This is a genomic window from Ruminococcus flavefaciens (assembly GCF_900119075.1).
Classification (GTDB): Bacteria; Bacillota; Clostridia; order Oscillospirales; family Ruminococcaceae; genus Ruminococcus; species Ruminococcus flavefaciens_Q.
Window position 1 is genome coordinate 1 of the sequence record NZ_FPIP01000004.1, and the last position, 57671, is coordinate 57671.

Below are 57671 nucleotides of genomic sequence, written 5' to 3' on the forward strand. Positions count from 1 at the left end.
GATCAGATTCAAGAAGTTTTCAGTAAAACGCGAACTTCAGATGCTTCTTGTATACATATGCCTTGTAGTTATTGCAAGATTTGTATACTTCCCGTTACATTTTGTTGACGGGAAAATAGGTACTCTAACGATTGAATTTTCAACTACATTGTCTGACATGATAAGTTTAATCCCGTTCTTTTTTCTCTTTGACAGATATGATGGATGGCTTATCAATATTATAGGGAACATAGCAATGTTTATACCAGTAGGAATAGTATGGCCTATCTGTTTTAGAAAGCTCGATAGTATCAAAAAAACTGTGTTTGCCGGTATTTTTTTTATTATCTTTATTGAGCTTTCCCAGTTGTTATGTACAGAAAGGCATACAGATATTGATGACGTGATACTAAATACAAACGGTGTTTTGATCGGAGCGTGTATTCTATTTGCTATACGAAAAAGTCGTAATGATGTGCCTTAGTGTAAAATATCTGAATGCCGCCCTGATGAAGGGCGGCCCTCTATTTACCTTACATTGTAATGAACTCCATCGGAGATCGGCTCTACGGCAACGATTATTTACATAGACGAAATGTACAATGTTTTCATAGAATGGTCGGACGGGAAGCTGTCCTCGTTCTCGGATAAACAGGTCTTGAAAGGCTTTGAAAAAACAGGAGCATAAAAAAGCGCAGATGGCTAAAATTGGTCATCTGCGCTTATGTTATATGATCTCAAAATGGTTCTTACTGCATCGTATCAGTCCGTTCCTCTGCATCTTGCTCAATTCATTTGATAGCACAGAGCGTTCCACATTGAGGTAGTCCGCAAGCTGCTGACGGTCAAAGGGTATATCAAACTCACGGGAATGCTTCTGAACCGATACGGTATTAAGATACGCCATAATACGTCCACGCACCTGTCTCGGAGCAGTATGAAAGCTCCGGCTCGATAGGTGCAGATTTTTTCTTGTGGTGATAGTGAGAAGATTTGCAAGAAGTCTCGCCCTTATCGTATCGTTGAGGTCAGCGAGCGACTTCATGCTCAGAAAAACAACAGTGCAATCCTCAGCGGCGCAGACATCGACCAGCATAGGCACATCAGACAGGAGTGCATAGCTCTCCGCAAAGAACTGCCCCTCGCCCACAAGGTTGAGAATCGTGCGGGTTCCCCACATATCGTTGCTCTCCACGGTAACGCTGCCTGCGGTCACAAAGCATAGTTTATCGGTGATCTCTCCCGAAGAAAAGATCATCGTACCTTTCTTATATTTCTTTTCGGCTGCATTAAGGGCTTTCAGAAGCTCAGATATTTCGGTATCATCAAAGCCCTTGAACAGTATCGAATTATGCAAAACTGAAATATCCATATTTTTCTCCCAAAATGTTGTAATTACAACATACTTTCTCCTTTGATTATACTATAATGGATACAGAAAGTCAAGGAGGTATGGCTATGATACGGAAAATCATTGAGATAGACGAAGACAAATGCAATGGCTGTGGGCTTTGTGCGAAGGCTTGCCATGAGGGAGCTATTGCTATCGTAAACGGCAAGGCAAAGCTCATGCGTGACGATTTCTGCGACGGCTTTGGGGATTGTCTCCCTGCCTGTCCTGCGGACGCTATCCACTTCACCGAGCGTGAAGCTGCAGCTTATGACGAGAAGGCTGTTCAGGCAAACAAGCAGAAGAAGTCTGCCTGCGCGGGTTTCACTTGCCCCAGCTCGGCTTTGCAAAGCTTCACACCGAAGGAAGCTGACAGCGATGTTCATGTTCTGGGCTGTCTGAGACAATTCCCCATACAAATAAAGCTACTGCCCACAAACGCACCTTACTTCAACGGTGCAGATCTGCTTATCGCTGCTGATTGCACGGCTTACGCCTACGGAAACTTCCACCATGATTTTATCCGTGGGAAGATTACGCTCATCGGATGTCCGAAGCTCGATGCCGTTGATTACGCTGAAAAGCTGACGGAGATATTCAGAAATAACGATATAAAGAGTATTACCCTCACAAGAATGACAGTGCCGTGCTGCGGCGGTATGGAGTATGCGATAAAAAAAGCAATCGAAGCAAGCGGCAAGGACATTCCGCTTAAAGTCGCTGTTATATCGCCGGACGGCAGTATCGTTGAGATAAGAAAATAATGGAGGAATATATCATGGAACAGAAAATGTTTTGCTATCAGTGTCAGGAAACAGCGGGCTGTAAAGGTTGTACCGCTTGCGGTGTCTGCGGTAAACAACCCGAAGTCGCAGCAATGCAGGACTTGCTTGTGTACGTTACAAAGGGGCTGTCTGCGTTGACAACTCAGCTCCGTGCAGAGGGACAGGCAGTCGATAAGGCTGTCAATCATCTTATCAGCGTGAACCTGTTTATCACGATCACCAATGCAAATTTCGATCTCGACAGCATTACCGCTAAGGTTACTGAAACACTTGCAGTCAAAGAAGAATTGCTCGGAGAGGTGCAGAATAAAGAATCACTCCCCGAAGCAGCTCTTTGGAACGGTTCGGACTATACCAAGAAAGCAAAGACTGTCGGCGTACTTGCAACAGAGAATGAGGATATACGCTCTCTGCGTGAGCTGATAACCTACGGCCTGAAAGGACTTGCGGCATATACAAAACACGCAAACGCTCTGCTGAATGATGATGAGGAGCTTGATGCTTTCTTACAGTTGGCTCTTGCTAAAACACTTGATGACAGTCTGTCGGTCGATGACCTTGTGGCTCTCACGCTGGAAGTCGGCAAGTACGGCGTTCAGGGTATGGCTGACCTTGATGCTGCAAATACTACAGCATACGGCAATCCTGAGATCACGACAGTTGATATCGGTGTCCGCAAAAATCCTGCAATACTGATCTCAGGTCACGATCTGAAAGACCTTGAAATGCTCCTTGAGCAGACAAAGGATACGGGAGTTGATGTTTATACGCACTCGGAAATGCTACCTGCGCATTATTATCCGTTCTTCAAAAAGTATCCGCATTTCGCAGGAAACTACGGCAATGCGTGGTGGAAGCAGAAAGAGGAATTTGAGAGCTTTAACGGTCCGGTGCTGATGACCACAAACTGCATCGTTCCGCCGAAGGACAGCTACAAGGACAGACTTTGGACAACAGGTGCCGCAGGCTATCCGGGCTGTAAGCATATTGACGCACCTTACGGCGAAGTCAAGGACTTTTCACCGATCATCGAACAGGCTAAGAAATGTCCTCCGCCTGCCGAGATCGAAACAGGCTCTATTGTCGGCGGCTTTGCCCATGAACAGGTATTTGCACTTGCCGATACAGTTGTAGAAGCTGTAAAATCGGGGGCTATCCGCAAATTCGTAGTCATGGCAGGCTGTGACGGCAGAGCTAAGTCCAGAAGCTACTATCAGGAATTTGCTGAGAAGTTGCCAAAAGATACAGTTATTCTCACCGCAGGCTGTGCAAAGTACAAGTATAACAAGCTCGACTTAGGCGACATCGGCGGTATTCCGAGAGTTCTCGATGCAGGACAGTGCAATGATTCTTATTCTCTGGCGTTGATTGCTCTGAAGCTGAAAGAGGTATTCGGGCTTGATGATGTAAATGATCTGCCTATTGTTTATAATATCGCTTGGTATGAGCAGAAAGCAGTCATCGTTCTCCTTGCGCTGCTGTATCTCGGAGTGAAGAATATTCACCTCGGACCGACACTGCCTGCGTTCCTGTCTCCGAATGTGGCAAAGGTTCTTGTAGACAGCTTCGGCATTGCAGGAATTACAACCGTTGACGAGGATATGAGGATTTTCGGCTTATGAGAAGAAAAGACCGTGAAGTGACCGATCTCAGCGAGATCATAGAGATCATGAAAAACTGCGATGTATGCAGACTGGCTCTGAATGATGACGGCTTTCCGTACATTCTGCCGCTGAATTTCGGTATGGCGGTGAACGGAGATAAGATCACGCTCTATTTTCATAGTGCTTTGGAGGGCTACAAGGTCGGGCTTATCCGGAAGGATAATAGAGCATCATTTGAAATGGACTGCAAGCATGAGCTGCAATACTTTGAGGATAAGGGCTACTGCACGATGGCATACGAAAGTGTGATCGGCAGAGGGCATATCCGTATCCTGTCGGAAGAAGAAAAACTGCCTGCGCTGAAACTGCTCATGGCACATTATCATGACGGAAAAGATATGCCGTTCAGCACGGCGGCGATACCGAGAACGCTTGTATATGCCCTTGAGGTCGAAAGCATAACAGGTAAAAGAAAGCCTGTAAAATAATTCTGACTTTGAATCCAATGGGTTCAAAGTAGATGATAGAAAAGCTCTCAGCAATGAGGGCTTTTTCTTTTCCTGCCGATTGACCTTTCGCCCGTGGTATGGTATAATTATCCTGAGAGCCACTGCAAGAGGAGTGATGTGAAATGGCAGTCTATATCGTGTTTGACGTTGAAACACCTAATCATGCGAACGACCGTATGAGTGCGATAGGAATAACAGCGATAAAGGATAACAAGATCGTTGCGAACTACTTTTCGCTTGTTAATCCCGAAACGCATTTCGATAGCTTCAATACACAGCTCACGGGTATAGATGCTGATAAGGTCAAAGGTGCTCCGAACTTTGCGGAGCTTTGGAAGAAGATAGAGCCAATTATGAGCAAGGGTATCCTCGTTGCCCATAACGCTGTCTTTGATATGAGTGTCCTGCGCTCCTGCCTGCGAAACTACGGTATTACATGGAAACCGAGTGTGGAATACCTTTGTACAGTCCAGATCGGCAGGCGCATCCTTCCCGATATGAAGCATAACCTCAATGTGATGTGCGATCACTACGGCATCGCCCTCGACCATCACAAGGCGGACAGCGATGCTCACGCTTGTGCGGAGATTCTGCTCAGGTACATGGAAAGCGGTGTCGATGTGAGTGGGTATGTAAAGAAGTTCGTTCTGTCACCATAAACAAGTATACAGAGCTGTTGCTGACATAGCAATGGCTCTTTTTCTTTTTGAAACGATGCAGAAATGAATTTTTGAATATCTGTTATGATATAATAAAATTTTGGTTTTCTGAGCAGAAGTGAAAGTTTGGCGTTCTGATTTGATATAATAATAGTTTAGGTGGGGGGCAAACGCCCCACCATTATCTATAATCAGTTCTCACGCTATTGCAAATATGAACGACATCCTTTTGAAATGAAACGGAGTCGGCATTGCCGACTCCTCATGCTGTAATGGTCTCAGGTGGAAACCGAGGATAATCAACTGCTCTCTCGAATACCATATTGGACAGTGCCTTCTCAACTATAGTACTGGGATCTCCGTTAGGGCGTATCCATTCCTTTACGTTTTCCTTATCCAGTATAAGTGGCATACGATCATGAATATCTTTGACAGTACCTGCTGCTTCTCGCGTTAGTATAGAAAACATAGGTGTCTGCATACCACTATGCTCTTCATATCTATAAAGTCCTGCTATATATGTTCTGTCTGACCCCTCGGTCTGTATGGCGAATTTGACCTTCTTAGTATTGCGATGCTCGATCATGCTACGGCAATCGTCCTCATATACTGGATATCCCCATTCATAATACCATGATGCAGGAATAACACACCTTCTCCTGTACCATGAATCCCGCCACAAAGGTTTACTGTCAGCGGTCTCGACGCGGCAGTTGGCAAGAGGCTTAGGCGTAGCTTTATACGTAAATCCCCATGCCATTGGAAATATAGCCATATTCCCATACTTGTTGGGCGCAAGAACAGGAGCTATATCTGCTGGATAAAGGTCTCCTGACATGATAAGGCTCTTACCGAGCTTAACCGACATCTCCTGAGCCAAAGCCATTTTCCGTACCTTTATGAGAACTTCAGCCATTTCTCTTGGTTCTATTCTTAAAGACATACACATGAAGATCACCTCCTATCAGTGTAAAACAGAATATATGTTCTGATTTATTATAGCACATATGTCATGTCTCGTCAAGATATGAATTGCATAAAAAGCAAATAACTGTCGGGGCTTAATGCCCCGGCTTTCATATATTCAATTCGTAAAGATTGTTTAAACTTTTTAGTCTGCTGATTGACTAATTGAGCAATTATTGATATAATGTATATAGGTATATTATCTTCCGAAAGGTGGTATGACTATGCTCCCAGAAGAGAAAGCTCGTGTAAAAATCGATGAAAAACTCAATAGAGCCGGCTGGTATGTCGTTGACAGGGACGAGTATGTTCCGCAGACAACTTCTGCTATCAGAGAAGCCCTGACTCAGGGCAATAAAGAAAGCGATTATCTTCTTTTCATAGATAATAAGGCTATTGCCGTTCTGGAAGCAAAGAGAGCCGATAATCCCCTTGGAGAAGATGTCGAATCTCAGGCTGAGAATTATGCTCGCACGCCACTTTCATGGTATGGATTGTGGGAAGATAACTTCATTCCGCTGGTATATATGTCAAACGGTGAGAAGATACTGTTTAAGAACCTTCTATCCGGGGATGAAGACTACATTGAAATTGATACGATGCATACTCCAAAGGAAATGCTTCGCCTGATTAAGCGTTCTTCTGAGTATGGAGCTTTGCCTAAACTTGAGAAGCAGTCTCTCAGAGATTGCCAGTTTAACGCAGAACTCAACTTTGAGAAGTCCATTAAGAACGGAAAGAAAAAGAATCTGGCAGTATTAGCTACCGGCAGTGGCAAGACCTACCTTGCTTGTCTCGCAAGCTACCGTCTGCTCAACTACACTTCCACTAAGCGTATACTGTTCCTTGTAGACAGAAATAACCTTGCAAGGCAGACCGAGAGCGAGTTCAGTCAGTTCAATATGACTGAGAATAAAAAAGAGATGAACGCTCTTTACGACATCAAAAGGCTCAGACATGAGGGCGATATAAAGGGAGATATCGTCATTTCTACTATTCAGAAGCTGTTCGCTATCATGACCGGACAGGCAGTAAGTGATGATGATGAAGATGCAGAGGATGAACGTCTCGCAGAAGCTGCTGAAAAGAAAGACGATACTGTTATTCAGCTTGGCGATGACCTTACCATCCCTCCGGACTATTTCCAGCTTATAATTGTAGACGAGTGTCATCGCTCAATATATGGTAAATGGAGAGCTGTCCTTGACTATTTCAAGGGTGCTAATATCCTTGGACTTACTGCAACTCCAACAGAAGAGGCATATGCATATTTTGATAAAAATATTGTAGAGAACTATACATATGAACACTCGGTTGTTGACGGCGTTAATGTACCTGCCCGCGTGTATCGCATCATGACTGAAGTCACAGAGCATGGCGGTTCTCTTGAAGAAGGTACAACTGTTACTGAGAAAGCGCGAAGAACAGGTTCGGATACAACATATGTCATTGATAAGGACAAAGAGTATGAAAACAATCTGCTGGACAGGTCCATAGTAAACCGTCAGCAGATATGTCAGGTTCTTGAAGCCTATAAGAAATCAATATTTACAGACCTTTATCCTGAGCGTGAGAAGTCATGGGAATATGTACCCAAGACGCTTATCTTCGCCAAGAACGATAACCACGCTACAGAGATAGTGGAAGCGGTAAAGGACGTATTCAAGTGTGAGTTCCCTAACGAGGAAGTCCCTGAGCATTTTGTTCAGAAGATAACCTACTCCTCTGAGGATTCCAATGCTCTTATCCGTGATCTCAGGAACGAGAAGGATTTCCGTATAGCTGTTACCGTTACTCTTGTAGCTACCGGTACAGACGTAAAGCCTCTTGAAGTAGTTCTGTTCATGAAGGACGTTATGTCTGAGGTGCTGTATACGCAGATGAAGGGACGCGGCTGCCGTGTCATTACTGACGATAAGCTGCGTGAGGTCACTCCCAACGCAGATACCAAGGAATGCTACTACATCGTCGATGCTATCGGCGTAACTGAACATGATAAGAATATTCCGGGGCCTGGCCCCGGACCCGGTCCTTTTATCAGAAAAATCACACTGGAACAGCTTCTCGAAAGGCTGTCTCATAATGAGCTGAGTGATGAGAACCTGCTCACGCTTCGTAACATCTGCGCTATGATAAATCGGCGTTATGAGAATAACATCTTCTTCGGGCATCACCTGCAATACTTCATCGACAACTTCGGCTATTCACCTAAAGATCTTGCTGTATCAATACAGGAGGCATTTGACAGCGGTCAGCTTCCGCCGTTCAACAGTCCTTCCGATGATAATAATATCCGTATGGCGCTTATAGACAGGCTCATCAGCAATATCCCTGCAAGGAAAAAGCTGCTTGAACTGCGTCAGGGCTACATACTGACTACAGACGAAGATCCCGATACTCTTATTAGTGCAGGCTTCTCAAAAGAGACTGCCAAGACTTATACCGAGAACTTCGAGAAATACATAAACGACAACAAGGACAGCATCGAGGCTCTGCGTATTATCTACAACTCGGAAGATACGCTGATAACACACTCCATGCTTGCAGACCTGCGTGACAGGCTCCTGTCTGAGAGCAGTCATTTCAGCGCTCCGCAGCTGTGGAAGTATTACAGGACGCTTGATTCGTCAAGCGTGGACGAGCTCGATGTCAGGGCTAATGCTAAGGCTCTCACGAACCTGATACAGCTTGTGAGGTACGCATACAAGAAGAATCCGAAGCTGACCAGCCTTATGAACGGCTTTGTGCAGCGTTTCAACCTGTACTGCGGTCAGACGCAGCGTGATCTTACTCCCGACCAGACAGACGTTATGCGGCAGATAGCTGAATTCATCGTCAATGACGGTGCTATCACTGCGGCAGAACTCAATGACATAGATGCCGACCTCTGGCGACAGGGCATCCGTGTATTCGGAAAGCCTCAGCTGTTCGGCGAGGAAATTACGGCATTATCAAGAATATTACTAAAGGCGGCTTAATATATGGCAAACCAGAAAACAGAATCGGCACTGCTCAAAAAGGTATGGGACATAGCAAACGTTATGTCCTCGGCAGGCGTTGGATTTACCGACTACATAACCCAGCTCACATATATCCTGTTCCTGAAAATGGATGATGAAAAGGAAGAATTCGGTCTCGGCAGTTCCATTCCCGAGGACTGCAAGTGGAAGGCTCTTATCAAGGAGAACGGCGATGATCTCGTTAAGAAGTATGAGGAGATACTGAAAACTCTCTCCGATGAGAAAGGTCTTATCGGTACTATCTTCACAAGAGCTACAAACAAGATAGACCGTCCCGTTATGCTCAAAAAGGTGCTTGATATGGTATCTGAGGAAAACTGGTACCTTATGGACGGCGACTTCAAAGGTGCTATCTATGAGGGCATACTTGAAAAGAACGGACAGGACAAGAAGAGCGGAGCAGGTCAGTACTTCACGCCAAGAGCGCTTATCTCAGCTATCGTGGACGTTGTTGATCCTAAGATAACAGAGACTGTTGCCGATCCGTGCTGCGGTACGGGCGGATTCCTGCTGGCGGCTTATGACCATATGAAGAAGCAGAGCAAGGACTCCGAAAAGCAGAAGTTCCTCAAGAATGACGCTCTTTTCGGTGCGGATAATACCTCTCTCGTTGTGACGTTAGCTTCGATGAACCTGTATCTGCACGATATAGGCACAAAGAAAAGTCCGATAGTATATCAGGACTCCCTGCTTGATACCTCGGACAAGCTTTATGACGTTATCATCACTAATCCGCCTTTCGGAACCCGTCCTCAGGGCAGTGTTGCCATTGACTTCGACGGACGCGGATTCATAGAGACTTCCGATAATCAGGTAAACTTCTTACAGCATATCATGTCTATCGTAAAGACAGGCGGACGTGTTGGCGTGGTTCTGCCTGACAGCGTTCTCACGGACGGAGGCGCTACAAAGAAGGTCCGTGACAAGCTGATGAAGAATTACAACCTGCATACTATCCTGAGACTTCCCACAGGCATATTCTACGCAAATGGCGTAAAGACAAACGTGCTGTTCTTCGACAAGGGCAAGCCTACAAAGGATATATGGGTATATGACTACCGCACCGACGTCAAGCACACAATGGCTACAAAGCCTATGACCAGGGCTCACCTTGACGAGTTCGTGGAGTGCTACTGTGCAGATCATATGCAGGACAGAAAGCCTACCTGCACCGAGGATAACCCAAACGGCAGGTGGAGATGTTTCAGCGCTGAGGAAGTAAGTCAGCGTGAGGACCTGAACTTCAAGTGGATAGACTTTACCGAGGAGGACGAGCGCTCTGTTGACGAGATAATCGGTGATATGCAGGCGCAGGCTGACGTTATCAATAACGCTCTGGCTTCTCTGAGGGAGATACTTGGAGGGATAAGCCTGTGATAGATACAAAAGCACTGAGAAGCCGTATCCTTGACCTTGCCATACAGGGCAAGCTGACAGAGCAGCTTCCGAGTGACGGTACTGCGGAGGATTTATATCAGCAGATACAGGCTGAAAAGCAGAAGCTGATAAAAGAAAAGCCGTTACCGCCTATAAAGAGCGAAGAAATTCCGTTTGATATTCCGAGAAATTGGAAATGGGTTAGGGTTAAGGAACTGACATCATTATTCAACGGAAAAGCATTTAAACCTTCTGATTGGTCGAACAATGGACTTCCAATAGTTAGAATACAAAACTTGAATAATGATAATGCGCCTTATAACCATTATGACAAACCAATCGAAGATGAATATCATCTTTACGGTGGAGAACTATTATTCGCATGGTCAGGAACACCTGGAACTTCCTTTGGTGCTCATATATGGAAGGCTAAGGAAGCCGTATTAAATCAACACATCTTCAAATTAGTATTTAATGAGAATTGCATTTATAAAACTTTTTTTATGTATGCATTAAACCATAGAGTTAGTTCTTTATTTGAACATGTACACGGTAGCGCTGGACTTCAGCATGTTACAAAAGGCGTTTTCGAGAATACCTTAATTGCACTGCCACCCCTCGCCGAGCAAAAGCGTATAGTTGAGCGAGTTGAGGAGATATTCCGTTTACTCGATACCATTGACGAGGCACAGGAGAAATACTCCGCAGATTCGCAGATACTCAAAGCAAAACTCATTACCGCAGGCATTCAAGGCAAGCTCACAAAACAGCTCCCCTCCGACGGCAGCGCTCAGGAGCTCTATCAGCAGATACAGGCGGAGAAACAAAAGCTCATCAAGGAAGGCAAGCTCAAAAAGGAAAAGCCCCTGCCGCCTGTCTCACCTGAGGAAGTGCCTTTCGAGATTCCGGAGAATTGGATGTGGGTGAGGTTGAGTTCACTTGGTACTTTCAGTAGCGGTAAAACACCTTCAATGGCTGAACCTGCATATTGGGACGGTGACATTCCGTGGGTAACTTCAAAAGATATGAAGACACGCATTATAAATGATTCAGAAATGCACATAACTGAGTTAGGTGCTGAGAATATGCAGATTTATCCAGCAGGTACATTGCTTCTTGTTGTAAGAAGTGGTATTCTTCGACGTATGTTACCTTTATGCGTATTAGGCGTAAATTCTACAATCAATCAGGATTTAAAGGCGTTTTCACTTTACGATTTATCAATATCTCCATGGCTTTATTTTGCTATAAAAGCATTTGAACCATATATATTGAAAAATCTCGTCAAAGCAATGACAACAGTGGAGAGTCTTAAATTTGATGAATTTGCATCAATGCTACTCCCACTCCCGCCCCTCGCCGAGCAGAAACGCATTGCTGATGTGCTGGAGAGGGCATTGGGGGAGATAGATAACAGGCAATAAAAGGAGAATATAATGACTGATGTTGAAAAGCTCAAAGAAATAATCGATGAGATTGATGTTCTTATTGAGCATAATGTAAAAGGCAGTACTCCTGAGTTTAAAGTATGGCATGATAAAGCCAAACGCTTTGTGTATCATCATTTCGGTTCTGATAGCCCTGAGTATGATAACTTTTCAAAGATAAGGTTTACTTTGGGCGTTAGTACTATAGGAACACCAGATTACAGCTATATTGAAAAGTGTAAACGAGATCTTATTACTGCAAAAGGCATTTTTCAGAACTATCTTTCTGAATTATTAGAAGATGGCTCTGACAAATCTGATGTATCAGATACTGAAAAAGACCTTGAACGTATCTTCGCACGTTTCAGAAAAGTTGCTGTCCAGCTTGCAAGGCGCTATGACGGACGTGAAACATTACGAATCACTGATGAATACGATGTGCAGGATTTACTGCATTCATTGCTTTCTTTGTATTACGATGATATTCGTCCCGAAGAATGGACACCGTCATATGCAGGCAGTTCGGTAAGAATAGACTTTGTTATTCCTGAGATAAAAACCGTTATAGAAGTAAAGAAAACCCGTGACTCCATGACTGATAAAAAACTCAGTGAGGAGCTTATAATTGATATTGAAAAATACCAGAAGCACCCAGACTGTGAGAAAATATACTGTTTTGTGTATGATCCAGATACAATACTGAGAAATCCTGCTGCTATCAAGAAGGATCTTGAGGAAAAGCATCAGGGGCTTGTAAGGGTATTTATTGAGTCATAAAGTATAGGATATGAATAAGCAAGAAAATGACAAAAAAGCCAAAGAGCTACAATGCCTGAATACTGCTATTCAAAACTGCCTCTCTCAAAAGGGTGATAGCAGACACATTGGAATGCTTATGTCAGGCGTTGATGTTGAACGCAAATCAGAGGAACGCCCTGATTTTATACGCTATATTGCTCCTGCAAATAAAAAGGACAAAGGTACAGTTGTAGGTATTGAACTCTTCAAAGTTGATCATATATCAAATCTGACTAAGAATAACAAGTATCAATCATTAGGTACAATCCATCAGAAAAGGACTTTTTCCTATTACAATAGATGGCGCGAAACAATTCTCAACTCAGATAAGATTCCTGAAAAGTCAATAACTGAGATGTGCGAGGTATTAAGCAATCACTTCAATAATGCAGCTTATGCAACAATTCACACCTTCTATGCAAGCTTCAAACAGGCTGTGGACATACACATGGCAAGCATTACCGAATACAAAAGAGCTATTAAGATTGAAGCTGACAAGAGAAATGCTGATAATAAGCTTATTGTCCTTATAGACATTCATTCCTCATTTCAGAACCTTTTCTTCCACCACAATAGGAATATTCATTTTGAAAACAGACCTGTTATGTTTATCCTTGATGAGTTTATTCAGCTCCTTGAAAAAGCGGACAACAGAGTGGACTATTATGTTCTGACCTTTGGAGATACGCTTGATACCAGTACACAAACAGTTACTATCAATGCCAAAGATATTCGTGGTTCTCTTAAAAAGCAGCATATACCTATATACCATTACTGTGGTGCCGATTTGTATCTTCCCAAAGATTTGGCCTTTGTTAAGGACTATAGCATGGAAATGAAGCATGAAGAACACGGTGAAGAAATAACATTTCAAGCTTTTCCATCAATGAGCACAATGCGTCCGGAATACAAGCTGAAGTTTATATATAGCGCACTAAGAATGGTCTATTACTATTATGCGAAAAAAGAGCCTGTTGTCTTGGATCTGGACGTAGAAAGAATGCTTGAGCTCCTTTTTCAACATATCGTGAGTTGGCGCAAATGCAAAGATGATAATTGGAGTTATGAGCCAGTATGTTTGGTAGCTCCTACGGTAGATTATATTGAAAAAGCTTTTGATGCATTTGATAAAAGATGGAAAATTAGCGAAATCCTTAATCAAGACCTTGTATCTTTATTAGATTCATACGATAAATAGGACACGTTTTCACACTGGGAAGCGCGTCCTTTTGCTTTTCTCAACCAGTTAGTCACAGCAGCAGTTTCTTTCAGAATATTGGCATTTCCATTGATAGTAAACAGCATCAAACAGCCGATCTCCCCTTGCGGGGAGACCTATTCATATATCAATATAGATACCGCCGTTTGATTTCATTTTCAGTATTGTAGTTATAGTTTTTCTTGTTTTACTTCAATTCTACGTTGTTTTTACTTTGTGGGATCCTCATATTTGATTACAGCCTTGCAGAAGTTTCCGGTCAGGTTGTGAATGAATATTGCTAACTGGCCAAGTTCGTAAATACCGCTGTGATAGAGCATCCCGGTGTAGATATCAACAGTGTTTACAACTAAATGCGCATGATAGAGGGAATTACCCTGATTTTCATAATGAACAGCTGTTATTACCTGATACTTCTTTCTCAGGTGCTGTGCGATTATCTCTGTAAGATTGCAGGCTGTTATTGAGTCAAACACCTTGTTTTTATCAAATGACACAACAAGGTGCATTACTGGATTATCGCCAGTTTTTCCGAAATACTCCTTCACTCCATACATCTGGGTGTATGTATATTTCGGGTTGGTATCGCATACGCCATAGCCTTTGGTCAGTATAAGTTTTTCTCCAGGTTCAAGCTTATCCTTATACACGTAATTCACGCAATGTCTGAAGTAGCCTGCTCCATCGCCGTTATCTGTTATACGCTTCTGAGTTAATATGTCCATAATTTGTTTCCTGCCTTTTCAAGTTCTTTTGCTTCCTGTTCGGAGTATTTTTCCAATTTCTTCACAGCTTCATTTGTGAAGTCCTGAACCGCTGCCATGAATGACGGTTTGTTGTCGCTTCCAGGATGTTTCAGCCTTTCGTTCATCACGGCATTAGGTTTAATGCCACGATCCTTAGCCTCTTCTTCAATTTCATTTGACAAAGCTTCTGTCATAAGTACCGTTTTGCGTACGGTCTTTTTTTCTTCGGGTTTTCTCATACGAAATTTCCTTTCAACTATAGTATAAATCTGGCGCGGATATTGTTATCTGACTTGAGACAACTCAGTGAAGTCTAAGAAGTATACAGATCGAATGGACGGAGTGGTGAGTTGAATCGAATGAGCTTGAGACTTGTGACTGTTACTATGCTACTGTACACATAGACTCGAACCATCATATCTATCATATCACATGTACCATCTCAAGAATTTTCTCTATTGATACATGTTACTCCATTCTGAACCTCTAAGACTCCTCTGAGAATACAGGTCGCTTCGCTCCAGATTATCATATAGTAATACTTTTTTACAAAAAATATCATGAATCTATGCCGCCCGTAAGGGCGGTTCATTAGTTACCTTATTGCTTCTGTTTTTTCATTCAGTTTCTTCTCATTAGTTGAGAACTATCATCAGCCCCTTTACTTCGATGCTGAGATATGATATAATTTAAGTGGACCCAGTGATCGTAACTCTCCTTCAGCTTTTGAGTGAGTTACCACAAAAAACACATTTGGTAGTCCGATTACGCTTTTTGAAAATTTTGAAATCCAAAAAGAGTAAGAAATGAGCACTTTTTGAACATTGCTTATCATGAATTTTTTGAAAAAACGTAACTGGCTACGGAAATAGTGATTTGCTTAAATCATTAGCATGAGTTCATTTAACTTAAAAGACTATGTGCTGAGGTGACTTTATGGGGAAATATGACATAGGCGCAAAACTGACAAATGAATGTAAATTGACAATCAAAGATCTTGCTGAAGAGATAGCTGATGAGATTGATAAAGAGATTGCTAATGAAGAGAGTGTAAAGAAATTACCATTCCCGGATGGAGTTGTTCAGGCTCTAAAAGATAGCAAAGGCTCAGGATTAGTTAATAAGCTAAACACACGCATTCATTTTGATGTTGAAAAAATTGCATCCAGTTCTAAAGATGAAAAGTTTCAGATGCTGAAGCTGCTAAAGGAGTTATACTGGATTGAGAAATTTGATATTTCTGATTATGTAAACAAATCTAGCTTCAATGCACATGGTAAGGTAAAGTTTACAGATGTACTGGCTAAGCCTAGAATGTCAAATGTTTATACGTATTATTCAGAAAGCTATAGCGTGTATGGAGATATTTTCAACGAGCTTATTGCTGATTTACGCTTGGAAGTTGATGATGCTGATGATCGTAAAACCATAATAGAAAACATAGAAATGTTCTGGCAGACTTTATCAGCTATTCAATATGACTATGTCATATCAGATATGGCTATTGATGATCCTGATATGGCTCTAAAAGAACTGAAGCGAATTAACAATGCTCTTGACAATTTACTTGATAAGATAGACTCCAAGGATGTTCATAATGATATACCATCAGAAGGTATCATGAAAACATTCTACAATATTCTATTATCACATGAGCGATTATGCTACGAATTCGATCGTATACGGCTCTCTGAGTTTAATGATGTTGACATTAACCCGAGTCAAGAGTATATAGACTTATTTAAGCAATATCAGGAAATACCTTTATCAATTTCTTCAATTCCATCATTGGCCGAATATCCCCAATTAGCGTATGATTCAAATGCAATTAATGATATCTTCAAGCTGTTTTCCTATTGTCAGGAGATAACTGATGAAGATTTCAAGAAATACAAGTATGCCTTTGAGAATTTTGAAACAGTATTGCGTTGGATTGAAAAGGAAAAAGAAGGTATGGACTTTTCTTCAGAAGTTCAGATTGGAATACTTGTACCAGTTATTCAAGAAATCGTATATGTTAGTAAGCACAGCAATAGTTATGATATACCTTGTGACTATTTTGATCATACAGAAAGAGAAAACTCGCTGTTGTCTGCGATCAAAAAACGTGACGATGAACTTAAACCTGGACTTGTTGATATATGGGTTCGCAGAATTGATACCAGATTCAGCTGCAATTTAGGCCTTCGTGATTTGATTATGGAAAAGAACAAAGCTGAAGTAAAGATGTTCAAGCTCAAAGAATACATATTCAGTATCCACAATATGAAGTATTTAAAGGCTGCTCATGAGTACTTATTCCACCAGGCAGCTATTGCACATACCAATACCAATACAACTATTGTAGCAGAAGATAAGCTTTACTTTCTTGATGTACTTCAAAACTTGCTCAGGTCAAATGAGATATTGATAAGTGTATTCCATAACGATTCCAGTATTCTTGATGATATGTTCAGAGAACTGATGTCAGAATATTCTACTTCTATCAAAGATACTTGTACTCTTACAATGAAGCTTAACGAAATAGCACATCAAATTGCTGAAAGTATAATAGACGCAAACAAGAAATCGGAAGCGATACCTGTTGAACTGTCTACTCGTTTTTTCATTGAAAAAAGGGATGGTAGTAGAAGAGAATGTCTTCTAAGTTGCACATTTGACAAAAACAGTAAAAAGTTATACGCCAATTGCTTTGGACTGGTGTATACTGATGAAGAAAAAGCTTTGCTTTCAACCTTAGGTTTAAAGATTTGATTATGTGTAAAAAAATAATGGTATTTCCTAATTGAGAAAACCAAATCAGATATCGTATAATAGTCTCAGGATCTTTTTGATCCTGGGGCTTTTCTTTTTTTGGAAGCTTCATTCTAATCAGTAAAGGAGGATACTATGAGAGATTTAGATCCAGTGGAAAAAGTGCTTGATGGATGGAATGTCGATTATGAGGCAAGATATTATATAATGCAAGCCGTGGAAAAAGTTGTTAAGGCCGATGATTACGAGCAAGCGGTTAAAATCGCTGCTCCAATCATTGAGAAGAGCGAAGAACAGATACGTCTCGATACTACCAGGGAGGTTAATCAAAACTATCTTATCACCAAGGGCGTGGAGATTACAGGTCTGTCTCCGTTCATAACAGAGACAATACAAGACAACGGTAAGGAATTGAATCGCACTAATTTCATCCCATATGTTACATACAACGATCCAGGCAGCGAGGATGTAAAGATGCTTTTTAACGATATTAACGGTAGCTGGTTTGTTCGTATTAACAACGGTCCAAATAAACTTGTATCTCGCTTCGTTGTTGAAGCATGTCTTATCGTTGATGCCAGTGAATCAGGATCATGCCGTGCTTTAGTTGTATTCTTAAAAGGATCTACGAAGCCGCTTATTTTCTGGGGCGGTATAATTACTTCCACAGATCTCAGGAAACAGACTCAATTCCAGAAGAAGGGGCTTGCTATGAGGAACAGGGACTTTTATCATGAGTCTTTTCTCAGGGCTCTTAGCATGTGCCACAATGTTTTCTTTCTAACGCTTCCTTCGCACGCCGGCTGGAATAATACTCCAGACGGCAAAAGAGTTTTTGTTTCAGCTGAAAACATGATTCCAATCTTGTCCGATTTGTTCTACGATGTAAAGGAGTGATAGTTGTGTTGGTTAAAATCAAGCACAGGAATGTATTTAACGATATTCATCTTGAACCTACATGGGAATCTATAGACACAATTGCTGATTCCTATCATAAGGCTTGTCCAAGTAGTCTGCCTGTTAAGGTAGGGACTGTATTATCTGTAATGAGCCGCTTGCTGCCTCAGCATAAAGAACTTGGACTTACTCAGGATAGAGCATGGGTGATAGAGACATCAGATGACGATACCGCCAGATTCATGACTGCTGTTATCCAGAACAGAAATCATAGGTCTGTAGAGCCTATCTTTTCGCATATGCGTATGACAAGTATTGTGGATGAGCTTAGCAGAAATGTAGATTGTACGTCTGTTTTTCAACATAATTTTGTGGTTGATAAATATTACGACCTCGAAAAGGTTCTCAAATTGATGTATAAGCAGCTTCATACTGCTCCGCTTGCTGAGAGCGTTGGAAGGACAGTCCCCATTCTTATCATTGATAGCGCAGGGGCTATTCCTGACGAATTTTGGTTCCATCAGCTCTCAATTAGCAACAGTATCAAGTTTGAAGACATATCTCCGATACAGAAAGTGTTGGGGGAACTTAATCATTGCGTTATTAAGTATGCAGAGGATAATCCTGATGCTATAAAGAGGGAGCTTAAAGAGGCAATAGGCGTAGCAAGAGAACAGATTGCTAAGTTCCCGTACAGAGTGCGCAGCAGTTCTGCTGTTATGTTCCTTTCGACAGCAAAATGGCTTGTTATGAAAGGAATCATGTACAATGAAGATATACAGGAAATGCTTTGTTGGCTTCAGACAGAAGTCAATAACAGATCAACTCTGAGCAAAGTTGTAGTGAAAGAAATTATTAGACTTCTTAGCAATGTAATATTATCAGGAAGACTTAAGGTTGGAAATGCCTCTTCTCCTCCTTACTGGAATCCAGATATGGCTTTCATAAGTAGCGATGGTGCTATTAATTTAACAAGACCATTATTTGTTGAACTGATCTTGTCTCAGTTCGAGGTTCCTATTGGCCATAACAAGGTATTTCAGGCCTTAAAAGCTGATGACCTTTGCTACGCAAATCCTGGGGAAGACATGAAGACACGTACAGTAAACGGCGCAGATGGTGCTAAGAATAAAATGCGTTTCGTATCACTTTCGAAGCGCCTTATGAGCGAAGAGGCTAATAGAATAGTTGACATGACAGTAGCATCTGATATGTTTCATAAGTTGGATAAGCCTATTGATAACTTTTTCCCGTTTATCAAGCATCGTCGCTTGGATATGGTAGCCGGTCAGATAATAACCGACTACAAACACGGTACACCGTTTGTAGCGGTAACAGGTGCACAAGGTTCTGGTAAGACCGACTGGATCATGATGCAGATGTTACAGCGTGCAAAAGCTGGAGATGTTGTAATTGTTCTTGACCCCACCAACGCCTTTTGTAGAGAGGAATTGTCTGCACATATGGTTCCAGATGAGATCATTGATGAGTACGTTGAATTCTGGGATATGTCGACTGATGGCTTCCCGGTTAATATTCCGGACTACGAAGGTTGTACTAATATACAGCAGAAGGTGGAAAGATTATCAAGTCTGCTGATTTCAGGCATGCACCTCACTGGCCCTATGCAGAAGCTCATTCTCGTAAGCAAGGTCAGAGAATGGCTTGCAGATAAGCCGATTAATAATACCTATGAATTACCCTCCTTGCGAACTATTATGGGTGAAACCGCAGATGAAAAGAAGTTGCGTTCAAGGATGAATGCGCTGTTCAGCACGGTTAATATGTACAGTGATGTACCATTTAGCTGGGCTGATCGCCTCTCTGCTAAAGGAAAGATACTGGTAATTTCAAGCGGTAATGCTAATATTAATGAACATGCTAACCCCTTTGATATAGTTCTGGACTCGCTCTACAGCTATAAGGATATTCATCGTGAGGAGAAGGTTACAATAATAATGGATGAATTCCAGACACTGAATCGTTACAAAGGCTGCACTCTCGAGGCTATACTTAGCCGTGGAAGAAAGCTTAACTTGTCAGCAATCCTTGCTTCGCAGGATTACACTGATAAGAAGGACCCAATAGGTCGCTTCTACGCTTATTGTGGAACCCACGTATTCTTCAGACCTCTTGGCGAAGAAGGCGTAAAAACGATAGCTGAACTTACCAAGCTCGATGCTAACGTTATCAGAACGCTTCCTGACTTTAGTTGCGCTGTTCTGGGGCCTATTTATAGCGAGTACTATCAGAAGAACATTCAGCTCAACTCAGCGATTGTGGGCGAAAACTACCGCCCAGACTACGTAGGCTCATACGATTAAAATGAATTAGAGGGCGGCCTAACGCCGCTCTCAAATATAATCAATATGGAGGTTATAATATGAATTATATCAAACATCCGCTGCTGTCCAAGAATTTATGATTAGCGATTAGAGAATGGCAGAAGTCAGTTGGAATGTCCGATGAGGACCTTGCTGCCTGCTTGAAGGTTAACGTCAGGACGCTGAAATCGTACGATATTTCGGCACACGGCTTGACTCTCGAAAAACTTGACAATCTCGCCAGTACTTATGGTGAGGAACCGTTAGTTTATGCATTCAACCAGTATTTGAATTACATATCTAACCAAATTAAAGTGCAATCAAATATTTATCCACAGGCAACATATACGCAGGCATCCACCGGTAATACCTTAGGGAGTATAATGGCGACTGCTGGTTTAAGTTATTAAACTAATGAGGAGGTGAGGATAATGGCAAAGAAGGCACAGAGAATCACGCTTTATAAGCACATATGGGCGCGTATACGCTACTGGCAGAACCTGAAGGATATTAGCGATGCTGAACTCGCATCGTATCTTCAGGTCGGTGAGAGGACACTGCACCAGTACGACAAGTCCGCCGAGAACATAACACTCGGCAGGGTGGATAATCTCCTGTACGTAACGGGCATGGAACTTAACGATCTCATGGCTTTGTAATTAACCCTCTTTACATTTTCAAGGAAAGGTGGTATAATGAGGATATCGTTATACTGCCTTTCTTACTATAGAAAGGCAGATGTTAATGAAAACAACTAAAATGAGCGTACAGCAATTGCCTAATGGAACGTTTCGCAAGCAAGTTACCTATGGAAAAAAAGCAAATGGCAAACCCTTGAGAAAGTCCATTGTAGGTGATACGGAACTTGAGGTAATTATTGCTGCTGAAGAGTTTAAAAGACTTCATGTTGATGTTACTCCGACAAAGATAACTGTTAAAGAAGCAGTTAAGGCTTATATAGACTCGAAACGTAGTGTTATCGCTCCAACAACGCTCTACGGATACGAGGTTGCTGCAAAGAACAGGCTACAAGCAATATATGGATTTAATATTACTGACATCAAGACAATCGACGTTCAACGTGCAATTAATATAGATGCTGAGCATGGGCTTGGCTATAAGTCTATAAAGAGTGGGTACGATTTAGTTAGGAGCGCAGCGCTGTTATTTGATGTTGAACTCCCTTCAATCCGCAAACTTAAATTACCTCCTAAGACGGCAAAGGAAGAACTCCCGGACCTTAATAAAGTTCTGAAAGTTATTATAGGATCCAGTGTTGAACTTCCATGCCTGCTCTCAGTGTGGTGTGGTGGTATGAGAATCTCGGAAGTGCGTGGTCTTCAATTCGGAGATATCTATGAGGATGACAACGGTAGATACATAAAAGTTAGACGAACAAGGGTTTGTATCAATGGTCATGATACTATACAAAATCGCAATAAAACAGAATTATCTACCCGCGATGTTCCTATTCCCGACTATATCTACAACCTCATACAGCATATACCTCACAACAGTGATACCGATTTTATCGTGAATGAGAATTATGGTGCTCTGAAGCGCCGCTACGACAGACTCCTCAAGAAACACGGTTTAAAAATGACTTTTCACGACCTTCGTGCCCAGTTCGCAACAACTATGAACGGACTCGGAGTCGAGAAAGAAGTCCTTGAAAAGCTCGGAGGCTGGGCCAACTCTAAGGTACTTGATGCTGTCTATATAAGGACTCCCAAGCAGAGAGTTCGCGACAGTCTCAAGGTATTCGACGAATATATGTATGGTGTTATCCGCGATACTCGTACTGAAAAAAGTGATGGTGCGGCATAATTGCAAATGCACACGTACTGCACACAGTTCATTATACAGAGTTGATAGCCCCCGAAATATAGGCAAAAAAAGATGCAGGGTACAGAAGGTTCAAGTCCTTCTGCCCCTGTTCAATTTTAAGTAGAGGAAACGTTGATATATCGGCGTTTTTTCTTTTTGCTTATGGAGTAAAAATGGTGTTTGTCCTTTATCTGTCCTGATGACCAAAAGCTGCTCACAGTAATAATGAAATAACAGTTGAATATTCAAAACGGAGCAAGCAGAAAAAATTGCTCCGTTTATTTATATATTCAGCGAGTGAAGATATGATTTTCAATTGCTCAACATCAGGAACTGCCTGTTATCAAAGCAGCTTCAAGGGTTTTAGTCGCGGCTGACATTGCTTTTTTTCAAAAAATCTGATATAATAACTATGCATTAATATTAAAAGGGAGCGATAATATGGCGATTTGGAATCCGTGGCACGGCTGCCACAAAATAAGTGCTGGCTGTGCGAATTGCTATGTTTACCGTCGTGATGAAAGTATCGGCAAGGACGCTTCCGTTGTTGCAAAGACGGGGGATTACGATCTGCCGCTGAAAAAGAACCGACAGGGAGAGTATAAACTTTCCGCTGAGGATGGAATTGTATTCGCCTGTATGACGTCGGACTTCTTTCTTGAAGACGCCGATGAATGGCGGCAGGGCTGCTGGGATATGATACGTCGGCGTCAGGATCTGCACTTTCATATTATCACAAAGAGAATAGATCGTTTTGCGCAGTGCATACCGTCGGACTGGGGAGACGGCTGGGATAATGTGACATTATGCTGCACCTGTGAAAATCAGGACAGAACTGACTACAGGCTGCCGATATTTCTGAGTCTTCCCATAAAGCACCGCGAAGTCATCTGCGAGCCAATGCTGGGGGAGATAAATATGGAAAAGCACCTTTCTACAGGACTTATAGAGCACGTCAGCTGTGGCGGTGAATCAGGGGAGAACGCTCGTCCATGTGATCTCAGGTGGATACAGGAGGTCCGCCGTGAATGTATCCGCTGTGCAGTGCCGTTTACGTTCAGACAGACAGGAGCTGTATTTATTAAAGACGGCAGGACCTATCATTTAGATAGAAAGCTCCACATATCGCAGGCAAAAAAGTCAGGCTACAGCTATATTCCGAATATGGGCATGGCAGACGCGATTAAATACAAGCTTCCTGACAGGGGAGCGCTGTTTGCCAGACTCAGCAGGTCGGATTTCAGAAACAGATTTCATTTATCGGCAAAGGACAAGGCTTATGTGACTGAAAAAGGCATGGAAACCATACGCAGCCATGCACGGGATTTCGTAGAAAAGCGGCTGTCGGCGGAGAACCCCGAAAATGACGGCAAGCAGACTCCCATGAAAGGTCACCCTGTATTCATAGCGCAGCACGCAGCTGCCTGCTGCTGTAGGAGCTGCCTTGAAAAGTGGCATAATATCCCGTCGGGAAAGGTGCTGACAGAAGGGGAGCGCTCCTATATAGTAGATGTCCTTATGGAATGGATAGAAAGGGAAATGCACCTATAGGACTGAATCCGATACACATTATAAAAGGACGGCATAACCGTGATACTTATATAGCAGGTCATACTTTTTATCGGGGGAAACCTTTCTGAAGAAAGGCTTTCCCCCGAACCCCTTTCCAAAGACTTTTTTAGCTGATTTTTTCTCATATAGGGCTCGCTGAAAATAAAAAAAGCCCTGTAATAAAAACAGAGCGAGCCCTATATGAGAAAAAATAAAACTGAAAGTTTTAGGGAGAGAGTTTGAGAGAAGCCCCTTTTTCAAAAGGGGTTCTCTCAATAATTAGCATAAAACTTCTATATGAGTATCACATTTAAGCCGTCCTTTATTAGCCTTGTATTACAGCCTTTCTGAGCTCTACCATATCAAATATATCAGCTGTGCCGTCCATGTTCAAATCAGCCTGCACGGCTTGTTCCTGTGACATTATCTCCTTGCCGAGGATATGCTTTTGCAGTATAACAAGGTCTGCAATGTTTATAGAGCCGTCCTTATTGATATCGCCCAGACTATAGCTTACAGGCGGTTCAATAGTACTTTTGCCCACAGCCATAACGATATAATTAACGCATTTATAGGTCTGTCCATTGCTGCCGAGGGATATCTTATCGCCTGCCTTTACGTCCTTTTTGTACATCATAAAGCTAACGTCGTTATCAGACGTGCAAAGCGTTCTCATCAGCGTATAATCGCTGAGCCAGTCGGGAACATTCTCCACACGGCTGTCCAGTCCCACATACAGGGACATATCGCTGCCTGCCTCAAATGTTGCCGCTTCGCCTGTTGTGCCCTTTGCGTCACATGAGGTTAGAAGCTGCTCTGCGCCTTTGAGCTGGAGCTCTGAGAATTTGAAAGTCCTGTCACCGAATACAGGCGAGCCTACAGCCGCAGTTGATATCTGCCAGAAATCAGGATTTGCCTGTGAAGTGACCTGAACGTTTTTGAAGAGCTTGCCGCTGAGGGGAACAGCGTCCCTGCCGAATACGAAGCTGTCCAGATTTACAAGGTAGCCGTCGCCGCCCGTAAACTTTATATACAGGTCGTGAGTTCCTGTCAGCTTTGATATGCCTGCTTCTATCTCCTCAAATGTATCGAGGCTGCCGTTGCCTGCATAATTTATTTTTACCGCAGGAGAGCCGCTCATGCTGTCGAGATACAGCTCCATAACCGTTGGATTTCCTGCTATCTTAGCCTTAAAGCTCTGAGCGCCGCTGCCGAAGTTTATTTTTTCGTACTTTACCCAGCTTCCGTTTTGGATATGGTCTATAACGCCGAAGCCTGTTCCCTCCGTAGTCTCTATACCGTTCTGATCGCTGAAATGCTCAGCTTCGATAGTCTCAAAGGCGGAAACTGTAGTTACAGGAGTGAAATTTCCGCCTGTAGGGGAGAGCTTCACAACGCCCTGAGGGAATGAATCCACGGTAAGGTCGTTTATGTAGTACTCGATGTTCATGTAGCCCTGACCGCAGTAGTCTCCTGCGTAGTCATCGGGATCGTTGGGATCAAGACCTCGTGCAAGCTCCCAGCTGTCGTCCATGCCGTCGTTGTCAGCGTCGGTTATCTCCTTTTTTGTAACGGGGGAGGGATAGCTGTAGGTCACGCCGCACTTGATATTGTACTTGCTGAGGTTGGCTTCTGAGCCGTCAAATGCCGCAGTACCGCTGCACTGTCCCGTGCCGTTCTTTGTATCGCTTGCGCACTGCTTGTCGATAGCGGTACGCTTATCGGGAGAGATACCGTTGCCTGCGAAGCTTATTACATGGTCGTAGGCAGCCGCCGCACTCTCGGCAGTATTTGCAGTGGACACATTCTCGCCGTTGATATTGATAGGGAAAGAAGTTCCGCTGTACAGGTTGTTCTTGGATATGCCGATACCGTCCTTGACGGTGACTCCAGACCAGTTATCACCTGTAACGCTGTGGAATGAGCCGTCCTTGTTGATAAGGCGGTTTCCTGCGCAGTATACCTTGAAATTCTCGGGCTTGGTAGTACTGTCCACATACATATAATGATAGCCTCCTGTGGTGGAGTTGCCTGCTTTCAGGGTATTATTGACGTAATTCAGGTGTCCTATGGTGCCGTATGCGGTCTGATAGCCCCAGTCGTAGATGATATTGTTGGTGAAGTCCGCCGTGTACTGGTCAGGCACCTTGCCGCGGAAGTTTCTGGAAACGTTGTGGATAATGAGGTTATGGTCAAAGGTCAGGTCGCCCTTGCCCATCATTATTCCGAAGCCGTGGAGTCCCTTTTTGTGACCGCCCCATGAGTCCGCAGGACCTATGACGGAGTATTGCACGGTATAGTTGGTGTTATTGGAATAAAGTCCCCATTGCTCGTCCGTTGTCCAGCCCATGGAGCAGTGGTCGATTATAGAGTTTGAGCCCTTTGCGCCGCCCCATGCGTCGTTTCCCGAGTTCGTGGAAGCATATGGACCTGGACGGGAGCTGATGTAACGGCAGATGATATTGTCTCCAGACATACCCATTTTGTAGTTTTTCAGCGTGATGCCCGAGCCGCCCGGAGCAGTCTGACCTGCCACGGTGACATTGCCTGAGCAAAGAATATTGCCCTTTAATTCGATAGTTCCGCTTACGTCAAAAACGACGATACGTCCCGATTTGCTTACGGCGTCGCGGAATGAGCCCTCGCCGCTGTCGTTGAGATTTGTAACGTGGTATACCTCGCCGCCGCGTCCGCCTGTAGCGTATTTGCCGCCGCCTACAGCTCCGGGGAATGCGAGGATACTGCCTGCCGCCGTAGCTGTCACAGCAGGACTGCCTATGGGAGCAATGCCCGAAGCTCCCGAGAAAACGGTGAGAATGCTGACGGCAAGAGCCGCCGCTCTTTTGAATTGTCTGTTCATTTTAATATCCTCCCGAAAAAGCCGATATTCTCTATATTAACATTATACATGATATCTCAAGCTATTTCAATGAAATATAGTACTTTTTGACTGCTTTTCGTGGAATATTACACCTTGTGTCCTCATTTGCATACTTGCTCTATAATAAAAACCGTGTTTTTTATAAAAACACGGTTTGTGGCTTTATTATTTTTCTTCGATAAATATTCCTGTCAGCTTCGGCACGTTGAATCGGCTGGTGAACAGCTCGCATTTGCAGAGAAATTCGTAGAATATGTGTCTGCCCTGTCCTGAAAGAGATTCATAATTGCCCTGACCTTTCGCAAGTATCACGTCGGAATGGTCAAGTACATTTTTCGCTTCATCGGGCAGCATTTCGTATATTGTTCCTGCAACAGCTTCACCGTTGGAGATTATCTCGGCTTCCGCATCAAGTCCCACATATTTTGCGTCCTCAGCGGTTGCGTCATTGAGAACATCGTCGCCGCGCACCATAGCTCTGACTGTCAGATGAGGAAATCTCAATTTAAGCTGTTCAAGCATGAGCTTGTCGAGAACTATTTCTCCGCAGTTGTCACATATCAGCAGAAATGTCTTTGCATCGGTACATTCGCGGAGAAATGATTCGTAGGTTTTTCGGTCATCTTCGCGCATTTCTGTATTGCTGAACAGTGAGAGAAATTCATCGCGGTCCACGCTGTTCATGGCTCCGAAGTCTATGTAATTGCCTGCCCGTGACATCATCATCGCCTTTGCCAGCGGTTCTTCCGCGGAGTTTATCTCATGCCGCAGACTATCCTCCATAGCAAGGACAAGGTCGTTGTACTGTTTCTTGATAACACTGTAATCTGCGCCCTTACCGAAGTACCTGACGTGTACCTTATTGAAAAGGTATACCATGTATGGACTGGTATCAATTCCTTTTCGGTTGTCAAGGAGGGATTTTATCTCGGCAAGGTATTCGGTATTATCAGTCTTGTTTTTCTGACGTTTATACAAGCATTCAGCGCAGCTCTGTGATATTCGCATATTTTTCTCCTTAATTCTTTCAGATAATAATATTATATCAGATCAACACCGTCAGGTCAACCAGTGACACAGAAAAGCAGGAAGCCCGAAAGTGATCCGTGAGGACCTCTTTCGGGCTGTATTTAAAGTGTGATACCTGAAATGCTTGTTAATTAACCTTTGATAGTGCTGCGGATTACCTCGAAGCGCTTGAGCAGGAAGTCGATAACGGAAACGCTGTTGTTACCGAACATTCCGCCGCCTCCGCCGCCGCCGTTCCAGTTGAAACCGCCGCCGAAGCCGCCTTCAAATGACCAGCTCTGCTCGAATTCTGCTGAACCTTCCGCTGCGTCGGGCTCATCAGAGTTGAACTGGAAGTTCCACTGATTATTGCCCTGCTGTCCGCCCCAAGGATTCTGCTGTCCCTGCTGAGGATTCTGCTGCTGTCCGCCCCAAGGGTTCTGCTGTCCCTGCTGTGGGTTCTGCTGCTGTCCGCCCCAAGGATTCTGCTGACCGCCGCCTACCTGAAGTCCGTTGGCACTCTTGGTAGTTGATGTTACGAACTGGTCTACAGAGAATGCAAATCTTGGATCAGCTTCAACGTGCGGACGTATCAGCTGAGAATAGTTTGCAACGTACTGCTCGATATCCTTGTAGTAATTCATGATCTCGTTTACGTATCCTACGTACAGAGTGTAATACTCAGGGATCTGGAGAAGCTTTGCAAAAGGACGGTTGTCAACTGTTGCATTGTAAAGGCTTGTGTTGATATCTGAGTTTACAGAGCTTGCACCGTCCATGAATATGCCGAGGCAGAGGTTGTAGTCCCAGCCTACGAAATAGTGCTTGCCGCCTGTGTACATGAGGTAGTAGTTATGTGCCAGTGAGCCGTTATAGCTGTCGTAGTTGCACATTACGGAGTTTACAGCGAATCCCTTGAGGAAGCTTGGAACGTCAATGATGTCCTCGATGAACTTGTAGTTTGAGGTGCTCATCTTGTTGATTGCTGATTTGAGCTCTTCAAGGTGCTGGAGCTGCTCGTCGTTTCCGAACTTGAGGTCGAGGTTGTTGACAGGCATCTTCTCGGTGAAGGTGCTGTAGCTGTCGCCTCCGCCCATGCCGCCCCACATACCGCCGCCGCCTGCCTGATTGCTTCTTTCGGTAGCCTTGTAGAGGTTGGAGTCGTCGTCGATAGCATAGCGCTCAGCCAGTGTAGTGCCGGGCTGCTCAAGAGCATAGTAGAAGCTGTAGAGCTTGCCGTTTACGTACATATCCGAGTAGCTGCTCTTGGGAGCTACACCGTCTATGGTGTACATTGCATCGTAGCAGATAAGGTCTCTCATGCATGAAGCGTCTGAATAGAAGTTGTTCATGCAGAATTCTGTAAGACCGTGGTAGTTGTTGAGCTTTTCGTATTTATCAAGCTTGAAGCGGAAGCTGTACTTGCCGTTGTTTACCATCATACGTGAGCTGTTGCCCTTGGTTCTGATACCAACGTTCTTGATCTCTTCACCGTCGATAACGAGGTCGCATGGATACCATTCTTCTTTCTGAGCGACATTCATAAATGCGTTCCAGTCGCTTTCGGACATCTTTACATCGATTTTGTGGACCTTGCCCAGATCGAAGAAGCTGCCGTAGAGCTGTTCTTCATTTTCCATATCGTTGTTTACGTCCTTGTATGCAGCAGGCTTGCCGCCCTTGAAGGTGCTGCCTGCGCTGTGCTTCTGCTTGATGCCGCCTGCGAAGAGCTTATACTCGCCGCTGCCGATCTCAGGAGAAGAAACTATAGCGTACTTGTACTTCTTTGAGGTATTCTGATCGAAGAGCACCTTGTTTGAAGAATCGGTAAGAGTGATAGGATTGTTCTTTGACCACTCCTTAGCGAAATCTATCATAATAGTATTCTGCTCAGTAGATGTAAGGTTCTCGCACTGGTTGTCTGTAGCTGTAGCGAGGAGCTCGCCGCCTGTGATGCCGATAGTGCCTGCGCTTGTGAGTCCCTTGTCACCGAATGCAGCGATCTTGCCGCCTGAGATGTTGATAGCTGTCTCAGCCTGTATAGCGTCCTTGCCGCACTTGATATTTACTTCGCCGCCTTCGATGTCAACATTGCCCTTAGATGATTTGATACCGTCGCCTTCTGACTTGATATTGAGCTGACCGCCCTTTACGAGAACGGAAGATTTGCCCTTTACGGCATCGTTAGCTTCTGTCAGGTTAAGAGTGTCGATATTTGTAATACCGCCTGTGAACTTGATGTCGTTGTTGCAGACGATAGCTGGCTGAACATTTGCAGTGATATTGAGGATACCTGTACCTGCGTCGCCGCCCTTGATAGTGAGGTCGTCCTTAGCTTCAATAACAGCGTTTGTCTGATCGTCGCCGCCGTAAGGTGAAGTACCGTCGGAAACTGTATTCTCTGTGCCGTCAGCAAGAGTGATAGATGTCTTGTCTGCGTTCTTGATAAGAACAGCAGGAGCGTTCTTGCCTGTGATGTTCACGCCGTTGAATACAAGCTTTACTGTATCGGGATCAGCCTTGTCGTCGGGAACTTCAACGTATATCTGTCCGTCATTGAGAGTACCGTCGATAGTGTAATTACCTGAATGTGAGATAGTTACCTTAGAGCCGTTAGCCTCGGCGTACTTGCCCTCTACCTGGATAGAAGAGCCCTTGAGGTGTATCTTTGTATCTACGTCCTCCTTGGGGAGAGTTGTAACTGTCTCCTTTGGAGCTGTTGTAGTTACTGTAGTAGTTGTCTGTGCCTCGGTAACAGTGGTAGTTGTGGTGCTGCTCTGTACATTGCTGCTGTAGCTCTCGGGAAGCTCGCTTATCATGCCGAGAAGATAGCGCTGTACGGAGAGAGCGTCGTTTGAGGTAAGACCGTTGCCGCGCTCTGAAACGTCGGCTAATTCTGCACCCTCAGCGGTGAGGTGCTTTTCGTTTGTGCCTGTAGTGCCGTACTTTGAAGGATTAGCCAGAGACTGCATTATGAGCACGCAGTCGGACATATCCACAGTGCCGTCAAGATTGGCGTCGCCGTACAGCTTGTCAGCTGCCGAGCCGCTGAGCGTTACCGCCGCAGCCGAGCCGACGATACAGGCAGAAAGTATGCCTGCAATTAAGCTTTTCTTCTTCATTTTAATTCCTCCTAAAAAAATATCTTGAAGTCGGTATTAATTCGTCGTTAATATATGATTACATAATAATGAATAAATCTTAAAATAATCTTAAACTTACCTTAAAAGAGCTGTTTTTTACAGCATTATGTTCAGAAAAAACGTAAAAAGGTGTATTTGCTCTATACAATATAGCTGTTGATTAAAAATATAAGCGCAGCAGATCAAGCTGCTGCGCAGATTTAGTAATAATTATTTAAGTAAAATCGAATAACTCGGGGTGGGCATTGAGCAGAAGCTCCGCCGCTTTATATACCTGTTCGGACATAGCTTCTATGGAGAAGATGTAAATGTCACTTGGTCCCATGAAGACCTTGATAACTTTGGTGTCCATCATCTTGTATTCGCCGTTCTGAGTCCTGTATTGGAAGGGAAGCTGGAAGTACCTGTGATTTGTCTTGTTCATGCGCTCGCGGATAGTAGAGGGCTCCATGAACTGAAGGAATCTCTCCCTGTCGCATTCTGCCACCTCGTTTTCGGCAAAGCGTCTGATAGCTTCGTCAAGCGGGAGCTGGGTGTATTCCTCACTGAAGCCGAACTTTGAATACAGTCTTGTAATAACGGTGTTTTTCGCGGGATCCATGACAGAGATATGGTCATAGGTGTCTATGAGCATTCTGCTGTATTTTTCAAAGAGGTCGTTTGTGGACTTGTCCACATCGCCGCCGTAGGTCTGTATGCTTGCGGCGAGCATGGCTTTGCCGTCGGTCTCGGCGATACATTTAGTATAGTACGTAAAGTACACGCCGTTGATGAGGTGATCCTCCTTGACTAACTCGCCTGTCTTGATAGAGAAGTCCACCTGCTCGATCATATCGGGGTAGTAGCCTCTGTCCATTTCGTTGATAGTTTTTATGAGTTCGTCCACGGAGCTGAAGCCTATACGCTGCAAGCCATTCTCGTAAGCCTCATTCTTATAAAGGAGCTCGACCTGTTCGCCGCGCTGCTCGATAAGTGCGAGTGCTGTGGAGTTTTCGCGGATAAATCCGTAATCGCCGCTCTCGATCTGCTCGTTGGTGAGATCATTCAGCGGATCGGGGCTCAGGAAGTTTATCTGACCAACTGCGTTCCAGTAGTGATTCTCCGCAGGATCCTCGACGCCAAGCTTTGATTCGGATAGATACTTTATGTAAAGGTCGCCGTCCATAGGCTTTGAGTAGTAGAAGCCCTGCAGCATTTCGCAGCCGATATTTCGGAGGAAAGTCATCTGCTCCTTTGTCTCGACGCCCTCGGCGAGAGTGTGCATACCTATCGCCTTAGCCATATTCATGACCGAAGCCAGTATCTTCTTTGAGCGTATACCGATATCGCTTAGGAATCGCATATCTATTTTCAGAACATCGAAGCTGTAGTCCTTGAGCACGTTCAGCGAGGAGTATCCGCTGCCGAAATCGTCCATGAAGATAGCGAAGCCCGCGTCGTGGAAGCTGTCGAAGATACGGCGGAAATATGCGGTATTATCAAGCATTACGCTCTCGGTTATCTCAATGTGTATAGCCGTGGACGGCACATCGTACTTGGCGAGAGTCTTTGAAATGGCGTCCAGCATATCTATTTCGTCAAAGTCAAGACGGGACAGATTAATGGAGAACGGGTGCAGAGGAAGTCCGCGGTTTCTCATTTCATTATAGGTAACGCAGATATTATCAAGAATAGCCAGATCCAGCTTATGGATAAGGTGGTATTTCTCCAGTACATTAATAAAAAGGAAAGGGGAGAGGAGTCCCACAACGGGATCCTGCCAGCGTGCGAGAGCCTCGACGCTGCATATCCTTTCGGTAAGGGTACGTATAACGGGCTGATAATAAGCCTTTACGTAGCCTTTATCCAGTGCGGATTCAAAGTTGTTTACAATATATTGTTCGTCGATATGCTGCATAACCATTCTCCTTTGCTATGAGATGACGAAATATAGCAAAACGTATTTCGATAACTTATTATAACATATGATACAGAAAAAATCAATATTTTAGACAAAATTTATGAATTATTCATTTTTGAACGACGTTACATTATATATGTAGGGGCGAACATTGTTCGCCCGTGAAAAACATAAATATGCGGCTGCATTTGGAAAATACAGGTGTATTTGTGAAACAGGCGCACACTGTGCGCCCCTACAATTGGGACATTAAAATCATGATAAAATACGAAGCGTATAGAAAAATCAAATTAATACAAAAATATGGCAATTACTGTTTGTGAAAGGAAATATTCGTTTATACAAGATGTAATTGCTGCGTTAGATAAAAGGTGCAGAAAAACTACTTTTCATTGTGAAATTTGCTGAATTATATGGAAAATTATGAATTTTTCAAAAAATCCGTTGACAAATAGTAGAAATTAAGCTATAATATGATTGTAAACAAAAAGTATAACTCCCGAGGCAAAATTAAAGAGGCAAAAGGCAGCCGAGCCTATTCTCGGTAATTTATTATGAAAGGAAAATGACCTATGATGAAAACTAATGCTAAAAGAAAAAACAGCGCAGTTAAGAAGCTCATACCGGCTGCTGGAATGCTTGCTTTATCAGCTTCGATGCTCGCAACATCCACCTACGCGTGGTTCACAATGAATACGACTGTTACAGTAACTGGTATGTCTTTAAAGACTACGGTTGAAAGCAACTTGCTTATTGCAGATGATACAATCGCTAGTACTGCAAAAAAAGCAGACAGCAATTTCTCAACTGCTACATTAAGCCAGAGCGTTGCAAAAATACTTGAACCTGTATCAACAGCAAACGGTAAGAATTTCTTCTATACGGTTGATGCTTTAGCTAATGGTGATGCAAGAACAGATGCTTATACAGCTTATAATGCTTCTGCTGTTGCGACTGGAGGTAATGCTTCCGATTACATGGATAAGTTCTCTCAAGATTATGGCTTAACAAAAAATAAGGCTAAATCACTGATTTCTGGCGAGCAAGGTGCGTATGCTTATGCGGATTATGTTTTCCAGTTAAAGGCAGATAATACATCGACTAACCCTGAGGTTATTGATTTGACACAGCTTGACCTTACATATACAAAGGCTAATAGTGAAGTAGATACTAATAAAGCTTATCGTGCTGCGATTTTTGTTGAAGATATAACAGCGGGTACTGCAACTGCTGACGCTGGTGAATTGGTAGGTATTTGGGCTCCTACAGGTGCTGATAACTTTACTGATGGAAAAGCTGTTAATTCTGCGTCAACTGTAGAAGGAGATGTAACATATGTTTCTGCGGCAACTGGTCTTGCTACTGTACCTGCTAATTCAACAAAGTACTATAAGGTTGTTGTTAGAATGTATATTGAAGGCGAAGATGAAACTTGCTATACAGCTAAGTTCAACACTCTAGTTGGCAAATGGACTTTGGATATGAAGTTAAAGCTTCAGAGCGATAATACACCTGCTGGTGTTAAATCAATTACTATGCTGCCTATATCTGGCGAATAACTAATCACTAAAAATACAGGCACATAAAATTAGCTTCTCATAATAATTCCTCCATAAAGGGTTTTAAAGACCTATCCGATATGCTTAAAACCGTCGGTGGATCGGCGGCTATGAATAAGATTTTAAGTCATCATAGGTTCCTAAAGCCTCTATAACATAACAACCCCCTCGCGTAATGTGAGGGGGCTCTGTTTTGCAGGGATATGTTTTTCTATATGCCTCCAAAATTTTATTGTTAGTATATATGAGAGGAAATATACGATATGTATTTATTTCGAGGCTAAAGTTAAGATTATTTGCACAAACATTACAAATGGTAAAGACTGTTATTGTCGATTATGTCCATTGAAAATGATATAATAAAGTAGGGATACTATGCGCTAACAGGCTAACTATGCCCTTTAGCAGCTTCTTTTAAAGGTGGTGATCACGGTGAGCGCTAAGGCTTTTGATGCTCTTTCTAAGTCCTCAGATGTCAGCTCGGTACCTCAGACTGCACAAAGTCAGGTAAACCAAGATGATGAGGATAGAAAAAAACTTTTAGCCATTCGTAAAAGAAATCTCATTCGCTTCGGCTCACTCGCCGTGCTCGCCTTCGTCGTCTGGCTGTTTGCGACTATCGCGTGGTTTACTGCGAACAAGCAGAATTCCGCAAGCGGTATGGGGGTATCGACTCAGGCTTATAGTTTTAAACTGAAATCCAAGGGGACGATACCAATGGATGCTGCATACACTGCAGCATCCGAATACAAAGACGGTGTTCCTGACGATGACAACACTCCAGAATACTACTACACCGGTGACAATAATGAAGATGTGAAATGGCGAATGGAATTGTCTTCGGGTGAACAGTTACAGCCGGGGGAATGCGGAGAATTGACGTTTTGGGTAGTTCCAGATAAAGCTGACACAAGCCTCGATATGAAGTTCTCAGCGTCTATGCGGGGGTTTACATATCAGAATGATACTTGGTCGGAGAGCTCAAATGCTACGGCTCTTGGATATCTGGACACGCATATTCTTTATTTTACAAACCGTTATCCTAAAACAGTAAATGGGAAAACGCTATATAGCTATAGTGGTCTTATCAGTCCGGATTTCATAAAATTCACTTTAACAGAAGATGATCCAGTTACAATTTACTGGGTATGGCCTAATACATTCAAGCAGATGATGTATTGTGATGGCGATACGGCGCTTGGAGGTTTAAATGGTATTGCTCGCGCTAATGATACTGCGACACTCAATGCGATTAAGCAGTATGTTAGCAATAACAGCGCACGATTGTTCCCTTCCGGAACATCTGATCTTGCAACAAACGTTGCAAATTGCTGTGGAACAGCGACTCCTGAACAGATGGCGGATTCAATTACAGTTCTTGATAGCGCATATAACACAGCTGATACAGTCATTGGTAGTGCTTTTCAGGGTGCACTTATAGAGCTGGCTGCTGAGCCTATCGCTGAACACGAAATAACATCACCCTAAATTAAATCTTTACAGAAAGGAGGAGATTTCATGGATAAGAATAAGAAACGATTGATATTCCGTTTTTCTACTTGTGCAGCTGCATTCCTGATTTTCTCCTCCAGCGTAACTTATGCGTGGTTCAACAGACAGCATAAAATAGCACGAATGCAGGAAGTTGTTCCTCCGAATACAATCTTTCTCAGTGCGGCGCATAGAAAAGCTGAAATTAACTTCCAGCTAGGCGAAGTGAATACAAGCGCAACAGCATCACATAAGGATTATGTTTTCAGCGTATCTGGAGCAGGTGTTCCGTATTACTTACTGGAGCTTGCACATACCACAAATAATCCTTTTACCTATACAATCTACCCTGCTACATTTTCAGCCACACAGCCCGCCGGAACGGACGGCGTGGATTATGTATCTTTTGTCGCTCCAGCTGATAATACGGCTGGTTCTCCAAGTACAATCACAAATATCGGAGATGTAACAACAGGAACAACCTACTACTACACAATCAATGGTGGTCCAATTTCAGGAAAATTTCTGAACAAAGCATCCGATTCACCTTTTTTAGCCAATTCTTCCGGAAAACAGCATGATATAACATATAACAATACAACAGGACATGTTGACTTGGTTCAGAAAAATGCGGAACCGCTTTATTGGAAATCAAAGACGTTAACAGGCAATGCGGATGCATTCGTTCATAACTATATTATTCGAATCGATTGGACAGGAGCTACCCTCGATAAGAAAACAAAGGAGACAGATATAATCTATCTGTATGCAAGAACAACATTAGCACCGTAACTGTGTTATTAATTCTACTGAAAGGAGGCCACTTATGAAGAATATGAAGATCAAATCAGTTTTGAAGAAGCATTGGCTCATAATTGGCCTTGTTACGCTGCTTCTCTCCTCGGTGGGACTCATTGTATGGGCGAGATATGTGGATGCAAATAACTCCATGAAGCGTACTATCGTTTCATTGGCTGAGACTGATGAAAAGAGATTTACTTCAAATCTGCTTACTCGTACAGAGTCACCGAGTCCGAAGACATATCCTGTGTCAAACAGTGCGCTTGAAGGCGATTATTACAAGATGCAGGTAATTGTCCGCAACTATACTCCGACAGACACGCTTCATTTTTATGATTCGGATATTGCCTATACATTTACCGCGGAACTTGTGAATGTTGGAGGAACAGCAATCACGAATTCTGCAAAGGCGGCATTGGTTCGTTACGGAACTACTGGTACAGAGTTTACTTTAACTGGTGGAAAATATGTTGTAACTGCAAATAATCAGATACTGAATAAAGAGCCAAATGGAACTCCTCATGATATTACCTATACATTCTACTTCCACAAAGACTTGCTGGATGCCACGGATAATGTATTTGTGAAGATATCCGCTACACCTACTAATGATTCGATTCGCGCTGATGTTGGTTCGCTTCAAGGCATCATCGGCATCTCCAGACAGGCTACAGAGATTGTTAAGACATGGAGTGGCACTTTTAGTGATGAAGGTGCGGCATTGAACGATCAGAACAGCCATGACGTAGAAGCATCTGCTTACGACGGCTTTAATTACATCATTCAGGGTAATGGTGCAAGAAAAGTATCCCTGACATGGAATAACACAATACTGGAATTGAATCCGTTTTCGATTGATGAATTGAAAAGCTATAGTGATAGCATCGATTCAACAGCATGGTCGCAGACAACATCTGGTAACTACACAACAATCGTTTTTAAGGTCGATTCTGAGGAATGTCCGCGTTATGATGTTCAGTTCTATATGAAGGGAACAGAAATTAGAACGTGGAGCGCAGTAACTGGCGCAGTCACATTTAATCCGAGTGTGACTATATGACGAAAGGGGGATAATGAAAAATGAAAAAACAGAATAATCTCCCTATGCCCTCTAAATGGCATAAGCGGATAGCAGCGGTGGCAACGGCAGCTATGATGTTGCTTTCCAGTACACCGATCAGTCCGCTGTATGAGACATTCAGCGGTTGGATCAGCAACTTCTCGATCACTGCAAAAGCTGCGGAGGAAGATTGGATTTTGGCAGAAGGAGAAACTGTATATTCCATTACATCTGCCGATCTCTTGTCAAAGTATTCTGTTGCATATCATGTGAATCCAATAGGGCATCAAAATGATTCCGTTGAAATCAATATGTCCCAATCCAATCCGACAGACAAGGTTTCCCCATTTTACAGCCTTGGAGAAGGCCTTGTTAACGGAACAATGACAGAAGTTCCATTTCGTGGAACAATCACGATAAATCCCCTTACCGACAGTTATATAAATATCGATAAAGCATTATTCGCTTCAATAGGTGAAGAAGCTGTGATAAGAAATGAAAGTGTATCAACCGTGGATGATGGCGAGGGTGGAACTGTGACTGTCTATAGCCCTCGTCCCTTGTGGATTAGCAGAACATCGGCAGATAATCCTACTGAACCTATATTCGCAAAAAAAGTTGTAGCTAAAGCAAATGGTGCTACAACTTCTGGAGCTGATGTAGGATGGGAAATCGTAGCAAAAACTTTCTTAATCAACGGAAATCCTGTTCAATCTACAGTATCCGGCTTGATTGGTGAGATTGATAGTGATTGTACCGTCAAGGTTTCTTTTACAGATGAGCGCTGCATGAATGTTGTCTCTACGGAGAGCGCAGGCTATATCTGCGGTAAGTTGGGCGATCGCGCATCGCTGGAAATTGGAAGTGTCACCTCAAGTGGTGTTACGGTTTCCGCAAGCGGCTCCGGAAAACACGCAGGTGCTATCATCGGTGAAATGGGCAGCGGTGCAGCATTGAAGCTGCCCTATGACATGACAAGTTTCCCCGTTACGACTGTTACGGCATCTGGTTCCAACGGCTATGCCGGCGGTATCGTTGGATGTAACACTGGTGGTGAAATTGCTTTTACAGGCACAAAGGGAGAAACAAAATATACGGTCAATCAGGAGATCAACGGCAAAATTGGCTCTGGTGGTATTTTCGGATACTATTGTCCCGCATTTACAAACAGTGCTGCTGCACTTTCTTATGATGACATCAATGTTGACTGCACTTTGAAGGGCGCAGGTGGTTCAGGCGGTTTGTTTGGTGTTCTCTATAACAGTAACGGAAGCATTACTATTTCAGATACCACTGGTGATGCAAATCATATCACAGTAAATAATGCAGGAGCAACTGCCAACTACGGCGGTTTGATTGGCTCGTATTCTGCCGCATCTTTGGATGATACATTGACAATATCTAGCGGCTGCACTTCTAAGCCGAGTCAGGGAGGTTCATCGACCTATTATGGAGGAGCAATAGGAACGGTAGCCTCTGCAGCTTATGTGCGTCTAAATGGTTTTTCGACGACCGCAGCGAATGCCGCAAACTTTGGTGGTGCGGTTGGTAATGCAGATGGAGCATTTATTGATGTAAATGGTATTACTGTGTCTGCCAATGAGTTTACCGGCGGTGGAGTAATCAATGCGCTTGGAAATGGCGTCCTTAGAATGAAGGGAGATGTAGACCTTTCCGGTGCTAAGTCCAAAAGCGGTCAGATTATCAATACACGCGCCAGTGGTTTTGCGTTCTTTGACGAATCTGGCTGGACATTGAAACGTAGTTCATCTGCTGCCGGTGTAGACGATATTGCTTCTTGGGGGGAAGTCGTTCGCTTTGGTTCAACCCTTACACAGAGTGATGTGCTTGATAGCTTCACTGATGGCGACCATACTGTTATATTGAAAGCAGCAGTTACTTCTATGAGCAGTGTGGTTGATTTTGCAAGAACGGCTTTGAACATCCAGCATAATACTGGGGATATCACTAGTGGTGTAATGACATTTTCTGGAGACAGTAGCAGTACACTGCTCGGTACAGATCTTTCGCTCAGTACTTCCCTGACTGCGCCTCTTTCACTTGCAGGAACAGGTATTCAGGGATTGACAAGAGATGACGCAAGCCAGACTTATACAGCAAAATTCGATGGTAACGGTAAAACACTTTATCTTGCGATTGGTGAGGCATACGGAACCAGAAAAAGTGGAAATAATTATCCGGATGTTGCAAAGGATGCCGCTGGCAGCGGTAAGATCTACAAACACAGCAATGTCGGTTTGTTTGGAAAAACAAATGGCGCAACGATCCAAAATGTGACTTTAGATGGAAATATCTATGTCTGCTCTGCGGCAACACAGAATGTCGGTGCAGCAGCGGCAGAAAACGAAGGCGGTTTCACAGCATATGGCGTGACCGTCAGCACTGCTATGCATCACTCTGGCGGCAGTCAGCTCTGCATGGGTGGTCTGCTCGGTAAATCTACAAGTGGAAGCATTACAATTGGCGGAACTGGCAATATTGACAGTACCAGTGTAAGCAAAGCTTGTACGCTGAAGATGGATGTTTCCGGAACAAATTCGAGCAACAGTACTTGTATTGGTGGTGCTGTCGGATTGATTGACAGCACAGCATTTACAGCATCTATCAATAATGTGACAGTTTCCGGCACAATCAAAAATACTGCCCCTAAACAGAGACAGGAAATAGGTGGACTGATTGCTTATATCGAAGCCGGCACAGGAGCAAGGGCACTTACCCTTGATTCAATTACTCTAAGCGGACTTACAGTCGAAGGCGGAATAGTTCAGACATATGATGATAAAGACAAAAAAGACTATTTGAAGGATGCTCTCAGCATAGGCGGCTTGCTGGGATATGGCTGGTATGATACCACTGTATCTCTCAATAGCGTAACTGTGTCTGGCACGCCTGTGATCAGAGCTGATGTTGACGAACTGAATGGCATTGATGTAGATATGGCGGGTCTTGTCTATGCAGGCTCCGGATCGTGGACTGTAGGGACTGTAACCATACCGAACATTTCAGTGGTAACCTATAGTACCGATGAAACACCGGTGCAAACAAATAACATTAGGTCTTTTGGCATGATCGTTAATCGCAGTTTCAAAATCGGTGGAAATGCCCTTTACCTTGTTCTTCCGGATATGACCACCTATACACTTGGAACTTCATCTGCTGTTCTTTCTCAAGTCACGAATTTTCCGAGTTTTAACAGCACGACGGTTTTTGATGAGCTTGTGGCTTATAGTGCTTTCTACGCTGAAGATGAAGCCGGTGTCCGTGCATCAAAGATTCTCGAAAACGGTCAGGGCATCGTGTCCATTCGTACAAGAGGCAATACCACTTCTACTGTCAACAATGTCATGAAGACCAACACCTGCAACACCTATCAGAATCAGGTTATAGCAGGAACAAACGGAAGCCTTAACATGGGTAACCCGAATACGCGGTATTATTATGACCTCGATCTTCTTCTGACAAAAAAGGACAATGCGACTGCCGCAACTCCAACTGCTACTTTAACAAGTTCCGATAAGCTGATGCTTTGGAGTTTAAATCAGTATGCTCATACCAGCTTGAAGGAAACGGGAAAACCGTTTGCTTACAATCCCTTTTCTGATAATGCGATTGCTCCAACTGGCTCCCAAACATTTGATATGGATGGCTACAGCTACTATCCTGTTGATGTGTCTGGTGCAACGATTAAAGGAACATTCAAGTTGCATAATGAGGAAATTGAGACTGGCGAATCCGCAGCCCCAACTCCTACAGACGGCTTTGCTAGGACAACACTGGTGGATTCTGTTTCGGCATTTTCTACTACTCCCTACACACAGCATCATTTGATACAGAACGGCATTTTTCTGAATGTCAGCGGTAATATTACAATAAATGGCGAACTGAAGCTGCAAGGAACAATTGGTGCGGACACATATGACAGCACAGGCTCAGGCGTACTGATCTGTGGAACTTTTGCTGGCGACTCAGACAACACATATACATTTGAGTCAAAGGATGGAAGTATTGTTTTAGACGGAATTGCTGTTCATAATCTTGTTACGGGAAATTCCCAGCTCTCTTATGCGCCTTTGCTAATCAATCGAATTGATAGCTATACTGTTATTAATATCAATCATGTTTCCAATACGGATTCAGCGGTATCGGGTCAGACCGGTTATCCGAATGGAAAACTTGCAGCTACAAGTTTGATTGGCAAGGCAGGTAAGAAAACGAACGAGGAAACATCTCAGTATATCAAATTTAAGTTTTTCGATATCAAGCTTGATGCAAGAGAAGCAGATCTCGATGACAGCACAGATAATGCCGCATTGACATCCGCTTATCACACTACCCGCTCTATTTTTACACGTGCTACTTTAATAGAAGAGTATGTATATACTGGTGGTGGTTCTTGGGGCGAATACAATTTCAAGCATTCGGATGACTGGGGCAGTTCCAGTAATGGTACAAGAGATGTCACTTATGGAAAGGAAATTGGCTACACATCAGGTACGGGAGAATTTGGTGGAAAGGAGAATCGATATTCTCAGGAAGATAATGCGGTTGAAGGAACGATTCCATATTATGTACGCCCAGACAAAGATCCTTCTGTTGAGGCAAACAATACAAATTCTCTTTTTGCAGATTTCGGTACAAAATTCCTGCCGTATGTGAAGGGGGGATATGTAGCTGCTGATAATAAGCATCAAATCAAGGTCAATCACGGTACACCTCTGCTTACTGGATGTGGTACGTATAACGATCCTTATGTCATTACAAGTGGCGATCAACTCTGCACCTTTGCTAATATATTAAACGGAAATCACACCAATGCGGCAATTAATATACCTATAAATGGAACAGATCGAGACGATAAATGGCATGGAACAAACGGATGCCAAAAATACACATGGAATGGTTCGAGTTTTATTGGAGCAACATCCGGTTCTTTAAAACAAGATGTTGTAATGAAGTATGTTGCTTCTGCATATTACAAGTTTGATGGCGATTTTGATATTCCATCATCCTTTGTTGGATTGGGAAGTAACACTAATATTGGTTATGTTTTCCACGGAGTGATTGACGGAAACGGAAGTACGGTTGAGAATAAAAGCGGTGTACCGCTTATCCTTAACAGCAGCGGAAGTGTTGTAAGAAATCTTACAATTAAAGTGAAAGCTGAAAGTGATATTATGCCTTATGTAAGGTTAAACAATTCATCAGTTGCTACAACTTTCGGATTAAATTCAACATTGGAAGCTTATGGCGCGGTTATTGGTAAGATTCATGGAGGAGATAACATTATTGAACACATCACTGTAGACTACTCTACTTTTTCAAATCGCATTAAGCTCACTAACACATATGCGAAAGATACACCTGTTGGCGGATATGTTGGTGTTGTGATTGCCGGTGCAGTGATTTTCAAGGATATGAAAACAATCAGTGCAGCTAGCAAGGACGGCTTGCCGGGAGCGAAGGTTGTATACAATGATGGCGAAACCGATACGAGCGGTCTCACAACGAATCCTGATTGGCTTTATGTCAATCCGATTATCGGTAGAGTCATTAATGGATACGCTGTAACTGAGAGCGATGCCTACAGACCATTTGAAAGTGGAGTTCGCTGTCAAAATGATGGTACTACGATTGATACATATTGGATCAGTGGTTCGGCATCAAAGACGGCACCCAACAATCAAGCTGGAACAGATCGCGTGACCATGCATAATGGTACTAAGAATTATTCCATTACCGACATCGTGAAAGAAACAGGTTCCGGACAAAATTTAACGCCTTATCCAATGCTGCAAATTGGATTGTATGGCGATGTAGCTGATGTTACCTCTGGCACTAATTTGACACAAAAGACTACGGTTACATTTCCAAATGCACAGTCTATGTTTATTCTTTCCTGCTTGATGCAAAGCGGCATCACCAGCAGCAGTTCTGATTCGTATAGCTATAGTAATGTAAGTGCAGAGAGTTTCAAAAGTTATGAAGCTACATGGCGACCATCTCGTTTGGCAGACTATGATAACATCGGTCATAAAGCGGCAGATGGCTCAGTAATCACTGATTCAGCAGCTTATGAAGGATATGATGATTATTTAGTTGCGAAGGATGTCACAACGATAACACCATATTTGGTTAAAAACTATGTTGCTGAGGATACCGGCGCTTCGCCTAAGTATCGTAGAAACGGGGTTTTCCGTGTCTCAAATACCAATACGGTATGTGATATCGGTTTTTCAGGTGATGCTGGCACATGGTATTTACCTGACGGTTTCAGAGGGCTTGGGAGTGTTGCATTTAATGTGTCCACTAATGCTAATACAGCATTATCGCAAGTTAAGAATATGACATTGAGTGTTAACAAAGTGAGTGGTTTGATTGGAACGCAGGTTGTTAACTTAAATCTTAATATGTCCATAAAGAATTATGAGACTGGATTTGAGAATTATAAACCTTACAGTAATTCCGGATTTGGCTTGTTTAATATTATTCGCCACAATCGCACAGATCAAACCCCCGCTGGTGCTGTTCCTACCAATCTAGAGAATCGAACAGATGATGATTATAAAATCATGTATCTGGATATCTCCGGAAAGATTGATTATGATGTTATCCACTCTAGTGGAACAATGGAATATAACCGATCCAATGTCTTGGGTGGAAGCGCCATTAGTGCCAATTATATGCACGCAGGTGGTCTGGCTGGCTATTCTGGTTTCGAATCAACTGAAAACCTTAATGTTGAACACATCGGAATTGATGGCTTGACAGTCAATGGATTCAAAACGGCAGGTGGTATTATCGGTTATATGAAGATGGCCAATAGTAGTGACTACTTAGCGACTATCTCCAACATAAATACTGATGAACTTACTGTCACATCCAAACTCTATGTAGGAGGGCTTGTTGGATATACAGAGCAGATTGGAATAACTATTGACTCTGTTGAAATAACAACTCCAGATATTCGCACCTACTTTATTGGCAGCGACTATAACAATGGAGTGGGCGGAGTGATTGGCTATGCAGGTAGCAATACTGGCAACAAACCTATCACTATAAGCAATGTAACTATTGGCGACTATAATGCAAGCGATAATGCTTTCATTGGGAGAGATAGTCATGTTCCGTTATACGATAACGATACCTATAATAAAATTGCAACAGGTGGAATCATTGGAGAATGCGATGCTAAATCATCAATTACCATTGATATGTGTAGTGTCTACAATACAAATATCTACGGTAATAGAGTTGCTGGAATAATGGGGCATAGCGGCAGTAATGGTAGTATTACTTTCTCAAATGTCGAGGTTAAAAGTAATCAAAATTCAGTTGTACAAGGAATGACATATTCAAGTGATCTAACGAGCAGAGGCTGTAGCGGTATTCTCGGATACATCAGTCTTGGTAGTAGCAAATATGTCCACTTTGATCATTGTACATTAGATGGTTATAAACTATCATCATATAATGATACAGGGGGCTTATGCGCCAATTTGCAAGGAAGTGGTGGTACAGCAGAAATCAAAAATGTCCAATTGAACAATGTTAAATATGAGTCCAACTATGCAGGTGGGATGATAGGCTATTTAGATGTCAATACAAACGGGTACAATATTCAAGCATATAACTTACAGTTTAAAAAATATGATACTAATAAGGATTATTTAAGAAAAGGTAATGCCGTATTGGTTGTCAAAAACCAAAAGACTATTAAGGTTGTAGGCTTTTCATGGCAAAATACAGGGACATTAGCACCGGGGTATGATTATTCAGATCGAATTACAAGTTGCTATAACAAACCCGAAGTTGAAGATAAATATCACTATGGGACAAATGGCTATGTGATCTTCTCCGACTATCAGGGCACAAGTTCCACCGAGCAGATTAATGACTGGTATTACTATCCATATGAAAAACCCATTTATGATGAAACAACACTTGTTGTAGAAGACGAGGAGAATATGGAAGATTATAACGAATACAATACATTTTCACCTGTAAATGAATATGCAATCACATCACCTCATAGCGGATATGAAAATGTTTCTATCAACAGTCATAATTCTGTGGAACTTCCTAAAGCCATCACCGATAACGGCGTAGAAAAGGTCATCACAAATAAAGACGGAGAGGTAATTACCTATAAAAAATACTATCCTATTGCTCAGAACTTCCCGTTTGTTACCTCCAGCCCGTTTATGAACATCGGCGTACAATCAACGGATGAAGATCATAGTAATAAAAAGCATATGCAGTTTCTGACCGGTGACGGTGTGAGCAGCTTGTCTTATGAAGAATCTGCCGCCTATGCTATTCTGCGTGATCTTCAGTTGTCAACTAAGCCTAAAAACTACTATAATAAAGTAACTACTACGCAACTTACAAAAGGCATTGCCGCATTTGACACGCTTATCTCTACTAAATACACGACTTTCAAAACCATTACATCTACAGAGTACCCTGATGAGATGGATGATTTGAAACTTGATTTCCCTGTACTTGTGGTTGATGATAACGATGGAACCACATTAACATATATGCTCAACAATTATCTTCGTGTTCTCACAAACACAGACTATAATTTCGCCGCAAATAATAAAACGGATGTATTTAACCTCAAACTGGCAAAGTGTACATTCAACACGGACACGTCCAAATTTGATGTGACATACAACACTAGCACTACACAAACTGATAATTCTTGCCTGTATGTTGACAATGGCAACTTTGCATTCAACATTAATCGGGTTGACAGTGGCAAGGCTCAGTTTACTTTGATTGATGTGGAATTCTATGATCCTGCAACAAGTGGAGACAACAAAAAAGTTGCCTATCATCTCTATGTTCCCGTATATGTCAGCCAGATGTTAAAATTTGATTATCGTATTTCTTCTAAGTCGGGTTCAAGCTATAAGTTGACTCAGTACACAAATGATCGAGGTAATGCTACGCTTGAAAACGTTGGAACGCCCATTACGATAGAAGCACGATATATTTATCAGCGTGAACTTTCCGAGTGGCAGAAAGCACTTGAAAACGGTGAGAGTATTCTTCGTACCTATGATAAAGTATGGGATATCAATGATAATACACATAAGGGATTTCCTGCGGGTACTAAAATGATTCTTGTTGATCCGAATCAAGGAAACAAGGCGTTTTACAGCACGTTAAATGATGGTCAGGTTTACGGAACGGGAACTGGTGTTGTAACAGATCAGAAATATCTGTATTCTTCAGAATTAACTGACGAACAGAAAGCTGAAGCGGAGGTGCATAAGCTATATCTCAATAACTTTGTTTCGCAGGAAACGGAAATTGTGGACGGAAATACTGTCAATAAAAAATTCACTTCAAATCTCTTCAATAAGTATCTTGACATAACTATGGCAGGTGATTCTACTGGTAAGTTTATTGAAACTGATGAAGAACACGCTACATTTACTGCCAAGCTCAATGGCGCAACAAAATTCTTCAAACCTAAGGGCAGTGACAGCGGTACTACATATAAAATCAGTAGTATCGCGTATAGCGAGGATGCCTCAACGGATACATTTGATGGCAAGCAGTATTTAATTGAAGATTACTATGTTACAATCTTTACGCAAAAAACAAATGATGAAACAATGTACCACTATGCATTTATTGCACCGGATGATTTGGGAGATATTAATTATCCATCACGTTATACAAGATTGACAACAGGCTCATCGAAAGAGAATACTCGAATTGTAACTGGTAATCTGTTTGAATTTGTTGATGCAGAATTAACCACCACAATCAAGGAGGGTAGCAATGGCTCATACAGCCCTAAGAGCGCCAACGATGTTGACATTGGCTCTGTAATTACTGTAGATGTGACCAATAAAATATGTCTTACAGATCAAATGTATAATAATCGCTCGTTCCTTGATAACCCCACAGTAAAAATTAGTCAGATATTTATGTTGTCGATGAATAAACAGACTGGCATAAATCAAACTAGCCGCGGTATCGAAGCCAAACCTGCTGTTAAGATGAATGTTTATAATGTTGGAACTCATGATATTAAAACAGAAACAACACGATATGCTACTACAAATCCTAATTATGATTTGAACTATATCTATCTTGGCAATGGTCAGGATTTAAGAGTCATGCTTCGTAATGCAACTCAGACTGACGGTGTACTGATCCATGCCAACTTTGATTTGAATTACTCAAATACGGGAGACATTGCAAACCAGTATCCACAGCGTGAAGAGGCACAGCTTGATGATGAGACTATTGGAACATGGATTGGTTGTAATTCTAGTATTGCATCGACAGAATCAGCAGCAATCGCAAGCAAAATGACAATGTATATTGATGAAAAAACAGCTGATAGTACCAATGACCGCAATCTCTATTACAGCCGTTCTTCTTCCACTGCAAGTCTGCTTTACAGTTCCGATGATTTTGACGGAAAGTATTCAGGCGGTAATCTCTACGATCAGCTTGGAATCAATGCAAAGGATCTACCAACTACTGTAACGGGTAATATGTGTCCGATGAACACGGTAGTGGTATATGATGTGTCAAAGTTGATGAGTATCATTGATGATTCGGCTGGAGTGGAGCTTACATTCAGGCTTGTGAGAAAAGATGCAAACGGAAAGTATACGCAGGAGCTTGATATTGCTGATTATTTGACAGATCCAACGTTCAAAACACTGACTGTAACGAAAGATACTACAAACAGTAACAGCAAGATTTATACCTACAGATTTGAAAAAGCAAATCTTGCGGGCGTGTACAATGGCGGCGTATACACAATCCCCATCGACTTCACAGTAAAAACTAATTTCTCAGGCACTGACCTCACAGATCACTACTACTCCAATTATAAGGTGATTGTGAGCGCAAGCCTGTATGAAATGAAGGACGTTGAAGTAGAAGGACAGACAACGCAGCAACCTGTTCAAATGAGTGGTACTATAGTGGATGATCATCTCATCTACACAAACGCAAAAATCGACGAAAGCGTATTCGACTAACACAACTCAAAAGAGCGACTCCCGGAAGACATTACTATCTTCCAAGGAGCCGCTCTTTCTTTATATCTACCGATTTAGTGATTAAAACTATAATAGTATGTATATCCGCAGCAAGCGTGGACTACTTCATACCTAGCCAAGCTTCATGATTCACATTATCTCATTCACACTTTTTTCAGCTATACTCTTGACAGAGGAAATATCTTCCCTTATTATTTAAAGATCAAGCTTTCGAAAATCGATAGCACTATCATCAACATTGGCGACAGCTTCTTCATTGCCTTATTTTGGCCGTTAAAAAATATTGTTGAGAAGTCCTTCTAGAGCTGCTCTGTCCATTTTTCATGATGGAACGGTAAAGGTTTCGATCTAGTTCAAACTTTTCGTTGGAGTTTGTATTTTGAGTTTTTATGATTAATCCATTCCGTATTATATTACTGAATGTATTATATCGTGCTATTTATTACCAATTAATTGATATAATATGTCTTTATATTTAATTAGAAAACATATATGTCCAAATGTGAACTTTAATATATGGCTAATAATAGGTGTCTGTACTATCTGGCAGGAGATATATAAAAATTATATATCTAGAATTGAGGCGCAAAATATAAGAATATAAAAACAAATATGAGAGCTATATATAAATGTATATTTTGATGGCGCTTTTTACTGATCTATTTAAATATAACGTCTATTTTAGAAAGCTGTTTATTATAAAAAACTTGTTTAAGTATGAATAAACAATATAGATTGACTCAGGAGTATTTTTGGATTAATAATCGATATATACCAAAAAATCATAAGTAGATGGTTCATATTAATACTCTGTATATGGCACTCTATAGATCGCGTAGAATAGCCTAGATACTCACAATAAGTTGTATCTTATGAGGTTGATACGCGTGGTTTACCATGAACAAGACCGTTACCATTACAGGTATGGAAATGAAGACAGTAGTTGACAATAACCTTCTTGTTGATAACGCAGCTCCTACACATGGAGGTAGCTGGTCAGCAGGTAACTATGCAACTAATGATACTACTTTTGAGAACAGCAAGACACAGACTATTAATACAGCAAATGTTGTTGTTCCAATGTCTTCTGTAGATGGAAAAAATTTCTTCTACACATTGAAAGATAATGTTGCTGGTAACGGTGATGCTTTATCCGATACTTATACTGAATATACGAATGATACAGCGTTAAAGACAGATTATGCATCGGCTGATACAGGTTATTTAGATTATCATTTTGTTCTTAAGGCAACTAATACCACAAATGCTGCTGCTAAACTTATAATGAATGATTTGACTTTAACTTACAGCGGTACTACTGATACAAATAAGGCTTTCAGAGTTGCTGTCTTTGCTGAAAAGTTTGAGACAGCAACAGTTGATGGCGCGAAGACTCTTCCTAATGTTAACACTATGACGTTAGCAGATATTGATTATAAGAGGATATTTGCCCCCACAGGAGCAGCTAATTTTACATCTGGTCAAGCAGTTAACGCAACTAATGGTACTGGTTCAGTAACATATGCTTCTGCTGCAACTGATGGTGAAGTGGCAACAGTAGCTGCAAATGCTACAGAGTATTATGAAGTAATAGTACGTATGTGGATTGAGGGAGAAGATCAGACTTGTAAGGTTGAAATGTTCAAAGGCTTAGCAAGTGGAAGCTGGGCACTTAGCACTGGTTTTACTCTTGATCAAACTCAGGCAGGAGTTTCTTCTCTTACAATGGCAACAACTCCTGCAAATAATGGTGACGGCAATGGTGGTAACTAATCACTAATCACTAATTCCTCCCCTCTAAATTAGCTTCTCATAATAATTCCTCCATAAAGGGTTTTAAAGACCTATCCGATATGCTTAAAACCGTCGGTGGATCGGCGGCTATGAATAAGATTTTAAGTCATCATAGGTTCCTAAAGCCTCTATAACATAACAACCCCCTCGCGGAATGTGAGGGGGCTCTGTTTTGCAGGGATATGTTTTTCTATATGCCTCCAAAATTTTATTGTTAGTATATATGAAAAGAAATATACGATATGTATTTATTTCGAGGCTAAAGTTAAGATTATTTGCACAAACATTACAAATGGTAAAGACTGTTATTGTCGATTATGTCCATTGAAAATGATATAATAAAGTTGGGATACTATGCGCTAACAGGCTAACTATGCCCTTTAGCAGCTTCTTTTAAAGGTGGTGATCACGGTGAGCGCTAAGGCTTTTGATGCTCTTTCTAAGTCCTCAGATGTCAGCTCGGTACCTCAGACTGCACAAAGTCAGGTAAACCAAGATGATGAGGACAGAAAAAAACTTTTAGCCATTCGTAAAAGAAATCTCATTCGCTTCGGCTCCCTCGCCGTGCTCGCCTTCGTCGTCTGGCTGTTTGCTACTATTGCGTGGTTTACAAGCAATCGCAGTGTTGAAGGATCTGGAATGCAGATTAAGGCGGGCGGTATGCCGTTTGAATTGAAAACATCAGGAACAACGGCTTTGTATCAGACTCGTACCAATGAAATATTTCCTAATGCGCCAAGTGCCAGCACTACTTCTGGCGGAAATCCAACAATAAGCTGGCTTGTTAATCAGGGATCGAATATAAATAATTATAACGGCAGTGATAAAACTTTAAAAGAAATAACGAAGATCGATTCATCTGATTACGGACTTGGTCCCGGAAGCAACGGAATACTAAAATTTACTGTTGTCCCAACAAATCCTGATGCTCAGCTAAATTTAAGATTCACCACAGTTCTGAAAGGATATAGTGCTGATTACGATGATGATGGTTATGAGATTGACACCAAGGCATTAACGGATATAAGCGACGAGAATATCAATCGTTATCTAAGTGGTCATATTTTATTCTTTTATGAGCTTCGGGACGGAAGCAATACAAATATTGTGATGATTGAGAATAATGAATTTGAAATGTCATTTACCGGAGAAACAGAGGTGACCTTATATTGGGTATGGCCTGAAACGCTTCGCAACATTCTTAATAGAAACATAACAGGGCTTGACGACAGCTCTGCTCAGAACGAGATCAGGAAACTGCTGTTTGCACATCCGGAGTTGTTTCTCGAGAGAACCGGTACTCCGTCTGATAGCAGTAAGCCTTATGATGAAATATCAATAGCTTCATTGACCGATGAAAATATATCAAGCGTTTCTGAAGATATACTTACAACGACCAAAAAATACGAAAAATACAGTGGTTGGTATAACAATGCCGATCAAACATTAGGCGATTCTGTATCGTATGTTTCTTTTGAACTTACAGCTGAACTAAACAACAGTATAGAATAATTATGTGTCAGATCATTTTATGAGAGGGTGAGAAAGTTGAAAGACAGAATGGCAAAGATAAAGAGTAAATTCAATAATTTATCAAAAGTGCGCAAAGCTGAAATTATCATTGCAACCATGCTTTCTCTGACTTTCATAATAAGGACAAGATTAAGTCCACCAACGTGGCTGCCATTACGGCGGTGAATGACTACTTTGACCGTATGGGGAAACTTGCTGACAATCCGTACTTTGAGACACGACAGCGTGAGGAGCGTTTCGTGGAGCAGATCGTGTCTGAGGTGGGCAAGGCATTTATTGCCGAAATGCCGAATTTTCTTGCAAGCCTGATGCTGAGCCTGAACAGCAGTTACCCTGTACAGTTCAATGAGATTCGAGCTGTTCCCATGGGGACAATGGACGGCAGAGGATATGCCGTGAGCGGCAATCCGAGCGCCACGGAGGGCTTTGAGAACGCTGACAACAGCGAAAATGACGATTATTCCGGTATTGATTTCGATTTTATCGGCGGTTGATATTGCTTGAAACAGCTTTACCGCCGTACATATAGCGGAGTATTACAACAACAGCAACAAACCAATAGACAGGGGAAAAATCGGAGATATAACGCAAAAATGCCCGATAGCATTTTATGCGAAAAGAGAAAGCCTGTAAATATCACAGAGGAATTTGCAGACTCGAACGCAATCGGCGGAGCGAATTGCTTATGAAAAAACGGCTTATCGCCGTGATGTCTTGTAGAAACAAGACCGTGACCCGTCGGATTGCGCCGGGCAGGTAGCACCGATGTAGTGACACATCGGTCTCCCTGCTCAGAGGGCGTGTCTCGGCTGTCGCCTCGGTCGGTGCTTCTGCCTTCGGCAGAGGTGTCCACCGGACACCCGCACCCCCCTCCGAGACCTTCCCCAAGAGCCGCATAGCGGCAGAAAGGAGCGACTATGCCAAATCGCAGGCGCTATCACTCGATCAGTCTGAAACTGATTGACGAGGAGCTTCAGCTCTGGAATACCAAGCATAAAGCCAGCGGTCTGAGCAAGACCGACTATCTGATTAAGGCGATTCAGGACAGCGAGGTCAGGATCTACAGCGTTGCAGATGACATTGCACCGCTTATCCATGAGATTCGCAAGATCGGCACGAACCTCAATCAGCTTGCCTACTACTCCAACATTGGACAGGATAGCAAGGTGAGAGCCGAGATCGGGGCTATCCGTCAAGCCAATGAAGCCGTCATGAAGCGGATACTTGCATTTCTGGATAATCCGAAATTTAAGGTGAAATAATGTTCGGAAATGTCAACGCAGATTACAAGCCCTGCAAATCGCAAATACAGCTTGACAGGGCTTCACGGTATATGCTGGGCGAGCTGCCCGAACAGCAGCAGGCAGGTGTCATAAAAACTGCACCGCACCTATGCTGGGAGATGAACTGTGACCGCAACATTTATTCCTGCGACATACTCACCACACGAAAACTGTTCGGCAAGCGTGATAACAAGCGGACAAACCTTGCGTTCAAGATGTCGCTGTCGTTCTCACCCGATGATAATGACAAGCTGACCTATGAAGAAGTGTTCAACATCGCAAAGGAGTTCGCAGAGAAGTTTTTTGACGGTTATCAGGTAATGTTCGCCGTTCACACCGACAAGCCGCACAAGCACGTCCATTTTCTTGTGGGCAACTGCCATATCGAGACAGGCAAGGCATACCGCCGAAGTCAGAAGGACTTGCAGACCATGTGCGAATTTTTCGGGGAGCAGTGCATGAAGCGAGGTCTTACCAACTCTGTCCGCAAGGATTATTATAACGATGATCCCGACCGTGACAAAGAGACATTTGCCGAGAAGCAGATGAAAGCAAAAGGCAAGGAAACATTCAAGGACGAGCTTCGGAAAGTCATCAGAATTGAATGTGCTGACCCGAACAACCGAACTTTAGAAGATGTGGTAAATGCCCTCATGAAGCATTATCATGTGGAATGCTGTGTCAAGGGCAACACCATATCCTATCGTCACCCGAACTATACCGACAAAAGAGGTAAACTTGTCTCGGTCAGAGGCAGTAAGCTAGGTGACAAATATACAGTGAAAGGAATCAACTATGAGCTTGGAAAGATTAGGCGAGGACAAGAAGCCGACAGAGCCGAAGCCCTCACCGCCGACACCACCAAAACCGCAGACAGAACCCAAACAGCAAACGGCGTACTTCACACGGGAACAGATGATAAAAGAAGCGGAGCGTATCCGCAGGGAGTACGAACGCTCGAACAAAGTACAGAAACAGGAGGCAAGACCAATGGAAACCAAGAAACAGGCGGCGCCTTTGCCGGAACTGGGCGCAATCGAAACGAGAGTTCGGGAAATGGCGGAGGAGATCGGAGTATCATCGGTGGACGCTCAGAGGGACGAGAGGGTTCTCCTTCTGGTAACGGCAACGCTAAAGATGTGCCAACTTTTGAAGAACTATTCGACAGCTATAAGCGCCGAAATACAAAGGTTGTCAGAACATCAGATGCAGAACCTGAGCCTGCAAGAGCAGTACGCAAAAAGCGTCAGGACAGAGGTCTCTGACTGTGTTTACAACATCTATCATCAGGTCAAGGCTCAGGAGAAAGAAGCCATCAACGAGCTGATGCAATATGTGCAGGCAAACAGCGATCAGATGGAGAAGGATATTACCGCCTGTGCAGGCAAAGTAAAATCGGCGACCGAAGCCGCCGAAAAAGCATCAAAGCATATAAGTGAGTCGGTAAAACGTTTCTGCACTGTCAGAACGATAGGCGATCTTCTGTACTACGCTGCTCCTGTTGCTGTGATGATAGATGTGCTGCTGAGGCTATTTGATTTTATCTGATGAATCGGATTCATCGATGTCCTCATCATCTTCTGTACAGATTCAAGAACGCGCAGTTATATAATACCGCTAAGTTTGTTTGACAATGACGGACGTTATGATTTTGTTATTCCTGTTGAATTCGACGTCTACAGTGGAAATAATTCCAATTTTGAGCTTCGCACTCCGCAGGGAAGTAAGTATTCAAATTACCGCGTTTACGTGACGGTAGGCTTGCTTGATGATAATAAGCAACCTCTTCCTGATTCTGCTGCGAATGACTGGATAATCTATACAAACACGCTAATAAAACGTGACATCATTACTCCAAGAATCAATAGCAATTCTAGTAATGAACAGAATGGCGATTAAGCGTACAAAATGGGGCGAGAGTTGATCTCTCGGCTCTTCGCTTAAATATCAAAGGAGAAAAAGCCAGAGATTGCAACCAAGAATCCTCGAGTTGTAAAGTTCCTTGAGATACTGCAGCAAAATACGGATATGTAACATCCCATAAGCACAAATGAACTCTGTGCTAAACTTGTCAAACTCGGGATACATATCGACCGACGAACAATAAGATTTTATGAGATGGTACTTCGAGCGTGCAAAGGAAATTGAAAACGGTCAGGATGCGCAAGACATAAATCGTAAAGATTAATACAAAAGCGGCTCTACGGAAGTACTTAATCACTTTCCAAGGAGCCGCTTATTCTTTAAAACTATATTTTTATACCCGAATGATATAAGGCGCATGATCGGAGGACAGAGAATTATAAGAATCATGGCAGTTTTGCGAGATAATAATGAGCAGTTTTTACCGCTGCACCCTATTATTTACATTTTGTCAATTGAGTTTTTCACTTATAAAGTGTATAATGAAAGTGTGAAGGTAAAGATATTTTTGATTTGCGTATGCGGAGTCCTGTGTTGGGCATCCGATCTGCGCAACACTCATAATCAAGGAGATGATTGATATGACGGGCATGACATACAATAATTCCTATGATATTGCCGCTGTGATGCTGAGCGTCTGCTGTATATTGTATTTTGCGCTGTCAAAACGAATCAGACACTTCAAGCATACACTGTATGCTATGCTCTGCGGCTGTGTTCTTATCGGAAGCCTGAGCAACATATCAGCGGGAGCTTTTGCTGCGGCAGGTCACCCGATCGCAGCGAATATTGCGATCAATTTATACTTTCTTGTAAATGTACTTACGATGTGTATATTCGGACTGTATATCCAATGCATCAGCGGATATCTTATGAACTGGCACAAAAAGCATTATCTGTTTTATAGTATTCCCGCTGACATCACTGCTGTTCTGATAATGTCAAACATCTTCCTGCACTTTCTGTTCTACTACGATGCAGACTGCAATTATATCCGCGGGAAAGCATTCCTCATTTTGCATTGTCTTAGTGCAATTTATCTTGTGCATACGGTAGTAGTTCTTCTTAAAAATGTGATATTCATTCAAAAGCGAAAAATCGCCTGCCTGCTGTCAGGGCTCGGAGTTGTAGTTACAGGTATTATTATACAGATGCTGTTCCGTCAGCTTCAGATACAGCTTTTTACAGAAGCGATAATGCTTACATTGATGGCGATCGTCTTTGAAAATGCAAGCCTTGAGGTCGATCCCGACCTGAATGTATACAAGCGCAAGGAATTTCTTGAATACTATAAAACAGCCTGTGACCTGAAAAGGGAAATGACACTGATCGCTGTTTCACTTGTGAATACGGAACAGCTTCTCAGCACGCTTTCAGGCGAAGAAAAAGCTGCCGCATTCCGTGGAGTCTGCGAAAAGATAACCAAGCATGTAAGTCATCACAATGTCTATGCGTACAGTACAGAGAAGTATGCGGTCATGCTTGACAGGAGCAATGTGAAAAATTATAGTATCGTGGAAAATGACTTGCTGATCGCATTGGAAGCAATGTTTAATCAAAGCTGGTCTATCGGCGAAAAAAAGGTTTATTTCAATGCATTGGTAACGGTCATTCATCTTCCTGATGATGTGGAGAATGTGACACTGGAATCTGTATTTCATCGCGGCAGAAATCTTGATTTTACGGATTCAAATATGATACTGCGTGACCATAAGGACGTGGATATTCTCCGCAAGCGCACCAGAATGCTCAACGCCGTGCGGCGTGCCTGTGAGAACCAGTCCTTCCTTGTGTATTATCAGCCGATCTGGTCGGTGGATACTCAGTCTATCGTTTCGGCGGAGGCGCTTGTCAGAATGGACGATCCTGAACTTGGATTCATACCGCCTGATGAGTTTATCAGCGCAGCGGAGGAATACGGACTGATCTCTGCTCTCGGTGAGATCGTACTTGAGAAGGTCTGTCAGTTCTGTGCTGCCTACCACCCTGAACAGTACGGCATAGAGTGGATCGAGCTGAATGTTTCACCTTATCAGCTGGGCGATGCGAATATTGTGCAGAAATTTGCAAATCTTCTGCAAAAATATAATGTTCCTGTTTCGTTCATTAATCTGGAACTGACGGAAACGGTAGATGTGTTCAGAAACGGTATTTTTGTGGATACACTGAAACAGCTCAGGGAATATGGATTTACTTTTTCTATGGACGATTACGGGACAGGCTATTCCAACCTGGCGAATCTCATGTCCAACAACTACAGAACGGTAAAGATCGACAAATCTCTGCTCTGGAAGGCTACAGACAAGGCAGGTCTGGATTTCCTGATGATAACGGTCAACCAGCTGAAATCCATAAAGCTTCAGGTGCTTCAGGAGGGTGTTGAGACAAAGGAACAGCTGGATATCA

At 42.8% G+C, this 57671-nt stretch carries 37 protein-coding genes (1 of these 37 running past the window's edge); 29 read left to right on the forward strand and 8 right to left on the reverse strand.

The window, feature by feature from the left end:
- The coding region (locus tag BT105_RS07030) for a VanZ family protein (RefSeq protein WP_072300067.1) at positions 1-463 on the forward strand (463 nt) is incomplete at its 5' end.
- 243 nt (positions 464-706) lie between these two features.
- Here BT105_RS07030 and BT105_RS07035 read toward each other — a convergent pair.
- On the reverse strand, positions 707-1351 hold the full coding sequence (locus tag BT105_RS07035) for a Crp/Fnr family transcriptional regulator (RefSeq protein ID WP_072300068.1): 645 nt from the start codon (positions 1349-1351) through the stop codon (positions 707-709).
- An 86-nt stretch (positions 1352-1437) separates the two neighbouring features.
- Here BT105_RS07035 and BT105_RS07040 point away from each other — a divergent pair, with 86 nt between their 5' ends.
- The 4 genes from BT105_RS07040 to BT105_RS07055 all read left to right on the forward strand — a co-directional run bounded on the left by BT105_RS07040 (position 1438) and on the right by BT105_RS07055 (position 4926).
- Positions 1438-2133 (forward strand): ATP-binding protein, encoded by a 696-nt coding sequence (locus tag BT105_RS07040; protein WP_072300069.1) that lies wholly within the window; start codon positions 1438-1440, stop codon positions 2131-2133.
- 14 nt (positions 2134-2147) lie between these two features.
- Entirely contained in the window at positions 2148-3776 is a 1629-nt protein-coding gene (gene hcp / locus BT105_RS07045; protein WP_072300070.1) for a hydroxylamine reductase, read from the forward strand.
- Entirely contained in the window at positions 3773-4246 is a 474-nt protein-coding gene (locus BT105_RS07050; RefSeq protein ID WP_072300071.1) for a pyridoxamine 5'-phosphate oxidase family protein, read from the forward strand. Before hcp ends, BT105_RS07050 begins: the two co-directional genes overlap by 4 nt.
- Positions 4247-4389: 143 nt before the next feature.
- Positions 4390-4926, forward strand: coding sequence for a 3'-5' exonuclease (locus BT105_RS07055; RefSeq protein ID WP_072300072.1), 537 nt, complete (start codon positions 4390-4392; stop codon positions 4924-4926).
- A gap of 262 nt (positions 4927-5188) precedes the next feature.
- Here BT105_RS07055 and BT105_RS07060 read toward each other — a convergent pair whose 3' ends face one another.
- A complete protein-coding gene (locus BT105_RS07060; protein ID WP_242940099.1) occupies positions 5189-5869 on the reverse strand; it encodes an SOS response-associated peptidase in 681 nt (226 codons plus the stop codon).
- 247 nt (positions 5870-6116) lie between these two features.
- Between BT105_RS07060 and BT105_RS07065 the strand changes: the two genes are divergently transcribed.
- Genes BT105_RS07065 through BT105_RS07085 form a run of 5 tightly spaced genes read left to right on the forward strand, consistent with a single transcriptional unit; the run spans position 6117 to position 13712 of the window.
- The gene (locus tag BT105_RS07065) at positions 6117-8870 is read left to right on the forward strand and encodes a DEAD/DEAH box helicase family protein (RefSeq protein WP_072300074.1); all 2754 of its coding nucleotides are present in this window, start codon (positions 6117-6119) and stop codon (positions 8868-8870) included.
- 3 nt (positions 8871-8873) lie between these two features.
- Positions 8874-10289, forward strand: coding sequence for a type I restriction-modification system subunit M (locus tag BT105_RS07070; RefSeq protein WP_072300075.1), 1416 nt, complete (start codon positions 8874-8876; stop codon positions 10287-10289).
- A complete protein-coding gene (locus tag BT105_RS07075; RefSeq protein ID WP_072300076.1) occupies positions 10286-11713 on the forward strand; it encodes a restriction endonuclease subunit S in 1428 nt (475 codons plus the stop codon). Before BT105_RS07070 ends, BT105_RS07075 begins: the two co-directional genes overlap by 4 nt.
- 12 nt (positions 11714-11725) lie before the next feature.
- On the forward strand, positions 11726-12493 hold the full coding sequence (locus BT105_RS07080) for a PD-(D/E)XK nuclease domain-containing protein (RefSeq protein WP_072300077.1): 768 nt from the start codon (positions 11726-11728) through the stop codon (positions 12491-12493).
- A 10-nt stretch (positions 12494-12503) separates the two neighbouring features.
- Positions 12504-13712: a hypothetical protein gene (locus BT105_RS07085; protein ID WP_072300078.1), complete on the forward strand. Its 1209-nt coding sequence runs from the start codon at positions 12504-12506 to the stop codon at positions 13710-13712.
- A gap of 230 nt (positions 13713-13942) precedes the next feature.
- On the opposite strand, the gene BT105_RS07090 is transcribed toward BT105_RS07085, so the two are convergent.
- Both BT105_RS07090 and BT105_RS07095 read right to left on the reverse strand, forming a co-directional pair.
- Positions 13943-14458, reverse strand: coding sequence for a relaxase/mobilization nuclease domain-containing protein (locus BT105_RS07090; RefSeq protein ID WP_072300079.1), 516 nt, complete (start codon positions 14456-14458; stop codon positions 13943-13945).
- The gene (locus BT105_RS07095) at positions 14446-14718 is read right to left on the reverse strand and encodes a hypothetical protein (protein ID WP_072300080.1); all 273 of its coding nucleotides are present in this window, start codon (positions 14716-14718) and stop codon (positions 14446-14448) included. Before BT105_RS07095 ends, BT105_RS07090 begins: the two co-directional genes overlap by 13 nt.
- A gap of 697 nt (positions 14719-15415) precedes the next feature.
- Here BT105_RS07095 and BT105_RS07100 point away from each other — a divergent pair.
- The 7 genes from BT105_RS07100 to BT105_RS15395 all read left to right on the forward strand — a co-directional run bounded on the left by BT105_RS07100 (position 15416) and on the right by BT105_RS15395 (position 23832).
- Positions 15416-17233, forward strand: coding sequence for a hypothetical protein (locus tag BT105_RS07100; RefSeq protein ID WP_072300081.1), 1818 nt, complete (start codon positions 15416-15418; stop codon positions 17231-17233).
- Positions 17234-17368: 135 nt separating this feature from the next.
- The gene (locus BT105_RS07105; RefSeq protein WP_072300082.1) at positions 17369-18130 is read left to right on the forward strand and encodes a hypothetical protein; all 762 of its coding nucleotides are present in this window, start codon (positions 17369-17371) and stop codon (positions 18128-18130) included.
- Positions 18131-18135: 5 nt separating this feature from the next.
- Entirely contained in the window at positions 18136-20454 is a 2319-nt protein-coding gene (locus BT105_RS07110) for a type IV secretory system conjugative DNA transfer family protein (protein WP_072300083.1), read from the forward strand.
- A gap of 134 nt (positions 20455-20588) precedes the next feature.
- On the forward strand, positions 20589-20864 hold the full coding sequence (locus BT105_RS07115) for a hypothetical protein (RefSeq protein WP_072300084.1): 276 nt from the start codon (positions 20589-20591) through the stop codon (positions 20862-20864).
- A gap of 21 nt (positions 20865-20885) precedes the next feature.
- Entirely contained in the window at positions 20886-21113 is a 228-nt protein-coding gene (locus BT105_RS07120; RefSeq protein WP_072300085.1) for a hypothetical protein, read from the forward strand.
- Between the two features lie 85 nt (positions 21114-21198).
- Positions 21199-22281, forward strand: coding sequence for a site-specific integrase (locus BT105_RS07125; RefSeq protein WP_072300086.1), 1083 nt, complete (start codon positions 21199-21201; stop codon positions 22279-22281).
- Between the two features lie 441 nt (positions 22282-22722).
- Positions 22723-23832, forward strand: coding sequence for a DUF5131 family protein (locus BT105_RS15395; protein WP_072300087.1), 1110 nt, complete (start codon positions 22723-22725; stop codon positions 23830-23832).
- A gap of 325 nt (positions 23833-24157) precedes the next feature.
- Here BT105_RS15395 and BT105_RS07140 read toward each other — a convergent pair whose 3' ends face one another.
- The 4 genes from BT105_RS07140 to BT105_RS07155 all read right to left on the reverse strand — a co-directional run bounded on the left by BT105_RS07140 (position 24158) and on the right by BT105_RS07155 (position 32761).
- On the reverse strand, positions 24158-26692 hold the full coding sequence (locus BT105_RS07140) for a carbohydrate-binding protein (RefSeq protein ID WP_072300089.1): 2535 nt from the start codon (positions 26690-26692) through the stop codon (positions 24158-24160).
- Positions 26693-26878: 186 nt separating this feature from the next.
- Positions 26879-27721, reverse strand: coding sequence for a damage-control phosphatase ARMT1 family protein (locus BT105_RS07145; RefSeq protein ID WP_072300090.1), 843 nt, complete (start codon positions 27719-27721; stop codon positions 26879-26881).
- Positions 27722-27873: 152 nt separating this feature from the next.
- The gene (locus BT105_RS07150) at positions 27874-30843 is read right to left on the reverse strand and encodes a carbohydrate-binding domain-containing protein (protein WP_072300091.1); all 2970 of its coding nucleotides are present in this window, start codon (positions 30841-30843) and stop codon (positions 27874-27876) included.
- A 235-nt stretch (positions 30844-31078) separates the two neighbouring features.
- Positions 31079-32761 (reverse strand): EAL domain-containing protein, encoded by a 1683-nt coding sequence (locus tag BT105_RS07155; protein WP_072300092.1) that lies wholly within the window; start codon positions 32759-32761, stop codon positions 31079-31081.
- 575 nt (positions 32762-33336) lie between these two features.
- Here BT105_RS07155 and BT105_RS07160 point away from each other — a divergent pair.
- The 12 genes from BT105_RS07160 to BT105_RS07220 form a co-directional block, all read left to right on the forward strand.
- On the forward strand, positions 33337-34323 hold the full coding sequence (locus tag BT105_RS07160; RefSeq protein WP_072300093.1) for a hypothetical protein: 987 nt from the start codon (positions 33337-33339) through the stop codon (positions 34321-34323).
- Between the two features lie 432 nt (positions 34324-34755).
- Positions 34756-35811, forward strand: coding sequence for a hypothetical protein (locus BT105_RS07165; protein WP_072300094.1), 1056 nt, complete (start codon positions 34756-34758; stop codon positions 35809-35811).
- A 30-nt stretch (positions 35812-35841) separates the two neighbouring features.
- Positions 35842-36606 carry a hypothetical protein gene (locus BT105_RS07170; RefSeq protein ID WP_072300095.1) on the forward strand — a complete coding sequence of 255 codons (765 nt, stop codon included), beginning with the start codon at positions 35842-35844 and terminating at the stop codon, positions 36604-36606.
- A gap of 34 nt (positions 36607-36640) precedes the next feature.
- Positions 36641-37675, forward strand: a complete 1035-nt coding sequence (locus tag BT105_RS07175; protein WP_072300096.1) for a hypothetical protein — start codon at positions 36641-36643, stop codon at positions 37673-37675.
- A 20-nt stretch (positions 37676-37695) separates the two neighbouring features.
- A complete protein-coding gene (locus tag BT105_RS07180) occupies positions 37696-48711 on the forward strand; it encodes a hypothetical protein (protein WP_072300097.1) in 11016 nt (3671 codons plus the stop codon).
- A 918-nt stretch (positions 48712-49629) separates the two neighbouring features.
- A complete protein-coding gene (locus BT105_RS07185; RefSeq protein ID WP_072300098.1) occupies positions 49630-50505 on the forward strand; it encodes a hypothetical protein in 876 nt (291 codons plus the stop codon).
- A gap of 432 nt (positions 50506-50937) precedes the next feature.
- Entirely contained in the window at positions 50938-52038 is a 1101-nt protein-coding gene (locus BT105_RS07190; protein ID WP_072300099.1) for a hypothetical protein, read from the forward strand.
- Between the two features lie 203 nt (positions 52039-52241).
- A complete protein-coding gene (locus BT105_RS07195; RefSeq protein WP_242940100.1) occupies positions 52242-52553 on the forward strand; it encodes a hypothetical protein in 312 nt (103 codons plus the stop codon).
- A gap of 423 nt (positions 52554-52976) precedes the next feature.
- Positions 52977-53321 (forward strand): plasmid mobilization protein, encoded by a 345-nt coding sequence (locus BT105_RS07200; RefSeq protein WP_072300100.1) that lies wholly within the window; start codon positions 52977-52979, stop codon positions 53319-53321.
- A complete protein-coding gene (locus BT105_RS07205) occupies positions 53321-54607 on the forward strand; it encodes a relaxase/mobilization nuclease domain-containing protein (RefSeq protein WP_072300101.1) in 1287 nt (428 codons plus the stop codon). The genes BT105_RS07200 and BT105_RS07205 overlap by 1 nt, the downstream gene beginning before the upstream one ends.
- Complete coding sequence (locus BT105_RS07210; RefSeq protein ID WP_072300102.1) at positions 54549-54890, forward strand: hypothetical protein; 342 nt, start codon at positions 54549-54551, stop codon at positions 54888-54890. Before BT105_RS07205 ends, BT105_RS07210 begins: the two co-directional genes overlap by 59 nt.
- A 956-nt stretch (positions 54891-55846) precedes the next feature.
- Positions 55847-57671 carry the 5' portion of an EAL domain-containing protein gene (locus tag BT105_RS07220; protein WP_072300104.1) on the forward strand. It continues 98 nt past the right edge of the window, so only the first 1825 of its 1923 coding nucleotides appear in the window; the start codon lies at positions 55847-55849; the stop codon falls past the right edge of the window.

Excerpts from the sequence above, each read along its gene's own strand:
- BT105_RS07035 (WP_072300068.1), bottom strand. The coding sequence starts at position 1,351 with ATGGATATTTCAGTTTTGCATAATTCGATACTGTTCAAGGGCTTTGAT.
- BT105_RS07040 (WP_072300069.1), top strand. The coding sequence starts at position 1,438 with ATGATACGGAAAATCATTGAGATAGACGAAGACAAATGCAATGGCTGT.
- hcp (WP_072300070.1), top strand. The coding sequence starts at position 2,148 with ATGGAACAGAAAATGTTTTGCTATCAGTGTCAGGAAACAGCGGGCTGT.
- BT105_RS07050 (WP_072300071.1), top strand. The coding sequence starts at position 3,773 with ATGAGAAGAAAAGACCGTGAAGTGACCGATCTCAGCGAGATCATAGAG.
- BT105_RS07055 (WP_072300072.1), top strand. The coding sequence starts at position 4,390 with ATGGCAGTCTATATCGTGTTTGACGTTGAAACACCTAATCATGCGAAC.
- BT105_RS07060 (WP_242940099.1), bottom strand. The coding sequence starts at position 5,869 with ATGTCTTTAAGAATAGAACCAAGAGAAATGGCTGAAGTTCTCATAAAG.
- BT105_RS07065 (WP_072300074.1), top strand. The coding sequence starts at position 6,117 with ATGCTCCCAGAAGAGAAAGCTCGTGTAAAAATCGATGAAAAACTCAAT.
- BT105_RS07070 (WP_072300075.1), top strand. The coding sequence starts at position 8,874 with ATGGCAAACCAGAAAACAGAATCGGCACTGCTCAAAAAGGTATGGGAC.
- BT105_RS07080 (WP_072300077.1), top strand. The coding sequence starts at position 11,726 with ATGACTGATGTTGAAAAGCTCAAAGAAATAATCGATGAGATTGATGTT.
- BT105_RS07085 (WP_072300078.1), top strand. The coding sequence starts at position 12,504 with ATGAATAAGCAAGAAAATGACAAAAAAGCCAAAGAGCTACAATGCCTG.
- BT105_RS07090 (WP_072300079.1), bottom strand. The coding sequence starts at position 14,458 with ATGGACATATTAACTCAGAAGCGTATAACAGATAACGGCGATGGAGCA.
- BT105_RS07095 (WP_072300080.1), bottom strand. The coding sequence starts at position 14,718 with ATGAGAAAACCCGAAGAAAAAAAGACCGTACGCAAAACGGTACTTATG.
- BT105_RS07100 (WP_072300081.1), top strand. The coding sequence starts at position 15,416 with ATGGGGAAATATGACATAGGCGCAAAACTGACAAATGAATGTAAATTG.
- BT105_RS07105 (WP_072300082.1), top strand. The coding sequence starts at position 17,369 with ATGAGAGATTTAGATCCAGTGGAAAAAGTGCTTGATGGATGGAATGTC.
- BT105_RS07115 (WP_072300084.1), top strand. The coding sequence starts at position 20,589 with ATGTCCGATGAGGACCTTGCTGCCTGCTTGAAGGTTAACGTCAGGACG.
- BT105_RS07120 (WP_072300085.1), top strand. The coding sequence starts at position 20,886 with ATGGCAAAGAAGGCACAGAGAATCACGCTTTATAAGCACATATGGGCG.
- BT105_RS07125 (WP_072300086.1), top strand. The coding sequence starts at position 21,199 with ATGAAAACAACTAAAATGAGCGTACAGCAATTGCCTAATGGAACGTTT.
- BT105_RS15395 (WP_072300087.1), top strand. The coding sequence starts at position 22,723 with ATGGCGATTTGGAATCCGTGGCACGGCTGCCACAAAATAAGTGCTGGC.
- BT105_RS07140 (WP_072300089.1), bottom strand. The coding sequence starts at position 26,692 with ATGAACAGACAATTCAAAAGAGCGGCGGCTCTTGCCGTCAGCATTCTC.
- BT105_RS07145 (WP_072300090.1), bottom strand. The coding sequence starts at position 27,721 with ATGCGAATATCACAGAGCTGCGCTGAATGCTTGTATAAACGTCAGAAA.
- BT105_RS07150 (WP_072300091.1), bottom strand. The coding sequence starts at position 30,843 with ATGAAGAAGAAAAGCTTAATTGCAGGCATACTTTCTGCCTGTATCGTC.
- BT105_RS07155 (WP_072300092.1), bottom strand. The coding sequence starts at position 32,761 with ATGCAGCATATCGACGAACAATATATTGTAAACAACTTTGAATCCGCA.
- BT105_RS07160 (WP_072300093.1), top strand. The coding sequence starts at position 33,337 with ATGATGAAAACTAATGCTAAAAGAAAAAACAGCGCAGTTAAGAAGCTC.
- BT105_RS07170 (WP_072300095.1), top strand. The coding sequence starts at position 35,842 with ATGGATAAGAATAAGAAACGATTGATATTCCGTTTTTCTACTTGTGCA.
- BT105_RS07175 (WP_072300096.1), top strand. The coding sequence starts at position 36,641 with ATGAAGAATATGAAGATCAAATCAGTTTTGAAGAAGCATTGGCTCATA.
- BT105_RS07180 (WP_072300097.1), top strand. The coding sequence starts at position 37,696 with ATGAAAAAACAGAATAATCTCCCTATGCCCTCTAAATGGCATAAGCGG.
- BT105_RS07185 (WP_072300098.1), top strand. The coding sequence starts at position 49,630 with ATGAACAAGACCGTTACCATTACAGGTATGGAAATGAAGACAGTAGTT.
- BT105_RS07195 (WP_242940100.1), top strand. The coding sequence starts at position 52,242 with ATGGGGAAACTTGCTGACAATCCGTACTTTGAGACACGACAGCGTGAG.
- BT105_RS07200 (WP_072300100.1), top strand. The coding sequence starts at position 52,977 with ATGCCAAATCGCAGGCGCTATCACTCGATCAGTCTGAAACTGATTGAC.
- BT105_RS07205 (WP_072300101.1), top strand. The coding sequence starts at position 53,321 with ATGTTCGGAAATGTCAACGCAGATTACAAGCCCTGCAAATCGCAAATA.
- BT105_RS07210 (WP_072300102.1), top strand. The coding sequence starts at position 54,549 with ATGCAGAACCTGAGCCTGCAAGAGCAGTACGCAAAAAGCGTCAGGACA.